Below are 42,501 nucleotides of genomic sequence, written 5' to 3'. Positions count from 1 at the left end.
AAATTTCCAGCAGAGTGCTGATCAAAATTCCGGCCCATTTGATAAAACAGTTAATTTCCCAAAGCCATGCCCATCTTCTGCGCAGGATTATCCCGCCCTTTTTTTCTGTGCTAATTCACTGCCTTGGGATAAAAAAGATAAACAGCGTATCAACGCTTTTTTGATGGATGGGAATTGGCGTTGAAAAAAATTGAACAGGCTTCCGGGCAAATCGTCATTTTTTATGGCTGATGAGACTCTTCCCCGAATTTTTTTCCATGATGGAAATTCCTATACTCTCAAGTTATTGGTACTTTCTCATATAAAAGCCTCTTGCAGAGATGGTTTATCTGCAAGAGGCTCCCGTTTTAAAGCCTTTTCTCTATGGTCTGAAATTTTTTCATGAATTTTTTGTCAATATAGTTTTTGATCCGGAATGCCGGTTGCCCGCTGAACACGATCCCTCTTTTTTTCAAAACACCAAGATTTGCGCCAAGGTTGAAAATTAACAGGTACTCCGGTCCCGGGTTAAACACCTGCAGCGGACTTCCTTCAAGTTGGGCAAACAGGTTGTTCAGCAGCACCGGATTTTGCCGGACCGCGTACACGCCCACCTTGTCTAAAGGTCGATCCTTAAAATAGATACAGTCCCCGCCGCCGAAGATATCCGGATACCTGACGCTTTGCAGGTACCTGTTGACCAGCAGGCCCTTATCCGGACCCACCGGCAGGCCGGATGCTTCAAAAATTTTAGACGGTTTCACGCCCGAGGCAAGAAAAGTAAAATCAGTGGAGAGTGATTCGCCCGAAGCCATGAGAATGGATTCGGCGGTTACTTTTTCTACATACCCGTTTTCAAAAATCCGGATACCCCTTTTTTTAAGGATACTGGTCACACGGCCCCGGACGCTTTCAGGAAATCTGGCCATAAACCGGCTGCCGGCAAGGATTTTTATTTCCGGCATATTCTGCTTTGCCCGTTTCGCCAACTGCCATATGTTCCCTGCCACTTCTGCCGAGGAAGGGCCGCCGCCGACTATTGTCACCACCGCTTTTTTACGTTTAAAAAGGATTTTGAGCTTTTCAGCCGCTTCCATAAGCTTTTCAATGGGCTTGACCGGATAGATATTTTCCGCATTTTCAGGCACATCCTGCATGGCGACATAAGATCCTGCATTCACTGAAAGCACATCATAGGCCAAACTTTGGCCGCCGGCAGTCTGAACCGTTTTTGCCTCCGGGTCAATCCGGGTCACATAATCCTTTACAAAAAGACCGCCTTGTTTGCAGACAACATCACGGGTGGCGAAGCGAATGTCCGAAGGGGTGTATGTCCCGCCCAGCATACCTGGTCCCATGCCGGAATAATAGTGGTAAATGGACGGACCTATCACGGTAACCCTATAACCCTTTTCAATAAATCGGGAAATATTCTCAAGCGCCGTCATGTGGGCATGTCCGCCGCCGATCAGAACCAAATTTTTTTTCATTAATCCGTTCCCTTCAGCGTATCCATCAGTTTACCCAGGCTTTCCATGTGGGCTTTTTCTTCATTGGCTATTTTTTGAATAACCTGTTTTGAATCAGGGTTGTCTATTTTTAAGATAACACGCTGGTAAAGATCCAGAGCCTGTGCTTCAATGGACATAGCAAGCGAAATCACATCCGTTTCCTTCTCCAGGTCCGGGCTGAACAGATCAAGATACTGTTCCGTCGAAAGACCGCCTTCCAATGATTTTACTTCCACCATATTTTCAAAATGTTCCTGGGACATCTTCACCGTTTCCCCACCGATATCCAGATACGCCTGAAAAATGGACTTCTGATGATTCAACTCAATCTCAGAAAGTTTTGCAAACAGAGCCTTCACCTTTTTGTTTCTTGTCTGTTGGCCCAGGGTAAGATAAAAATCCCTCAATCCCTGTTCCAGGGAGTAGGCAACTTTGAGCACGTCTTCCGGTTCTTCTTTCCCGGAGAACAAGTCTACACCAAGCTCCTGGGGCCCTATGGCGGTTTCAGACTCCCATGCCTTTATACCGCCTGAAACATTAATTACCTTTTTAAATCCCTTGCCCGCCAGCATCTGTGCAGCAACCCGGCTGCGTCCTCCTATCGCACAGTACACCAGAGTCGGCTTTTCCGGGTCGAGTTCTCCCAGCCGGTCTGAAAGCTCGGACAATGGTATCAGGACGGCTCCCGGAATATGTTTTTGCTCATATTCAGAGGGCTGACGGACATCAAGAATGGTGGTTTCCTCGTTCGGATGTGTAGAAATAAACTCTTTTGCCTGCCCGGTATCCATTGATTTGGCGGGTGTAAAAAACTGTAGCCATTTCATTTTGTGAACCTCCCCAATTGCTATTTGTTGAACCAGATTTTCAGTCAAACGGCTTGAACATTTTTTTGATTACTCCGATATCAGCTTGTAAATTTTTAATTATTACATATCCAGCCCACCATAGTAAGCCCCCTTTGTCTGGGCAGGTAAATTTTTAACTTCAAGATGTCGCAATTTACCCATCAGCAGGCAAGACCACCCCCAGGCCAATCTGCTTGCACAAGGGCGCAAAATTCGTTAACCTTCGAATGCTTGTGGTAAGAGGGGAAGCCATCAGACGGCAACCCTCTTAATTCAAAGATACCATGCAAGGATGTCTCCATGAAGATAGGTGTAATGAACAACCCGTTAAAATCGGTTTATAAAGAAGCCGAGCAATGCGGTAAAGCCGGTTTTGAGTTTCTGGATCTCACCCTCGAAGGCCCCAATGCCGACGATGTGGATACTGAACGCCTTAAAGCCGTTCTGGATACTTACGAACTGGGTATCATCGGGCATACCGACCCCTGCCTTCCCTGGGCATACCCGGTGCCTGGGATCAGGGAGGCCTGTTTAAAGGAACTTGAGCGGGGCGCAAAAATATTTTCCCGCCTGGGTGCCAGAATGATGAACATCCACCCCTGCTATTTTTGCCCGCCTGCCATGAGAGACCAATTGGTCTTATTCCAGATAGATGCGTTGCCGCCCATTGTTAAAATGGCTGCATCATATGGGCTTACCCTGATGTTTGAAAACTATAAAGCGCCCTTTGACCGGGTATCTGTTTTTAAAGAACTGATCGCCCGGGTACCGGACCTGAAGCTGCATCTGGACGTTGGACACACCAACTTTGGCAAGGATGGCCATGAAATTTTCTGCAAAACGCTCGGAGAGCACCTTGTGCATGTCCATTTTTCCGACAATCGGTCACGAAACGACGACCACCTGCCGTTGGGCGTAGGCACCGTAAATTGGCAACAGGCTGTGGATTCGTTAAAATCAATCTCATACGATAACACCATCACCCTGGAAATTTTCTGTAATGATCCACAGATGCAGGCATCCTATCTGGATCTGAGCCGGAATATGGTACGCAGTTTGTGGGATTAATCTGCCAACTGCCTGCCACGATGTATTCATCCGCTTTGGAAGGCCACGATTTTTACTCTGCCGGGCGATAGTTTCTTTCCCGAAAAACGGCATCTGGCAAGGCTTTTTTGATTTTCCGCTTCAAGGCCAGCCGGTGAAAATAAGTCAACGGCGCCTTTGCCGGCCGCAGGCGCCCAGAGGCCGCCTTATCCGGAAAAAAGAGAAGATCCAGGATGTGAAAGGTTGGCGTTGTACGGTTTAAAAACCCGGCGCAGCCGGCGCAATAGGTAACAATGGGATTTGGACCTGCGGCTTTTTCTCGTTTCCCGGTCCATGCCCGGGCAAGTTCAGAATCAATAAAGCCCACAGACCCGCCCTCCCCGCAGCAAAGGGTTTTCTTTTTTTCAAAGGCCATTTTTTCGACAGACAGGTTCATTCCGGCCAGAAGAGACCTGACCGATTCCTGAACCAGGACTTCATCACGCATGGGACAGGGGTCATGAACTACCAGTGGGGTATCCTCAAAAGGACGGGAACCGTCAGGAAATTTGCAGGGCAATCCCGTGCGGTCCATTACCTCGTACACGGTTTCCACTGTCATTGTCGGTGCATAAGTTATAAAAACCTTATAGCAGTTGGGGCAGGCAAGCCAGACCCGTTTTATCTGGTGGGCCTTCAAAAAGCCGACCATTTCCCCAAACATACTTTGAAAATAGGTTTCACACCCCAGGTCATGGCTTGGTTTGGTGCAGCAGTCCAAAACAATCCCCAAATCCGGCTTCATGCCCCTTAGAGTGTCAAACAGAGCCCATGTGGTTTTCGGCCGGGTCCCGGGAAGGGTGCAGCCTGGGAAAAAAATTGTATCGCAGCCTTGGGGAAGGGCATAGCACGAAAACAAAGCAGAGGTGCCTTTTTTCTCATATCCCAAAATCGTGGAATATACTGACAGATCAACCTGATTATTATTTACGGCATCCCTTCTCAGGGCCAGAAATGCTTCTACCGGGTCCAGGCTTTCAGGACAGACCGCCCGGCACAGGCCGCAAAGGCTGCATTCAAAAGAAAGTGAATGTTGTTTGGCCGGGTCCAGGGCTGTGAATATCTCTTTGGGCGTGCCGTATCGCATTAAAAAGGCGCATGGGACCTGGCAGGCACCGCAATTGGTACATTTTTCAAGAATATCGGCCGGTACAGGGGACATATGATCGAGAACACTACTCTGTTTTCACCATCTCTTTATGGGGCCACCCCAATTGACCCTTTTCCAGGATCAGAAGGCGTTCTTCAGCAATGCCCTTTTCTTTGAAGTAATCATAACACCGCTTAGCACCCCCTTTACCTCTTGGGCAGACAATGACCACCGGGTCCTGGTTCTTTTCAGTCTCAGCAACGGCATTGTCAAGCTTGGCCCTTTCGCTGTCTGATTTTACCGGATAGGAATAGGTGGCTATGGCGCCAGGCAGATGATGGGCCTTAAACTCTTCGGGTACCTGAATATCCACAATATTTATGGGGGTTCCGGTTTCAATCCAGGATTTGACTTTGTCTGCCGACACGTAGTTATATCCGCCTGCGTAGACCGGGACAGCCAGCATCACCATTACAAGAACCAGAAAAAATTTTTTCATTTGCTTTTCCTTTCGGCATGTTAAAAGGTCAGAATAGACCAGTTTCACAGCAGTGTCCAATTTTTTTGTCATTCTAACGGCGGCCTATAATTCGTGATTATTTCCAGTCCACAGGAATGCGGACATGGTGGCCTGCTTTGTTTTTAAAGAGCAAAAAACCATTATCCCGGCCATACGTGTATAGTTCATGGGTGACACGAACATCCTGGGTACAATAATCCACAATCAGATCCAGACGGCCCTCCTGCCACCATTTAAGTGCAAGGAGGCCGTCTGCACTTTTTTCAAGCCCTAGGGTCTGGCCGGCCAAATGATCCAGTGAAAGCCGGTATCCTAAACGCTCATGGACTTTTGTCAGAATATCCAGGGTGGGAAGGCCGTGAAAATCAAACCGGCTCAGCCCGGACAGCACTTTGTAATCAAACCGGATAATGTTAAACCCGATAACAAGGTCCATGTGCCTGAGCCGTTCCACAAGTTTTTCCATATCTTCCTGGTAATAGACCAGAAAATCTTTTTCAAGGGAATCGTAAAGCACCGCGCAGGACACTCCCATGCGCTCGGCTTTGTGCCATCCGCCCACCTGCTTGGCAGACCGCCGGGTTTCGATGTCAAGCACGGCGTATCTTTTGGGGGAGGCCAACCCAGTTCTTTTTTCATGTGTCTCTTTTTCCAAGCCGGCAACATTTGGGAAAACAGGCAGATGTGTGGCTGGTGCAAATGCCCCCTGCCTCGGCTTTTGTTCAAGGAGCATAGCAAGAATTTGCCTGGCCGCCTCCTTGTCTATGGGACGGTTTCCGGACCCACATTTGGGCGAATGCACACAAGCCGGACAACCTGTGTCGCAGGGGCAGTCCCGGATTGCTTCATAGGTTCTCTGCATCAGGGTCACTGCGTTGTCAAAGGCCTGTAAGGTAAGCCCCAACCCGCCCGGCACGCCGTCATAGACAAAAACAACCGCCGTTTCAACCTGGGGATGAAAGGGCATGGATATGCCGCCCAGATCATTTCTGTCGGTCATCACCAAAAGCGGCATCATACCGATGGCTGCATGCTCCAACGCGTGAATCCCGCCCATGAAATGCAAATGATCCGTTTCAATGCGCTGCCTGATCCAGTCCGGGATCTCAATCCACAACCCCTGGGTTTCGTAGGTCAGTTCCGGCAGATCCAAAGGTACGATGCCAAGGGATTTTTGCCTGGACACTGATTTCATTTCATAGCCTGTCACTTGTTCACGGATTTTCAGTTTGCCGAACCCTACCCGGGTGCCTTTGACCTGACAGTTTTTTTCAACAGTTATAATTTCAGTGTTTTTCGAGGATCTTGCCCGGGTGTAATAACTGACTTTTTCCTTTTTCGCCCGGACCACGCCTTTAAGATGATCAAACAGCGTCACCACAAAGGTTTGTCCACGGTGCAGGTAAACCGCGCCTTCATGAGTTTCAAAATAGGATCTGTGCCAATCGATTTCACCTAAACTTTGCCGGGTATCCTCTTTGAATATGGGAATGGTGTGCCCGGTTCCCCGTAAACTGACCTCCCTGTGGGGGCGTTTGCGGGGGGAAAACCAGGTATTGCCGTCCCGGCTTAACAAGAGTTTGCCTTGACGCCCCAGCACCTCTACCCGTTCCTGCACACCCGGTTGCTTTAACATGGGATCATCGGCGTCAAGGCTGAGTTCAGCGGCCGCACAATCCAGATGGCGGTCAAGAATCTGGGGGTTTTCAGGATTGATCCGGGCGGTTTCCGGGGGCATGGTAAAAAAAATGTCCGGATGGTTGATAAAATACTGGTCCAGGGCATCTTCATGGGCAATGAGGACCATGGCGGAGTCATTGCCGTCCCGCCCTACCCTGCCTGCCCGCTGCCAGGTGGACATCATGGTTCCCGGATATCCCACAAGGATGCAAAGGTCCAGATTGCCGATGTCAATGCCAAGCTCAAGGGCAGACGTTGACACCACGCAAAGCAGTTCACCTTTGGCAAGTTTTTGTTCAATTTCCCGCCGCTCTTCGGGAAGGAATCCGGCCCGGTATGCACAGATTTTATCTGCCATGGATTTGGCCCGCTGTCCCGCCCATACGGCAATCAGTTCCGTAATTTTTCTAGACTGGGTGTAAACAATGGTGGCAAGATTTCGGTACACTGCGGCATGGATGAGTGTGATGGCGGTCTGGGCCGCGCCTTCCAGCCCTTTCATCATCAAAACATCTTTTTTTCCGCAAGGCGCCCCTTGTTCATCCACCACCTTTACCTGCAGCCCGGTGAGCTCCGAGGCAAGCTGTCCGGGGTTGGCAATGGTGGCTGAACAAAAAATAAAGCAGGGGTTTGATCCGTAAAACCGGCATATCCGCAAAAGCCTGCGGAACACCCAGGCCATGTTCGAGCCCATGATTCCGCGGTAGGTATGCACCTCATCCACCACGATATATTTAAGATTTGAGAAAAAAGAGGCCCATAGATGGTGATGGGCCAGCATGGCCAGGTGCAGCATCTCAGGATTGGATAAAAGAATGTTTGGCGGATTGTTTCGGATCTTTGTTTTTTGATACCCTGTGATATCCCCGTCATAAACGCCCGCAGTCAAAGGCTGTGAAAAAACAGTATCAGTACCGGCCAGCATTTGATTAACGGTGTCAAGCTGGTCCCGGGCAAGTGCTTTGAGGGGAAACAGGTACAAGGCATGGGTATTGGGGTCGGATATGAGCGCATCCATCACCGGCAGATTATACACCAGACTTTTGCCTGATGCCGTGGGTGTGGCAATCACTGTATGGCATTTATCAAGAATAAGGGAAACCGCCCGGGCCTGGTGGGTATACAGGTTTTTAATGCCAAACCCGGTAAGAAGACCGGACAAGTCATTCTTAAAGCAGGGAAAGATTTTCGGGGATGCCCAGGCCGCAGGTTGGGCATCAAATGTTCTGTGGCTGACAATATCGCCTGCAAATCCCTTAAAGGATTTTAATCCGGTTATATAATCATCAAGCCCCACGAGATCTAAAGAATGCTTTTCCCTAGGGCGGACAGGATTAGTTCCACCGCAAGTTTGCTTGTTTTATTGGCCACGTCAAGGATGGGATTGATCTCCACCAGGTCCATGGAGCCAAGTTTGCCCGAATCTGCAAGCAGTTCCATGAGCAGATGGGCTTCCCGGTAGGAGATCCCCCCGGGCACAGGGGTGCCGACCCCCGGAGCCTCCACCGGATCCAGGGCATCCATATCCAAACTCAGGTGAAAGCGTTTCAAATGGGCGAACTGAACGATGATCTTGGCGGCAATGGCGCTCATCCCCTGCTCGTCAATATCGCGCATGGTGAAGATGGTGATGCCGCTGGATTTGATTCGTTTTTTTTCGCCGGGGTCCAGATCCCGCTGGCCGATCATGATCACATTATCCAGGGATATCTTGGTACCGGGATGCCCTGCATCCACAAGGCATGGATAGCCGTCTCCCGTTAGAACGGCCAGGGGCATGCCATGGATATTTCCGGAAGGTGAGGTCTGGGGCGTATTAAAATCGGCGTGGGCATCCACCCAGATAAGTCCCACATGCTCCTTGGCCGTCACCGAAGCCACGGCACCAATGGCAATGGCATGATCCCCGCCCAGAAAAATCGGCATACGGCCCTGATCCATGACCCGGCGGCCGGTGTTATAAAGATCGTGGCTGATCTGGGTGATTTCTTTTACATAACGGTCTTTCACCCCTTCCATGGCAGGATCATCATCCCGCACGGGGATGGGGATATCCCCTTCGTCTTTAACATCATATCCAAGCCGGCGAAGCCTTGGGATCAATCCGGTGTACCTTAACGCGGCAGGACCCATGTCCACGCCACGGAGCATCTGCCCGAAATCCATGGGAACACCGATAATGCTGATGGGTTTTGCCATATTGATATCCTTTAATTGGGGCTGCCCGGGGCAGGCCTGTGTTGACAGGTCATATATCATAGAGTAAGAAATCTATTCAATAAATTTCACGGCTTTAAATAAACCAGGGAGATTGCATGGAAAATAAATATAAACTTCGATCCCAGCATACCATTGAATTGGTCAGAGACCTGCTTGGGCAGGGCGTTGACCGGATCTCTTTAGTTTTACGCCATTCAGACAGACAATACTCAGACAATCCGCGGCTTGAACCTTTTATGGGACTTAACGATTCCGGTAAGGACTACGCCTTTGACTTTGGAAAATCCTTTCCTTTGGATTTAACACCGGTTCTTTATTCCAGTCATTTTGGCCGGTGTATTGAAACAGCCTACCTTATTGATAAAGGATTTACCTCTGTTACCGGCAAGCAATTGCCCCACACCACCCTAAATAAAAATTTAACCCCTTTTTATGTAAAAAATGTTGTGACAGCCAAGGAAATGATGGCAACAACAGGAGCCTCCCAGTTTATCCGGAGCTGGTTTGACAAAACCCTTGATGAATCAATTATGCTTGATCCTGAGGTCACGGCAAACCGGATTACCGATTTCATGGTATCAGGGCTTAAAGAACTTTCCCCTGGACAGGCTGCCATCTGTGTGACCCATGATTGGAACATTTTTCCCATCAAGCAATTCACGCTTGGGCTTTCCCATAAAGATGCCCTTGATGCAGGATACCTTGATGCCGTGGCATTTTTTGAAAAAGAGGACCGGGTTTTTGCTGCTGCCAGACAGTTAGATCCGGTCGAAATTGCTTAAGCTGTTGCTATAAAAAGAGCTCTAACGGGTGCCGGATACCCCTCAACGGTTTTTGACGGATCGCTGGAATCCAGAAAATCTTCAAGGGATTCCGTTTGAATCCATGGGGTTTTGCGCTGCTCTTCAAGAGTGGTGTCCGTTATATCAACGCACCTGATATTCGAAAATCCGGCCCGGGTAAGCCAGGCTTCCATAGCAGACAAATCAGGGATAAAAAACACATTGCGCATTTTAGCGTACCGGTCAAAGGGAAACAGACAATGATTGTTTTCCCCCCGGATCACCAAATTTTCCACAACCACTTGACCGCCCGGCACAAGGCTGTCATGGATCTGTCTGAGCATCTTCACCGGGGATTTGCGGTGGTACAAAATCCCCATACACAGCACCAGATCAAAAAAACGGTTCATGGCCGGCAATTCATTGTATGTGGCCGGAAGACAGAATACATTTTTCAAATTCAGATATTTTTGTGCCGCACAATACTGGTAATAAAAGGCGCTTTGGGGTTCAAGACCCAAAGCAAACAGGGGATCTGACGCCGCCATTTTAAACATGTAATAGCCGTTGCTCGAACCGATATCCAGAATTTTTCTGTTTTTAAGGTTGGGCAGATGGGGCACCAGACGCTCCCATTTCATCCAGGACTGCCACTCGGAATCAACGTGAACACCAAAAAAATCAAAGGGACCTTTGCGCCAGGGGCTCAGATTGATAAGGCCGTTGTAAATCGTCTTTTTTTCATCGGGTGAAAGCTGATCTGCCTGCCCGATGCTGACAGCTTTAGATGATAAATCAAATGCCGGTTCAACGGTATGGGAACAAATTTCAGGCAGGTTTTCCACTACATGTTTATATTTTTCAAAATTTCCGCCGGCAGAATCAAGAAAAGCCCTTTTGTCTTTGACCAGCTTTTCCAGATCGTCATACCATTTATCCCATCCCAGGTGTCCGTAATTTTCTAAGAACTGTTCCATTCTATTTAACTGCAATCATGGATGTAAAGTTAAACCACTTGAGCCAAACATTGAATGACCCAAAGCCGGTGTCTTGGATACGGTTCTCATGTTCTGCCACGGTCTCGGGAACCAGCACCCGTTCCAACGCATCCCGTTTCTGACTTATTTCAAGGTCCGTATATCCGTTTTCTCTTTTAAACTGGTAATAATATTCCTGCTCCAGGGCATTCATTTGTGAATCAGGGTGGACGGTTTTTTCCGTGAGCAATAATATGCCGCCCTTGCGTAGCCCAGTAAACGCTGACTGAATCAGACTGTCCCGCTTTTGCTTATCCAGAAACTGCAGGGTCAAATTGATGACCACCACAGAAGCGTTTGAAATAACAATATTTTCAATACCGGCACAGGCAAGGTCAATAGAACCATGACCGTCATGGACGGCAAGCCGTTTTTTAAAGCGCTGTATCATGGGCCAGGAACTGTCAACCCCGATCATCTTAAATGCAGTTTCACCAAAGCAGTCAAGAAGCAACATCCCCAAGTTGCCGTGGGAACATCCCAGATCAAAAATCTGTGTACCTTGTTGATAATGCTGCCAGGCAATCCTTGCCTGCTGTTTAAGCACTTCACCATACAAAGGCACCGACCTGACCAACATATCGTCAAATACCCGGGCTACTTTTTCGTTGAACCTGAAAGGTGTGATCGTGGTCAGTTTATCTGCAAATACCCTGTCTTTATTCATATCCCCGTCCATTTTAATCCGGGCATCTATACATCATTTACAGGCTTTGTGCAAGCGGCTTGGAAAACCTTAACAGGCCGCTTGCATTCAGGGCAAATGCCTATAAGTCTATTTGCAGTTTGACTTCAAATAGTGAGAATCAACTCTATTCATATTTCGCCAACCAGTTCCGTGTATCAGGATGATTCACAAATGTTGAAAGTGCGGTTTCAATCGGCTTTCTATAAATAGAATTTTCCAATTCGCTATCAATAACTTTGTACAAATCCCGAATCAAATCCAAAGGATCTTTTTCTTCAGGTTCCACAAATCCGAATGCTTTGTTCGCTGCTTGAGTCAAGAAATCAAGCCAAGCGTTTTTATCGAATATATCTCTTTGAATGCCAAGGCCTTTGAATACAACACTGACAGCTCCCGATGTTTCATCCCCCCATTTGCCGTCAACGGATATTGGCTGCTCAAAGAGGTTCACCAAAGCCGCTTGGAGAAAAAACGTCTTTGATTTCGATGTATTTGAATAACCAACTTCGGTACCGTCATCTACATGAAAATGATCCTTGTGAGCCGCATTGTACAAGTAATTCAAAACAGTGCCGAAATGTTTTCTGAGTATGGCTTCAACACCAAGATAAAAGCTGGTCTGAACAAGATAATTATTTGTAATAAGGGCATAATCTGACCAAAACAAGGCATCTATATCAATCGCTCTTCCCTTCGCGTGCATCCCTGGTTTGTCTACGTATGCCCCTGCGGAAGCAATCACCTCTGCCTTGCCGAGGGAACAAATTTCCCACAAATCCTCAAAGCTTTCATTCAACTTTGTTTCGAATCCTTGCGTCATATAAAATTTGTATGGTTTGCCTCTTGTTCCATAGCAATACCGGGGATTATTGTACCGGTCGTAATGTACGGGAACACCGGCAATTGTTTCAGCGTAATTTGTTGGCCTGCTCATGAATGCACCTCCTGTACGTTTTGGATGTTATTTCTTGATCCTATTATTCATTCTGAATGTCAGAGATATTCGGAACGTTGGAAAGGAGACCTGTTGAGGAGTAACTTTCGCCTCTACCACCAATATGTGTGGTTACAAAAGGCAGTGTTCCGCCCTGCTGCCGCATAGTTCTCGCAAAAGGAATTAATACATTGTTCATCAGTTGTCTGATCGCAAGGTCAAGCGGTCCATGGGCCTGCTGGCAAGCATTCTTCCATCGCCTAAAGTCAGGAAGGATTCGTGGATTGATGTCGTTTCTGTTTTGTTGAGTGGAACGTAGCAGATCTCTTAAGTGCCGGCGGGCGCCGGGCGGGGGAATATTTTCAGACAGGTCCGAGAAAAGGCTTTCAAGCTGGTCAATCTGCCTGGATTCCGCCTCCGCCTGTTCGGGTGTGACGGTCTCCCTTTGAAGCAGCCTGTTCAAAGCCACGACAGCCTCTGCTGCCACAGTAAAGCCAATTTCCTGTGCAAAAGTATCCGCATCAAGCGTGGTCGGTAATTGACGCGCACTTGAATTTGGAACAACCCCATTGGGCCTTCCGCCAATTGCTGACGCAAAGGATTGTAACCTTTCGTCAACTCTATTGAACTGACCGGTCATGCCTCCCAGCAGTCTGCGCGCAGATTCCCGTCTCCGGGCAATTCGTGGTTCGTATCGCGATCTGGCTATTTCAACAGCCCCGGCTCGTGCAGTTTCAGATGTACTTACATTGCTGCTCAGGTTCCGTAAACGCTCATTGAGTTGAACCCTTCTCTCCAAATTGTCTTCTTGGTTAATCGTGAGTAAAAGTGCACGTTGATTGGGTGTGATTCGCCAAGCCAGAGCGTCTAACAGGCTGCGGTTTTGCTCCGCCAGTCTTTGCATCACGGCAGAGCGGTCCAGATCGCGGCCCTCAATGAAGCTACGGTTGGCAATAACAGCACGACTTGATGTTCTTGATGAAAGTGGGGGGAGTATTTCATTTGTTGTGTCAGCCGGATTACTACCTGAAGACATTCTCTGAAACCTGGTAATACCATGAACATTGTGGCTATTCTCTGATCCGCTAAAGCTGCCGATCCACTCGGTATGGGTCCGTCCCGGGCGTTGCGGGGACCCACTGTACAACTCTGCCTGTCCGTAAACCCGGGTCGGACTAACTTCCACGAAGTTTAGCCAGCGTGAGAAAATAACACTATGATCTCCGGTGCGCGTATCGACATTGGTATAAATATACAGCCAATCCCCTCTTTGCAGGTTTCTTATATCGTCGGGTGATATTTCCCCACGCCGGGAAATGGCCTGACGGGCTATGTCTTCCATACTACTGTGTTCTCGCCTTGCACTGTTAAAACGTTGTGTTGCGGACTGCAGCCTTCTATTGGCTTCGTTACGTTCGCGGTTGGCTACCCTTAGACGTTGCCGTGCGGCACTTAAGGCGTCTCTGTGTCTATCTCGCAACGCACGCCTTTGTTCCTGAGATGCTTCTTGTATTTCTTGCCGCTGTTGCGCCTGCAACCTGGGAATTGCAGCATGGGCACGGTCTCTTTCCTGCTGGGCACCTTGCGCTTCTCTTGTCGCTGAATCAACGGGGCCCCGGGCGGTTTCCATGGCAACCCGCGCTTCTTCGAGCCTCCGCTCCCGGGCCCGCCGACGACCCGGGGCTGGTAATACGCCCCCTTGATCCTGATCCTCTGTGGTGCCGCCACCGAGCACAACTTGCCCGGTAGGGTCTGTTGTACCCATAACGCCAACTGTGAGAGGACCACTCGGTGGAGTTACCCCCGCGTAGTGATAAACAATGTGGGCCCAGTGAAAACACATCCTCGGATACACTTCCTGCAGGCGAAATCCCGAGTTATATACGCCATTGGCCAATATGTGTGCTGATATTACAATACGCTGCCCGGCATCAAGCAGGTTGGTCTCATCGCCATTAAATAGTCGCTCCGGTATAATGTGTGAAGTTAAATACTGGGACAGTAAATTAATCTGGCCTGGCGTAAAGTTCGCGGCAATCTCGCGTGCACTCAATTCACGATTTGCAGATGTTGCCTCAGCAGAAATTTCTTCCGGAGATCTGCCTGGGGAAGAAATACTACCCGGCCTGGGCCTCAATATGTGCCGTATGCTGCTGAAATGACGGTTAAAAAGATTGACAAATTGATCTGACAAGCTGGGTACCGGGCCTGTCTGCCGGTGGGAAAGGTATCTCTCGTACAAACGGATAAACTCATCGACTTCATTGGAGGTAATGGTTAAATTGTAGGTATCCTGCCCTGTGGTAAAGACAACGCGAGTCGCTTCACTGGTATCCGTTATCGTGCTTTCTGCACGTCGAAGCCCTTCCAACGCCGCCCGAATATTATTTGCATTGCCTTCATCGAGTAGGCGCATCAAGTGAGGAACCGAACGGTCATGATTGGGTTCATCGTATTCATCAAACTGGACAATATTACTTGTTGCCCGGATCGTACTAAAATCATTTCTCACCCATAGGCTTGAAGATTGATATTTAGGTACTATTTCACCATCAACTGCCTTTTCCCCAAAAATGTCAGCTTCTCTTTCTAACTCTTTATCATCATTTAAAATCAGCCCCGTCCGCATCACAGTAGGTTTCACCACGCCACTTCTCTGCTGAACCACGTGGGCAAATTCATGTCCGATAAGATTTTTCCCTTTTTTCGAGTTAGAGCTGAATTCACCGGGTGCAAAATGCACAGTCTCTCCTTGAGCAAATGCCCGGGCATTCAGATCAACAGCTGCCTGGGAGTTTTTTTGAATATTTACAGTTGTGAAATCTTGTCCAAATGAATTCTCAATATTTTCTTGCAGGCCTTTAGGTAAACTTTGGTTCTTTTTCCTTCTCACGATATCTCTAACGGGTGGATTTGTAGGCTGCAAATGAAGTATTGAACGTACGGTGTGATTTTGAAAGGAGAATGCGCGATCATGTTTTTTTGAATCGGTGACCTTAATATGCTGACTTGGCTTCTTTTTACAAGCAAAAGTGCACATGGTATACACCCTATTTGTCTTTATGATCCACTGACGACAAACGGCGGAAGCGCCGAATGGTATCGAACGATAAAGGGAACATCCCCTGAAACCCCCGATGCCTCCAACCAAGACATGGGCAACGTGGCAATCTGCTCTATATCGGCCCCGCAGTTACCCGGACAAAGATCAATTGTGTCGGTAATGACATAAAACATGTTTGGAAATACGGTAACAGTGCTTGGAGAATTGCGTACTATTGAGGCACTTCCTTCAATATCCCTTCGGTCATCTACAGTAGAGGGTCTGGCCCCCGCTGAACAGTTTTGCTGCCCTATGCCCCCGGCGATATTACCCGGAATTTCGCCAATCACATTGAAATCCATGGCATTCGTATGAGTCGAATTGTTCATCTGAGAGATAAGTGTCGGAATGCGCGAAGGAATATCAATTTCATTTGGAAGCTGTAGTCTTGGATTGATCGTCCGGCTAAGTTCGGCTGTAACAATTGAATTCATTCTCACGGTGGTTTGTGATCTCATGAAATCATTGCCGAAAGATCCGGATAGATCGAGTTGAGAAGTACCGCCGTATAGATAAGCCTCCCAAAGCGGCACCACACGGGGACTTACTTTTACCGCGATACCGGGAAGTGTATACAATGCAACCAGATCTCTAAAGACAAGAAGCTCATCCCTGGTTAGAGGCAAAGGACTGCAAAAACAAGGTGGACAATCTGCGTTTGGACATGCAGACGCCGGCATCTGATTACATTGCGCGATCATCTCCCGGACAATTTCTCTGGCCGCAGCTTCTCCCATGCCGGAAATTGCGCCGGCTTCTCTTTCTAAAATCTGCATTCCCTGCTCAGCAAGGCTTAACCCTTCATTCATTATATCCTGGAATAGATTGCATTGAATGTGTTCGCTTTGATGGGATTGTTGCACAACATGAGCAAGTTCGTGGGCCAGCAGACGTCTCCCACGTGGCGTTTCCGGCTGATACTGTGATCTTGCAAAAGCGATATGATCCCCCACAGTAAATGCCCGTGCGTTCATGGATTGTGAAATTTCAGCAGCCTTACTGTCTGTATGGATTCTTACCCGGGCAAACCGACAGCCGAATCGTGACTCAAAAAAGGAAGCCTCTGAAGAAGGTAAGGAGATGCCACCACCCATGATCGACGCAATATTGTGGTGAAATGCGCCATATCCCTTTTCATCGTCTTGATTGATTCGTCTTTGAGTCCCCCTACTCTCTTCTTTTTCATTCATTTGCAATTGCTGCGGCATTGTTTTGCTCAATTGTTTTGTTTGAGGTTCTTCTTCCTCCTCAATGGGCAGACGCTGAAAAAGAGGTGTTATTTGGGATACAAGCGGCCGGGTTCCCAGCTTATTTTGGACAGCGAAATCAGGTATGCTCATAACTTGATCTGCAATTTGATCAGCTTCCTGCTCATACATATCGTCTCGTCTGCTGACAGGCAGCTTGGTCTGTACCCTCCCTGAATGAAGGATGTTTTTAATCCCGGGATGGTGGGCAGTCATTGAAAGTCCTTTACCAGACCTCTTTCCGGCCTGTAATCCGAATTTAGATACAAGATTTTTATTCCGCCGGATGAGTGCATGCATGATATCACATCTCCTAACAAATCTGGTGGGATACAATATAAAACTAATTAGTTAGTAAAATGTCCCCAGCATTATCTCTTATATTTTAATCTGTTTGCAGTTTTATTTCAAATATCAAATGGCTCATACGGATTATAAAATGTGTCCATTCGGAAGAGTTATGTTCCCATGTCAGATTTGACGAATCACTCTGCAATCTGGTTCCGTGAATTCACTCGCAGGGCGTAACACCCCCCGAGTCCGTTCGTTAAGTGTTTGGAGGTGAATGGCTTGTATGGCTTTAGACTCATCAGTAAAATCGAGGTCAAGAACCGTCAAAAGCAGGTGTACTTCGTTAAAATAGGCTGGGGTCATGGAATCAAGCATGTGTTCTTCGATCAACAGGGTTGATGGGTCATTCCGGACGGGAAGCAGACGCTTAACCAAGAGGATATCCTCTACCCTGTACACCTGCCACCCTGCAGGAGAATGATGACAAATCAAGTAGTCTCCGGCAGCGCATACCAGCGACCCTTCAGGAAAAGCTATAGAGAATTGATCCATTGATCCCTCCAAGCCTATGGATAACACTCAGCACAACTAATTGCTTCACTCATATTGCTGCGTACTTTAAACACCGGTCTTCCCCTATAGGTAGCCGGTGTTTCGCTTGGATCATTGGACAGAGCGCGGCTTCGCGTGGGAGGCCGGAACCCTGGACCGGTTCCGGGTCCGTATACCCGACGACGGCCGTTTTTGGAGTACACGTCTGTGGGGTTAGCCCCATTTGCACCAGTCCGGCCGGCGACGATGTGAAAATCCTGATGATTTGGTGAAAGAACTGTTCCTCGGTCATCTTCCAAATGCAGATCATATTCCCAGAGCCAGAACTTTACTGCGCCGGCATCGCAGTTGTCTTCTGCCGGTGAGTATGGCCCAATGAAGTTTGCCAAAATTGAATCATACACGGCTGACGTCGGGGCGATAAATTGGTAAGTCCATGTCGCCAAACCGGCACAATTGTATGTCCTTAAATTGACGGAGGAATTGTAACCATTGTACCTGCTGCAAGAAGTCTGTCGCTGAATTTGACGAGATAGCCGACCATCGCTTTGCTGCAGTACGTGGGTAAGCTCATGTGCGAGCAGACGCTGCCCTTCCCGGCTACCGGGTTGATACTGCGATCCGGCAAAGAAAATATGCTTGTCGAGAGTAAATGCGCGAGCGTTGATTTCTCTGGCAAGGGTATGTGCCCGGGCATCGCTATGAACCCGAACTGAAGAAAAGTCACGGTCAAAGCGACTTTCCATGAAGGATCGGGTAGATGAGGGCAAAGTCTCACCTTGGCCGTAGGTCGCTTGCTGCAGAGCCTGCTCGAAGTGAGGCGTCACCGCACCGGTTTCTCCACTTGCACTGCGCTGAACTTCCTCTGCCGAGGCTCTCTCTGGAGATCCGAATTCGTGCTCTCCTTTGGGTGGGAACATACTATCGACCGTATCTTCAGGACGTAACTCCACTCGGTAGAGTTTGGGTTGTACACCTTGGGAAATATTGCCTATGGGTCGAGTGTAACCGGCCATCACAGAATCGGCTACCCGATCGGCTTCTTGCTCGTACCGATCATTTGGCTTACTGACAGTCAGCTTTGATTGAATCTTAAAGGGCACTTTGGAATATACCGGAATTCGGCTGGAATTGTTACCAAAGCGGTAACTTTGAGTAGTATTTGAGACGCCTTTAACATCCTCCGTAGGAGCTTGATTCCTGATCGTGCGCTGTAAGTGAAGGATCGAGCTCACCTCACGGCTCTGCCCACAGTGCGCTCGACCAGGTATCGTAGACTTGGTGGGCGTAGTCTGCTGAGCTGCCTTCGGTTTCTGTACAAAAGTGCGCATATTTAATCTCCTTTGGTTAGTAAATTGTCCCTATAGTTCAAGAGTTAACTCACTCCGGTGCGCCCTGTGTGCCAAGCTCGTTTAGGCGCGCAAGGATCGCTGCCATCTCATTGGCCACTGCATTCGCCTCATCGCGGACGCCATTGAGTCCATTCTCCATTAGAAATACGACGTCTTGGTTCTGCTCACGATCATCTCGGGTCTCGATGAATTGGGCAAGCAGTTCCCGGTATTGCGCTATCCGACTAAAATTCTCCCGCATCAGCGCAAATGCTTGGCCAGGCGCCCAGATGCCGCCATAGATATTGTAGCGCACGTTGATCACACGTACTGCCATCAACCATATTGGGGCGGTCGCAGCATTGCGCATCGCACCCACCGCACGTCCGAGAGTAGCTACCCCTTCCATACATGTGGTCAGCGCAGCGCCCTCAGCTGCCGCTGACCGGAAGATATCCTCCGCCAATGCCAGGAGCCTCTCGAGTCGCTGCAAACGTTGCTGCACGTCCGCTACGCGCTGCTGGAGGATGACCACCTCTTCCTCTATCGTGCGATCTGAGATCCGTTCCCGCAAGCCGGCCGAGGCCGCTCTCACCCAACGCTGTATGATGTCCCCAGGCATTCCCCGGAGCGAGCCGAGCTCCCTACGTGCAGAAGCGTCGCCACGAATCATACGACGTACCAAGGCCAGCTTCTCTGTGAGAAATGCTTGAACTATCGACGCCCCTGCGGCTGCATCGGCGTCTCCTCGATGGATTTCTGACTCATGTGCCAACGCTGCGTGGGCGATCTGGATCCGTAGTGCCGTCTCAAGGTGGCTGAGATCCACCTCGCTCTCGTGCGCCGCGACCTCACCTATTGCTGCATCCCCGACCGAACGTTCTGCTTCCTGCACCAGTTGAGCGATGCTCTGTCCGAGATACCGCCGTCCGTCCTCTCGTTCCTCCCCACGCGCCAATGCCCTCAGTGCGATAATCATGTCTTCAACGGCCGCTGCCCAAAGAGAATAGTGCAGTTCTTCCTCTTCGCTTTGGGATTCCTGGTGCCACTCCACCATACGTTCAATGCCGGCCACTTCAATCTGAAGCTCGCCCACCCGTTGTGCAGCATCCCTCCGCTCCTCCTCGCTTACCACTCGCTGCACCAATACAGAGGTGTTTTGAAAGCTCCCAAGGTTGGTAGCATCGCTTTGCTGTAATACATGCGTCAATTCGTGTGCCAGTAGGCGTCGACCCAAGGTCGTACCCGGCATATATTGATTTGTTCCAAATACTATGTTATTTCCAACAGTGTAAGCACGTGCACCCAAAGCCCTTGCAGATTTTGCGGCAGGGGAGTCCGTATGCAGCCGCACCTTGCTGAAGTCGTAACCAAAACGTGACTCCACAAATTCGCGCGTTCTCAAATCCAATGGCTTCCCAGGTGAAGATAATACTTCCTCAACAATGGGTGGAACGGTAACCTCTATAGTGTCATGCTTTTGACCAGACACAGTTTGTAAATGAACCTTTGCACCGTGCTCTTTTCTATACTTACGCCACGATAGACCGCTGGTAGCTTGGTGCTGTGGGTGCGGTTCAGGCATACTCATCACCTGCTCAGAAATACGTTCGGCCTCCTGCTCATATTGGTTACCCCGGACATTTACCTTTAGCTTCGTTTGCACATTATTAAGTGCCGTAGCTTGAATTGGTATTTTGCTGGAGTCTTGGGCTAATCCAGTTGATGAATTTGTTACCGAACACGCATTGCTATTCAGTGTTGCGCTTGATAGTAATCGCAGGCCGGGTTGATTGCCTATTGTGCGTTGCAAGCGAAGAATAGAGATTACATCGCGGCATTGTTTTGGGAATGCTCCACTGGACTTTTTAGACTTGATATGGGATGTCTGCTGAGTAGCTTTGGATTTCTGTATTAATGTACGCATGATTGATCTCCTTTGGCTCATCTCTGGTGCCTCTCGCGGTAGAAACCCCAGTCACCAGACAAGACCTCATTAGAACCCATCGTGCCCAATCAAGACAATAGACTCACGACCTATCCTTTTAAGCCTTGTCACCCCATCAGCAATACCTCGGACAATTTCTGAAGGTCCAAAATACCATGTTCTCAAGGCTTGGAGTCCTTATGGTAATTTTCGTACCGTTGGACTTCAAGCCCGAAAACCTTTCAAAGGCAGCTTAGCCCTCGTTCTGGCATGATCTCCTTGTCTAACCTATTATCCTAGTGTTAGCAGTTTTAATCAACCCGGTTGCCGTTTCGGAGCTGATTCCAATTTTTACAAGTCTTTCCAGGTCCATGGTGGCCAGGGCAGCCACTGTCCGGATGTTGTTTCTCTCCAGCAATTTCAGGTCTGCACTGCTGATGCCGGACAGGGTGGAGACCGACTTGGCGCCTGCGAGAAGGGGCTGGATCTGTTCCTGCAGGGACTGGAACTCTGCCACGCCCTTTTCCAGTTCCACAACTTGTTTGCTGCTGATTTCGGCTGCGGCTTTCACCGCGACCAGTTCTTTTTCCAGTTCGGCAACCTTTGCATCCGAGGTCTGCTTGGCCGATTCCACGGCAGCAAAACGTTCTTCAACCAGGGCCTTTTCCTGCTGCAATTTTGCCATTTGCGTTTTGAGATCTGAAACCGTGTCGGTGGTTGCAGCTTCTTTTTGTTTTACGGCATCTATCTTTTCCAAAAGCCTTTCATTGGTTATGAGGGCAGTTTTTTCTTCAACAAAAACGCCGGGTTTGTAATTGTATTCATTTTTCAGGCTGTCTTTGAATCCGGTCTGATTACTCAAACCGAACCCGATCGCTTGGGTCACCTGTTTTTTAACCACTTCTCCCCCTTTTGAAGAGAGCACCGATGCAAACATGGCTGGATTGGCGTGCAAGGCGGATTTGGTCATAGTCATTGCAGCGGGGCTGACCGCAAGGCCGGTTTCGGGTTTTTCGCTGATATAATCCGGCATGACCAGGCAGCAGAGCTTTTCCACCACCCAGGCGACGAGCCCTTCTACGGGTAAAAGGGAAAACCAGTATGACATGGCCGGGAACGTTTTGACATATTTTCGTTTGGTAAAATTGCAGATTTCATAAACTTCATCATCCGCCAAAGTCAGGCAACCCAAATACACCTTGTCATCATCATCACATTCCGGGCAGCGGATCAGCAGGTGGTGGCAGAAACAGTCTTTCAGGTATTGGGCAATGCCGGAACTTAAGCTGAAAAAAGCGGAAATAACCTCTTTCCTGTAGGCGGCAAGGGTTTTACTCTCCTTCTGGTATGCCGGTAAGTCATAGTTGAATATCGTGATGGACTGGCCCGTATGATTGAGAATCACAACCTGCTCAAGTTCGCTGTTAACAATGACTTCAACGGGTCCGGCCTGGACCGGGATGCTGTCCAGGAGCCCTTTTTTTATGAGTTTGGGGTCACTGGGGATATATTGCAGGTCATGCATGGCAAACCGGGAGGCAATCACGCCGTCAAGCTCCTTTGAGGAAATGTACGAAAGATCCACTTTTTTGGCTGCCCCAAAAGAATGCCGTTTTTCGCCGAACCAGTTCATTTGCTTGTTTTCACCATATTGAATATCACCCATATCAAATGCGCACAGAATTTTTTTATCGTTTTCATCAATCACGACAAAGGTCTGTAAATCGGTTACAATAGATCCCCGGGCTATTGTAAATTCGCTCCCCCCAATGACCTGTGTTGAAGGAGATATGTCGAACCCGTCGCTGCCCGATGCCGGTTTCTCATTAACGTAGAAATGAAGCATGGCGGGTACTGGTTGTTCTCCAGAGGGGCTTGCATTAAATACAGCCATGGCATTGTAACGGCCTTTGGCGCAGGACAAAGCATCTTTATCTTTGTCGGTTACAGGCGAGAAGGCTGTTGCCAGAACCTGGTTGCTCATCTTGTCAAACCGGATATGGCCGGAAGCCGGGAAAATCCAGTCCGGATTTCTTCCGACCTTCCCGTCTTGAAATATTTTGTCCAGTTCCAGAAAAAAAACACCGTCACACAAGGCCACCGCATATAAGTGTTTTCCCGACCAGGGAGAAAGCCCGATCCGGGCGATTTTGCGCCCTGCCAGAAAGGCTGTCTCCCAATCCATTTTTATCTCACACTTTTTATCCTCGGGTGCAGCAAACTGTCCGCGCAGGAACAGGGTATTTTCCTTTTGTAAAATAACAGAAAGATGAATCATGCCTTTTTCACTCACCGCAAGATCGGTAATGGTGCCGTCCTCGACCTTGGGCACATCCACATAGCCGATTAGATCCCCCATGCAGACAGGATTCAGGTATTGAAATACAAATATCCGGGAACTGTTGCGCTGCCAACCGAATAGAATTCGGCCGTCGGGGTGAAGGCGGACATGATCCAGGTCCTCAGGGGTAAACCAGGTGCATCGGCACGCGGTTTTCGGGTTGAACGGATAGTCCGGGAATTCATTTTGTTCAAACTGGGCGCAAAAGGTTTTACTCTGCAGATAGTCCTGAAGCCGGGCATAAAGATCCCGAATCAAGGCATGTTCGCAGGGGGAGACGTTGAGAACGGTATTGGACGCACCACCGGCGGCATCGTTGAAAACCAAATTGGCAACGGCAAGCCCCCGCCGTCTTGCCGGCGGCAGCAGCTTCTTTCCGCACAAAGTCCGGGTACACCTGGCAATAACCTCATCATCTTCGTCCATGCTGAGTTTAAACATGTTGATCAGATCCAGGATGCAGTCCTGATAGAAGTCCATGAGCAGGGTATCAGAAAAAATTTCAGACCAGCCCTGTTCCTGAGTTTCCAGAACTTCAATGCCCACATCCAGCTTTTTTTCTTCACTGGATTCAATATAAAGGCAAAGTCCCATCCTTTCATCCCTTGATGCCGGTTCCGGATTGATGCCGGCTTTTTCCATCAGTTTGGGGATATTAAGGGTCGCGGCCTTTTCCAGAATCAGGTCACGGCCCTCACAGTCCAGGGCATATCCGGGCTGCAGCACCACGGAATCCGGATTTTTTTTGCTGCATTCCAGTGCAAGCCCGCAAACGATTCCCCAGCCGTGCAGAAACTTATTGTGCCGGGAAAGGTCATTCTGTCTGCACAGGGTATCCAAGGCGTCCTGAACAGTCACAGCTTCGGGCATGGAGCAGATTTGGTTGTCAAAACAGATATCTTCCGCCCTTAGTTCGGTGAGGCTTGGAAATTGGACAAACCGGCAGGGGTCGTATTCGTCGCAGCTGCTGTCTCCGGCAAGTACCATGACATTTTCATCAAGTACATCCACCAAGGTCAGATAGTGGTGCACTTCCCCTTCGGGCAGGGCCCCGGTTCCTGCGGTATCCCCTTGGAGCAGGACGTCTCCCTGCCGGTGGACGGACTCCCTGACCGGCACGGTCCAGTAATCGCCTGCGATCATATTCAGGTCTCCCAGTTCCAGAGACAGGGTGATCATACGCAACTCAATGGCCACTGCCGCCCCGCCCTGGGTGACATGGCCCGGGTTGCCGGAACCAATGCCACGGCCAAGGTCAAGGTTACCCTCAAAGCCTTGGGTGACCTGCCAGTTTGAACCCTCTTTTTCGATTCTGCACCAACCGTCCCATCGGCGCACACAGGTTTTTGCTCCGGGCGATGCGGATGAAAAATCGTTTTCCAAAGCCGGGCGCAGCCCGTCGATGCTCCGCGCACCTGCCCCGTCCCGGGCCAGGTGATTGCCCAGACGTTTTTCCGTGACCTCATCAAAATATTCATACACATATTGACTGCCGGAAAAATCAGGAGGGACATCTGTCGTCTTGTAGGCTTCTGCCCCGTTTTCCGAAGACCACTTCAGAATAATCCAGTCGGCACGGTTGTTCTCATCATAGTGAACATCATGGATTTCCGCCCGGAACAGGTAATTGCCGACCGGTTCATTGAGTTCAAGCTCATCGGCACAGGGGTCACAGGGATCGGCCCCGGCGGAAAGGCTTCGCAGCACCAGGCCAAGCCGGGCATTGCCCATGGTTGGATTGATATCTTCGCATAATGGGTCCAGGTCCCTGGCGCACCACTTGACCTGGGCCATGGTCTGTGTCCGGGCCGTGGTGTCTGCCCCGTGGAGTCCCGGGTCTCTGAGCATGTCGTCTTCAAGCCAAATGACGGATCGCTCCCAGACATCCACATAAAACCGAAAGTCGCCATCCGGCAGGTCCGGAGCCTGGGGATAAAAGAGCTGGCTGGCATAGTTAAAGGATTCGGAATCCGCTGTTTCATCGGCGGCCACAACTGCCGGCACGCCGTCTACGTAGACACGGCCCCAGAAAAGACCGGGGCTGCCGTCAGCAGTGATCCTCACCAAGCCCCCATGCCGGGGCGTGCCGCTGCCGATGACATCTCGCAGGGCCTCGCTGACCCGGTCCCTTGCGATAAGTGCCTGTTCGGTGAGATCGGAATCGGTCAGCATCCTTCCCTGCTGATGGCATACAGATGAATAGTGTCTGCCCTTCTGCCTGCTGTTGCGTGATATCTGTATTTTCATTCCTTAGATTTCCTTTTTCATAAACTGTTCAAGGCGGATGTTTTCAGGCTGAATCACTTCCCTTAAAAACCTTCCGTCTTCTATTTTTATTCCACTTCTCCCGGCAGGTCATGCAGGGAACCATCGGGAATTGCCACAGCCGTCATCCCCGTCGGCAGATAGCTTTTCAGTTTGGTGATCACGGCATCCTCGCCGGTGGCCAGATAAAGATGGTGGCATGCACCCATTTCCCCGCCGTCCTGGGCACCGGACCTTATGGATTCCTGCGTTGCCGGATGCAGTACGCCGCAGCCGGGAGTTTTGTATTCAGTCGTAAAAAATACGGCAGACACAAACGGACAGCGGTAAACGGTCAGCTCTCCCGGGTCCTGCTCCGGTATAAGACTTGAGTATCGAACACAGCCTTTTCCCGGCAGGGATGCAGGATCATGGTGTTTGCGGATCTGCCCGTTGAAAATGCAGTCACTGGCGTTTAATTTCTGGGCAATGGTGGTGGTCAAAATTGTACTGTACTGCAAGGAGGCAAGCCCCCTTGCCGCCTGCACACCTTTGAGCAGACAGTCATTAACGGTCAGCACGGACTGTTCCAGGTCTATGCTGTGGACTTCTGCATTTTTAACCGCACATTGATTCAATGTCAGCCGCCCGGAATCCACCTCAATGGTGTTGGTGAAAATAAAGCCGTCAAACTGCCATTCTTCCGGCTCAACCGGTCCTGTGCCGTCAGGCACCTGCCCAAGCATTACCCGTTCATTAATCACAATAGGTTCAAACTGTTTTCCGGTAAGGCTCATATTCCTGAACACGGTCGTATTGCCGTTCTTTTCCACCGTTGCAATGCTTAAAAACTGCTCGTTTTCAGCCAGACCCTCTTCCCAGTCAAAAGTTCTTTCCGCAGGTACGTCCGGGAAAAATCCCGGGTGCGTCGCCGTAAAGATCAGCACCCGGCGGGGATGGAAATGGCCCCGTCGCCAGCCGGGATTCCTGAAATCCACGGTCCGCACGGACGGGTCGTCAAAATAACCGGGTATCCAGTCCGCCTGGCGGGTGTCCACCGGAAGCAGGCTGTGTCCCTCATTGCAGTTTGGGGCCCCGTGCAGGCAGCTCTGGCGCCAACGGTAGGTTTTCCCTGAAACCCGGCTGATCCGGGCCGCCGGATTGTCTTCCTCGGCGGCCACGGCAGAGGCCCGGCACCGCAAGTCCACCGTCCCTGGGGCAAGGGCAGGATGTCTCGCCCACATAGGCGCAAGATCGGGTTTCCGGGTCTGCTGAAACGAATTAAAATCATCCTGAAAGGATGCGTTCCCGGTGTACCCGTAACCGGCCGCCGGCAGCACCGGCATGCCGATACGGGCGGTGGTCGCTACCCGTTTCCATCCCTCGTGCACCACGGTTTCCAACCCGCCCACGGATTCTGCAATTTCTTCCACAACCTTTAGCGTGCCCTTTGCCTTGCGCCAGGAAATGGCTTTGGCAATTTCATCTCTCTGTCCCTGCTCAAGGGGAGAGACCATGTGAACATCCAGCAGGTCGGCAATATAAGGCAGAAGCCACTTCTGGGACACCAACTCAAAAGAGTCATCGTCGTCTGGGAAGATGTCGGCATACCGCTGCAAGAGTGTTTTATGGAACTGATCAAGCAGCACCCCGGCGCCATTGAGAAATTTTTCTAAATCTTTGCTCGTATCCCGCTGCCGGTAAATTGTGGGCAGAATATGATAAAGAATTTTTTTATGATCCCGTTTGGGTATTGGATTGTAGCTTATGCCCATCTTTTCTCCCTAAATTTCGTAATCCCGGCTGATGATCTGCATCGGAACCTGGTCAATATCCAGGCAGAGCAGCTGAAACGGCTGAACCGCAACCTTGCGGATCAACCCTTGTTCATCCCTGTGAAGCCGCGGAGTTAAACCTGCATCCATCGTGTCGAACGGATCGGACAGAATGGTGCAATGGCTGTTTTCAACCCCTTCCACCTGTTCCAGAAGTGCAATCACTTCACTTCTAAACAACGGTTGTCCTAAACGCCTTTGGCGGATATTTAGATTGTCTTTTAGATATTCAGCCGCGTTTTTTCCCACCTGATTTTTATCCCAAGCCGTCTCATCCACCATGAGGGTGACTTCCAGTTTCATGAATAAAGGACTGTAGGACACCACGGAAACCGGTGTGCCGGGGATGCAGTGTGAGGATAGGTAATTTTGAATCAGAAGCGCCGTGTCTGACCCCGGTGCAAAGGGTTCACCACCGGCCGCCACAACGACCACTTCAATCAAGGATCTGCCGGGTCTGTCCGGCATTTTCTCAAAGGCCTGGGCCTGCCAGACCATGCTGTGATGGGCAGCCAGATGCGTAAAATCATCCAGGGACACGGCCCGTTTCATGGCCAATACTGTGGCAGGTCCGTTTTCCCGCATGGATTCACCGGCTTCTTTTTCCGCCCCTCCGCTGCTTGCCAGGGGAGCCGCAAAATTGTCAATCAGGGAATGGGGTTTAAGGATTTTCACAAGGGAACCGGCTTCAAGATTTCCGGATTCTCCATACCCGTCTCTGTAGCGCACCCTGACGTTGTCGATACCGGTGGGCAGTCTGCGTCCCTGTCGGCCGTCACCGAAACAGACAGAGAGCCTGCTGTCTTCATCCACCTTTACCTGAAAATGGTGGTCTTCGGCAGATGAGAGGGAGAGGTCTTCCACCTGCTGCCACTGCCGTTGTCCGACGGTCAGATCAATGTCCGCCCGCACACCGGTGCTGAACCCGGCATCCGCCACCCAGGCAATTTGATCCGAGGGCAAAGCAAAGATCTGGTTGGGTTTTGAGGCATCCCCGCTGCCAATGATCTTTTGGGGTTGGGTTTCCCCGTGGCCGGCCTTTGCCACGTTGCCGAAAACTTTTGTATTGTTTCGGGTAAATCCTGCTGCCAGGGGATCGTAATGAAATGGCGGCGATACACTGATCTGTAACGACCCGGTGACGGACACCTCTTTAAGATCAACTACAAAAGCCTGGCTATCAGATGCGCAGATCATTTTTTTCCCCAGCACCAGATGCTCGGAAACATTCGCGTTATCCAGCTCCAGGATCGTCACAGCATCGGTGCTTTCACTGCTCCAGGCCTGTTCGCTGTTGAGGTCCCCGTCTTTGTGTTTCAGGATTTGCTCAAATACCCCTTCCAGCAAACTTATCCCGAAACAGGATGGATTCAGTTCAAGCTTGAACCAGTCTTCATCCGTGGAGATCTTTTCCACCCGGCAGGCTTCTATGGTGTCGTCATCCAGATGGATAAGGACCCAGTCCCCGGTTTTAATTTTCGGAGGTTTCCCGGAAAATCGAACCGGTTCCGGCTGAACCTGAAGGATACTGCCCATGGCGGATTCATCCGGATACAAAAGATCGCCGGCATAACCCGTACCCCCCGTATCCACATAGAATATTTTGACCTTTTCACCCGGGTCGCCAACTTTATAATGGGTTGTGCTGATGGATCGAAGGCCTGCCAACCTGTCCACAAAAAATTTGAATCCGTCGGACATCTCTTCGGGAAGCACATGGATAGGATCACCGCCTTTAAGGCCGTTGTGCCTCTGCCGTTTAACGATCCTGGCCCGGTGGATGTTTTTTCCCGAATCCGACGCGCTAACATTCTGTTCAAAGGCCATGTGTGCAAGCTGGTTAGAACTGACTTGCACGGCCTTCCAGCCATAAGCGCCATCAATGAATAGGATCTCGTCTTTGGCCACGGCCACATGTTTTTCGAGAAGTACGCTATTTTCACCATTGGCCAAGGGCGAAGAGATGAAGGATGGTTTGAGATAAAGGGTGGCTTCATGCAGGGTCAACGGCGTCCAGCTGTTACCAGGCTCGAGCACCAATTCCACATAATATTCCGAGCCCCTGCCGGCCACAAAAGAGACCTCAACCCCCATGGCGGAACTTTCTCCTGCCAAGATGCCTTTATCCCCAATACTGATGTCCTGGGCCGCTTCATCCAGATAAAACAATATTTTTCTGGTGGCAGAGTCGTACGCCAGAAACTCCGGATTCTGATCCCATTGAAGCAGGTGAAGCTGATTGAGGGTGTCGTTTCCCACAACTGTATCCCGGGTTTCAAAAATAATGGTCTGCTCACCCTCACCGGGTTTGTTCTTTACGGCAAAACCCTTGTCGACTTTGCCCGAAGTGTTTTCCTTGTAAAAAAGGGCAATATAGGTCTGAGCCGAAGCCGGCGGGGAAGGCCTGTAATCCAGAAGGCCTAACAGTTTACGCACATTATCCCACTCCACTGCCGTGGACAGATAGGCTTCATTGCCATAGGCATTGATATACTCGCCCAGAATGTGCGAACTTCGGGCAAAGCTTCTCAGGATTTCCCAGGCATAATCGCGCCGGTCGTCATAGTACTGTTTTTTTAACCGTTTCCGGGTCTGCAGCCGGGTTTCGCCAGCCCTTTCGGGAAAACGTTCGATCAGTTCCGGCCACTGGGGTCTACCCGACTGGTCGAACTCTTCAGCCAACTGCAGCCGGAGCGTCTCCAGAAAGGTAACGGCATTGCCGTCCACATACCGGAACCGGCTCAAGCCCGCCCGGTTCCAGCGGGTCAAATCATTTTTTTCATTCAGCGTCATCCGGGTTTTCCTCCATGCAGGATAATGTTGAGCAGGCCCCGTTCCGGCATTTGGGCATCATCTTCTAAAACGGCCACTTCATGGCCTTCCAAAACAATCCGGCCGCTTCCGGACTGGTCGGCATAGATGGCACCGATCCGCTTCATTCTGTTGATGCAGACCGATTCAATGCCCTCCTGGACTGTGAGCACTTCAATGATATCTGAGGCCACGACATCTTCGCCAAAGCTTAAATTCCCGGGGGCAAAAAAACCGTCAACCGGGTCAATGAGCACTTCACGGATCATGTCACTGATTTCGGAACGGTAAAAATCTCCCTGGATACGAATGGAGAGCTTGAGCACAATACCGGCCAACACAGCGTCTTCCAGCAGCACCTCCTGGCCGATCATCCGCTGCTGCTGGATGATATCCTGCAAAAGGCTTCTGGAGGTTCTTCCCCGGACATCCGGGACATCGGAAATATTCTGCTGCCGGTAATAGGACGCCAACTGCTCATTAAAAAGGTTAAAAGCTTCCTGGACATCATGGCCGTCAGGCGCAATTTTTTCCTCTGTCAGTTCCTCATCCAAAAGAAGATTTTCAATCAGGCGTACAACCACATAATGGGTGTCCCAGGAACCGGTCCACCGGCTGAAAGCGTCCACATCCAGCACCAGGGGGTGGCCGGACAGCTGGTTTCGATAGTCTTGAAGAGTGACCATACGGTGCTGCTGATGGATGGACCGGGGACCTTCCTTTTTGGCCTGTTCCATAAGGTGGGGGTAATACCGCCACAATCTTTCCAGCCGGTTGTTGTCTCCGTCGGTAAGCTGACTGACCCGGTCCAGCAGCTTCTCATCCGTGTACAGGATCGGGTCATATCCAATCATCTTAAGCAGCCGGCGCACCGTGTCGGGTCTTCGGGCCGTTTCCAGAAAGGATTCGGCCTGGACCCGATCGTTCATGTCCGAGAGTTGATCCAGCACCACGGCAAGGGTTTCCACCAGCACCACTTCCATGTCTGCAGGGGTCCAGGACCGTCTCTCCGGAAAGCGGGCGGCCAGTTCTTCCAGCATGAACAGACGGTATCCGTCATAGTCCCGGACATCCCAATCGAAATCATCACCGATTTCAGGCAGGGGGGGCGGCAGTTCCGCCCGCCGCTGTCCGCAGTCGCCGCAGCCCTGGGTGTACGTCAAGGTAACCTTGGGTTCATCTGCCATCAGGTGCCTCCATTCAGTAAAAATTCCAGGGTTTCCGAATGCTGCAAGGCAGCCATCTGATAACCAATGATAATCTTCAGGGTTTCATTTTCTCCTTCCACCTGAACAGACAGGGATTCTGCCAGGACCTCTCCTTTTAAGCTTTCCGCCAATGTGGCCAGCAGCCGTTTTTTAACCACTTCCCACATGGCTTGGTGGTTGGGCTCAAAAACCAGGGCCATGGCACCGATACCAAAATCGGGCCGGTACCACCGCTCTTTGGGGTTGGTAAACAGAATCTGCTCAATCTGTTCACGCACATGGGCAGACCTGCTGCTCACCGCACAGCCCTGGTCTCCGATACGAAAAGGAAAACTCGTATAATCTTTATTATTAATCTGTGTTCGGGTTACTTTTGCCATTTTATTTCACCATGCTTGTCATGCTCAGGGTGCTGAACTCACCCTGGGGAATGGGAGGAGACGTGGGCGAGCCCGGCGCCGTACAGGTATGCATGTGGGTGGCAAACAAACTTAAAAAGCTTTGTCCTTTTATCAGGGGTTCCCCCCCTGTTCCGCCCACGTTCACCATGCTGCCTTCAATGCTGATGGTACCTGTGCTGGTAATGTTGACCCCGCCACCCTGCAGTGCGATCTCATTGCCGTTGCAGTCCGTGACCGTGATCCCTGATGTTTCCATAACAATGCTGTTTCCGCTGCTGTCCGTGATTTCTATGGAAGAACCCGAGGCGTTCAAGGTCACGGTGGAACCCGCAGCATCGGTCACCTGTACCACGCCTTCGGGATCAATCTTAAGTTCGGCATCCGCAGGGTGGTAGAGCCGGATTTCTTCTTCTCCTTCGGTGTCGTCAAAGGAGAGGATCTGACCGGAAGGGGTTTTGAGCTGGCGCATATTGGGAGACCGGTCCGCAGCTTCCGCGGGGGCATCCCCGCTCTGCTGCCAGGTGGTCCCGGTCCAGATGGGGTGATTCAGGTTTCCGGCCTCAAACTCCACCCAGACCTGTGCACCGATTTCCGGCACCATGAACAGGCCCTGGTCGGCCAGACCGCCAAAAGGCAGACAGGGTTCGGCCCAGTGGGTCACGGCGTCAGACCCCATGATGGCCGGCACCTGCAGGGTCAGTCGGGCCCGGTTTTCAGGATCCTGGTTGTCCACCACCAGGCCCCGGTACTTTCCATAATATCTTTCCTGGGAGCGGATGACGATATTTTCAAGGGCTGGTTCCATTATAATATTCCCGCTAAAATGTGATCATCGCTGGTTTCATCACCGGCAGATGCATTGCGTATCAAGGTAAAGTCAACAAAATATCCCGTGGGATCAAAGGTGTGCGTGGTCTGATCCACATACCATTTTCCGTCGTTCTGTCCGGTTCCCCCGACTTCCACCATAGAGCCCGGCAGAAGAAGCGCTCCATAGGCCGTGCCGTCAAGCTTGCCGGTGGCCTTGAGCTTGAAGGAGGTATCATTGGCCTGGGCCTGTCCTCTCTGGGCGGCTTGGGTTTCCGAAGTCAGGTCTTCCGGTGGCAGACACCACTCAAACGTTTCCAGCCCGCTTTCGGAAGAGTCGGCAGACCGGGTGCCGAACAGCTCCATATCCGGTTGGGTGGTTTCCATGTTAATCTCCGTCCCGGACAAAGGCGCCGTGGAAAACCGGACCCGGTCCGGCTGATACCCGTCATATCCCACGTTAAAGCTCAGGCAGTTGGTCTGGCGGCCTGCCCGGACCATGAGCTTGGGCGTAGAGGCCTGGGCCGAGGTCTGGGGATTGCCGAAGTGAAGTTCCCGCAAACCTGCCTGCTGATCCCGCAGGTACCATTCATACTGGTTGTGCGTGGCCAAGCCACGGATAAACCGGTAATCCGTGACATTCTGATGGGTGTTTGCCAAGGGCAGGGAACTCAGATCCGTCACCAGGGTCAGGCCGTAAGGCCGGATGACCTCACGGATAATGTCCAGTCCATCCCGTCCTTCATCCCAGGTCACCCGCCGACAGTTCCGGTCCATGGCTGCATAAATATCCTGGCAGGTCAGGGTGATGGTTCCGGTGGTTCCTGACCGGCCGGTGTCCGTGCCGATCTCCTTGATATAGCCGCTGAAAAAGGGGGTTTCACTGTCACCGAAAACCACGATAATTTCAATCTGAGCCCAGGTCCGAACCTGGGCGTTATTGTCCATGGGCCAGTCCGCCCCGTCCCGCAATACCTTAAAGGTCAACGTGGCCTCGGCACTGCCCTTGCGGTTCAGCCGTACCACCGTGGTTTCCAGGTTCGGGTAAAACGCTGAAAATTCGGTGCCTCCGATCTTGACAATACATTCACCCGGGTGACGCAGATTAGATCCAAGCAGGCTTGCCAAGCTCATCGCTCACTCTCCCTTGCCGCAGGAACGGCAATGCAGTCCCCGTGGATACTTAAATTTTCATCCGAATCCCCGTTCGAAATTCCCGGCCCGGGCATGTCAAACCCGTATAAAAAATCAGGGTTCGCATCCAGTATCCGCCACCAGCGCCGGTCCTGTTTGTAATAGTCGGCTGCCATAAGATCCAGGCGGTCCGTATGCAGCAGGGTATGCTCGACTATCCCTGACGGCGTGGTCACTTTGCGTTCCCGGTATCCGTTAAACCCTTTTTCATCGCTGAAGCTGCGGGAGCTTTCGTATCTGGAATCCTTTCTTTTCATAGTCTCCTTTCATATGGGCAGGGGCACATTGAGCAGGTTGGCTGCGGCCATTATCATGCGCTGTACCTGCTCTACCTGGTAAAAGGGATTGCTGCTTTCCAGAACCTGAAGGCTGATGCCGGCCTTGGCCCGGTATGGTCTTAAGGAGGGCAGATGGGCCTGTTCCTCAATGTTCAGGCTGGTCATGAAAACCGGCAGGATATGGGTTCCCCACACAAACAACAGCACCGACAGATGTTCGTCCCGCTCATGGGCCCGGGTGCCGCTTCCGGTCAAAGAAGACATTATCTGGAAGGGACCCGGACCACTGGTTTTGGGTTCAAGCATGCTTCTTAAGGTTGCGATCTCCGGCTCTACCCCGGATACTTTTGCAACCTCGTGCATGATATGATTGGGGTCACTGAGTTTGTCCGTGGCATCCAGCAGGATATCAAAACTGATGGTCTCCGCGGCAGCGGATGCGGCCTGGCCGATCCGGTTGCCTTCAGCCGGGGTGAGAAAGTCAATGACCGGTAGGGCACTGCCGTCAAAATTGACTGTACGGCTGCGGGTCATGGATTCCGGATTAAATTCAAATTCCAGGGCCAGCGGCGGCAGGCTCAGTGCATATTCCACCAGCATCCCTTTGGCGGTTTTTATCATATTTCATCTCTCCTGAACGTCGAGGCTGAATGAGTGATAGACGCCAGACGTTTGGACAATTCCTGCCCTGCCCTTGCGGCATTGCCGGAAAAATTGCCCTGTACTTTTACATCCAGATTTTCTGTCGATGTCAGCCCGGATGCATGCGCCTGGACCTGTTCGGCAATTTTTCGGGCCAGATAAACCGGATCTCCCTGCCAGCCTTTATTTAAGTGCAGGGTCATTTGATCAATTATTACCGGTTGTGAATTCATGTTATTCTCCCTTTAATACGGTTTCGGGCAGGTGCTGAGCCAGCTCACGCAGTTTATTCTTTCGTGTACTACCGTCCGTTTTTTGAAGCACCCGCCAGACACCGGAGCTGATATGTGCCATATCAATGGGTTTTTCCTCTGATGCGGCCAGAACCGAGGCATGGATGGCCGCATTTAAAATTTCCCCGCCGGACAGGGGAACGGCATCGGCTGCCAATTGAAGATCAAGGGACTTGGAAAGGGGGGCTTTTTTCGGAATCAGGCACTTCCACAGGGCCAGACGCTGTTCGGCATCCGGCCGGGGAAATGTAATAACAAAATGGAAGCGCCGCTGGAAAGCCGGGTCAATGTGCTTGCTCAGGTTGGTGGTCAGGATGCATGGGCCCCGGTGCTGTTCGATCCGGGACAGCAGATGGCTGACCTCCATGTTCGCGTACCGGTCCCGGGCCTCTTTTACGTCGCCTCGTTTTCCCATCAGCGCATCGACTTCGTCAAACTGCAGCAGGACCTTCCGGTCTTGGGCCGCGTCAAACAGCGCATTCAAATTTTTCTCGGTTTCCCCGATGTACTTGCTGACCAAAACCCCCAGGTCCACCCGATGCAGGGCCCAGCCCAGATCATTGGCAATGACGCTGGCGGCAAAGGTTTTCCCTGTTCCGGACGAACCGCTGAAAAGCGCAATGGGGCCGCCCAACGGTCTTGCTTCCCATTCCTTTGTCACACGGTCTGCATAGTGGATCCACAGCAGATACTCCTTGAGCATCTTTTTCTGGGGTGCGGGAAGAATGAGATCTTCCCATCCGGCATCCAGCGTGACGGATACGGCGCCGGGCAGATGCAACGATTGTTCCGAAAGACCGGACAGAAAGGCAAGTTTTGCAGGATGAGGTTTGAGCTGCATCATGGGGCCATACCCTTCTGTTTCTATCAGTCCACGGACCCTAAGTTCCCCTTGCGCATCCACCAGGTGCCGGGCTGCGGCGTAATCCCCGGTGCTGAACGCCAGCAGGCGGTATAAAAAGGCAAGGGAAGTAACATCGCTTCGCCCCTGCTGCAGGTCCTGGTAGAGCAGTGCCACGTTGGGATCCAACGCAGGGGCATAAATCCCGGCCAAAAGATCCAGTGCCAGGTCCGGGAGATTTTCGGCGCCTGCCCGGCTCCAGGCAACCTGCTCTTTGCGCAGGCATTGGATATGGTGCTGGATTTCTTTAAGTTCTTGAATCAAATCCGGGGAAGGCTGTCTGCCGGCCCGGGACTCCACCAGGCACAGACAAAGGATTTCAATCCTTTTCCACTCCCTGGACAGCCCCGCATAGGGCATCATTTCCAGCACGGCCGACATTATGGCACATCCCTTGTAATGGTAATCAGCAACGGGTTGCTCCGGATGTGCAGCCCGGCTGCCGGGTCACTGACATCTACCCACGCATTTGTCATTGGGTCCAGCTGAATGCGCCGCTCCACGAACAGCTGTACCTGCCAGTTGCGGCAGGTTTTATCCAGTCCTGTCAGATGGGTTTCGGCCAGCGTAAAGATGGCAGCACCGGCGGCAGGCTTTGGGTCCGGCAGCGCATCCATATCCAAAACTTGGGCATCAGCGGTAATTTCATCAATGGTATCAATCTGGGACCATTTGCCGCTGTTCTGATCCGGTTCAGGATTTTGAAAAAGCTGGCCCACAATATAAAGGTCCCCTGTTCTGGCGGTATCTCCGGCAATCCAGATATCAATTTCCGGGAAATCACTGAAATCCGCCTCATCCCCGGCACCGTCCGTTACTTCAAAGGTAAGGCTTAAATGGGCGGTCCGACTCCCGGCCCCACCGGTCACCATGACCGCAGCAGGAGCCCACTGGGGATTTTGGGTGTCAACAGTGATGGATGAGGCTGCCGGGAAAAGGGGTTGCCGGTCTCCCGGCCAGGACCGGAAACGATTTTCAATATCCCCACCGGCGTCCACGCCGATGGAGGCGACGCGGGCGGCTTGAGCCGCAGGTTCATTAGGCTCCACAGGTGCCAGGGCAATCTCGTAGACCACGGAAGGACGATAGATGGTATCCCCCTGGGATGACCAGATCTGGTTGATCTGATCATCGGCCAGCGGGCGGGGAATAAACTGGATGTGCCACAGTTCTCCGGTGTCGTCTCCCCCAATGAGCATAACGGGCTGCTCCTGGAACAGCCGCATGACCTGGGACAGCATACGCAGTTCATTGACCCCGGCTGAAAAATCAATTTCACCGTCATCATCGCCGTCCTCATCAATACCAAAGGCCGTAATAAAACAGACGGTTTTCAACCACTGGACATCTCCTGGCCGGGCATCCGCATCAAAGCCAAAGGGCTCAAAACGATAAAAAAACAGATTCAAGGTATTTTTTGAATGTTTAGAAGCAAGATTGACCCCGGGCGCCCCGATGGTAACGGAAACATCCCAGTCGACCGGGGTGGTTTCCAGGCCTAAGGTTTCGACGTGCCCCCGGATAACGTCGCAGATCCTTGCCAGAGAAGATGTGGGTAAAGCCATTTTATACCCCTTTCAATCCAAAAGTATTTGGCGGCGGCGCAGCCGCCACCCTGCCCTGCCCCGGCCGGACATTGGTTTTCGACCGGTCTTCCACCAGCACATTGATGTGCCCGATGCGCACCTGGGGAACTTCCCGGGCCGGCTGCACAGTTTTGGACAGACTGTTGTGAGCGGGTTCTGCCTGGTGGGGAAATATTTTTTCCAGGCGGTGGTCCGACACTTCAACCCGAGCTGTGCTTTCGTTGACGCTATTTTGTTGTTCAATCGGACTCGTTTTTTTCTGCGGGATACTTCTTTCGGGGTTTTTGCCTGAATTTTTATTTATAAATTTCATCGGCCGGACAGGCTCCGGAACCAAATCCGGATTCCGGCTTGCATCTTCGAACTCACCTGTTTCATGCATTTCTAGGTCCGACCGGCTTGCCAAATCAGGATCATTCCGGATTTCCGGATTTTTTACCGGACCCATTGGCTCCTCCCGGTTCGAATCATCTGTCCCGGAGATATCACCGGCAAAATTTGTTTTAAAAATTTTAACAGGCCGCTGCCGAACTTCCTGGTTTGCTCCCGGGCTTTCCGTTTCCTTTAAAGTCTCAGAGGCATCGATACCGGACGTCAACGGCCGGAACGCAACCCCTGATACAGCGATAAATTCTTTTTCCGGCAGAGAATCGTTGGAAAACCGGATTTCAGATGCACTGGGTTCGGTTATAGGTGAGACTAAGGCGTGACTTTTTTCGGAAAAAAGGACCGGACGTTCATCCAACTGACCGGCTGGGGCCTGTTCATTAGAGGACAGGAACGAATGTTTTCCCGATTCACTCTTTCGAGCCGCAGGGGCATCGTCCCGGATCGGTTGATGCAGATCCGGCAAGAAACTTCCCAGGCTGCCGGATTCGGACAACTGTTTTGCCGGCTGCATAATATAATGGATATATGTTTTCAAAAAACTCATGAAGTTTCATTCCATATTTTTACCAAAGTTTCTGCCTGTCCTTTGATCCCGGATGCATGCCAAGGCTTTGTTCAATCAGCTGGATGTAGGTTTTGCGCCGTCTGCTGGGCAGGGATAAAATATCATTTTCCGACCAATGGTAATGAAACGCTATCGTGTGAATTTCTTGATCCAGGCCCCTTCCCGGCTCTGTTATCCAGCCGTAATGGTCAATAGGCAGATCCTGGTTCAATTCACAGTAGGGACAGGTGGTGGTAATCCTCTGCCCTGCTTGGGGGCTCATTTCATCCAGTGTCCGGTCAATCTGCAGTTGATCTTCCCTGCTTAACGTATCCGCATCCACCGGTTCCTGCCCCACTGATACCAAGCGCCGTACCAGAATTTTCAGAGCAGATTCCGGATCACGGGCGCTGCCGGCCACAGCCTCTTCATCGCCGCCGTTGGGAACCCGGATATCGACCTTGCCGATACTCAAAAGGACTTCAGCTTTCGGAAATTGCCGACCCGCCGGTTTGACCGGGATCTGGTCGGCCTTCAGCTGAAACTGCACCGGTTCCCTGCATCCCCGGCACGTCCGGGTTAGCCACCGGGGCCCGGGATGCAGAGCACTTTGCAGTTGAAGCATCAAAAACTCCCTGTCCCCACTGCATAACTGCCTTACCCGATCTTTGCTAACTTTTTGGCCCGCAATACGTTCCACGGCATGGGTCAAAATCCGGGTGACCTGTTCAGCAAGGCTTTGAATCCCGCGGCCACTTTCGGCAACTTCTCTTTCAAGCCGGCCGGTAATGGGGCGCAACAAACAATCCCGGCGCCGTTCACCGTCCAGCAACAACCCTCCCGGCAGTTCTATGCAAACCATGGGCCTTTAGGATTCCGTAGGTTCGGTAACGGCCGTATCCCTTTCCCATCCTTCATGCTGCAGGGTGATGCTCTGTATGCCCACGGTGTTCATGCTGTTGGAATCAAAATCCGGAAGCGCCTGGAACTCCGATACCCAGGCGCGGTACAGCCGGTAGGACATGGCCACGGCACCCTGGAGGTTAAGCACATTGATCACGATGTCCTTTCGATAATTTACTAAAGAGATACCGCCGTCTCCCTGGATATTGTTGACCAGATTGGCCCACTCTTCAAACACGGGATCATGGGTTAATCCCTGTTCCAGAGTGACGGGCTCATAGGATGTCCCGCCGGGGATGACTCTTTGGTGGGATGGATCTCCTGCCGAACGCCACTTGACCTGCTCTGTTGTTTTTTTCAGTGCCGTCATTTTCTGTAGACCGGCCACCGGTCGGCCGTCAATCAGGCATTGAAATTTAAACGTCCTGTAGGGATCGAAACGATGGGCATTCACCGCAAACGTTGGGGCTGCCATATTTGTTCTCCTTAACCTTTTCTTTTATTTGTTTACTCTTCACCGACCTTCTGCTGGATGCGGACAATAACGAATTCTGCAGGTTTAAGCGGGGCAAACCCTACCAGCACAATCACCTGGCCCCGGTCGATGTCCCCCTGGGTCATGGTATCTCCTAAACCGCAGCGCACGAAATAGGCATCACTTGCCTTCTGTCCCTGGAAAGCGCCGGCCCGGAACAACCCGTTCATGAAGGCACCGATGTTGGCTCGAAGTGAACTCCAGAGGGGGGCATCATTGGGTTCGAATACTGCCCACTGGATGTTCTGGTAGATACTTTCCTCAATGAATATCGCCGTTCGCCGCACAGGAACATACCGCCATTCCGGATCCGCTTTTGTGGCAAGGGTCCGGGCACCCCAGATCACCGTTCCATAACCGGGCAGGTTGCGGATGCAGTTCACGCCCACGGGATTAAGCTGGTCCTGTTCCAGGTTGTCCACCTTGAACGCCAGGGAGGAGGCCCCGGTCAGCTGGGTTTCCACGCCTGCCGGTGCCTTCCAGACCCCGCGCTTGCCGTCGATTTTTGCCCACATGCCCGCGGCAATGGCCGAAGGCGCCACATTCACCGTGGCAGCCGCATTGGGATTTCTGTCCCGGTGATACAATGGATTGGACATGCCCACCCAAGGATAGTACAGGACCGTATAAGTGGAGGTGGGCAGGGACATGTCTGAAACCGTATTTGACGTCTTAAGTTCCAGGGTTGACGGCGGGTCAAGAATAACGACCCTGTTTTTCTCCTTTTCGCAATGTGACCGGGTGGCGTCAATAATGGGGTTACCGCTGCCGTCGGCAGCCCAGTTTTCTCCCGGTAAGACAATGATGCTGACATCCCGGTATTTTCTAAGCGTCTCTTCGTAAAATGTTGAATAGTCGGTATTCGAAGGCGCGGTCTGTTCACCGTGCTCCAGGGCCAGACCGTCATCATTGCCGTCCCCGTCTCCGTCATTGTCAGTCACTGTGGGCAGGGTCACGCCCCCGACAGATACTTCGATCAGGGAAGAGGCTTCATTCACCACACCTTCTGCATACATGTCGTCGGTGGGGTCCAAGGACAGCTTTTCATAGGCAGATTCCAGGGTGTAAAAGGTTCCGTCTTCATTTCTGGCGCCCACTTCCATGTCAAAATCATCGGCACCGACCCGGGTGATCCGGATATAAAGATGATTCCCCCAGGGGCCGTCTCCCTTGGCATCGACGGTCAAGTCCCCGAAATCCCGTGTGGCCGTGTCCGAGTCCGTGGACAGCGAACAGATGTAGGCTGCCTTTCCGCCATTCTGGTAAAAGGCCTGGACCGCAAGGCCCATGGCATCGGACGAGGTGAGAATCGGACCAAACAAATCCAGGTAATCGTTCATGTTGCCGATCAGGACCGGATCGCTTTGGCGGCTGTTTCGCTGGGTTACACCGACAAAGGCGGCTGTGGACGTGGCAACACCTTCTATGGGCCTGGCTCCGCTCGGGATTTCCTCCACATAGACGCCTGGATGCAAATAACTAGGCATAATGGATATCTCCTTGTAAACTTAAATAAAAACGACAAAATTATTTTTTGTGTTGATTGTAAAATCGTTTATTCTTACACCAGCATCCGACCGATGAGTATTTTAAGCTCTACCGTTTTGCCGGCATCCGTGTTCTCCAGGCTCAATGTGGATAGGTCCGAACTGAACCGGGTGATCAAATCACCGAACAGCAGCAGAGGTCCGGTAAGCTTGTAGGTATTGCCGTTACTGGTCACCTCGACCTTGCCGTCGTATAGACTGGACCGTATCCCCAACACGCTCAGTTTGCCTGCATCTGCCAGTTGCAAGTCCAGATCCACGGTTTCGGCCGGCTCCAGTGACACCGGGATGCTGGTAGATGCACCCACATCAATTTTGCCGGTATCCCCCAAAGTAAACCCGCTGGATGTGTTCAAGCTGATATTCCATGAAGTCTGTTCCATAGATGTTCCTTTCTCATTATAAAATTCAAGAAATCTGCCATGGACCAAAAGCACGGCGCTTCCAGGCAGTCAGCCTGTGGAAAAAGGATGGTGTAACTATGGAAAACCAGATACCGGAACGCCGTTGTTTGTCTTTTTTATAAAAAAGTCTCCAGCAACTAACTGGATTTTTTCTATCTTTGTTGTGGGCCAAAGCCTGGGTGTAGATAAACCAAGGACGGCCAATGGCCGTTATATTGCAGAAAAGCAGGCATATTCAATTCAGGTCGGAATGGGTGAAATGATTGCCCGAAAAGCCAAATGAAACACGTCGGGAGTCTATTTCATCCAGTGTTAAAGCCAGTCAGACGGAATTGTTCTCTGCAAGCATGAACTATATAAACTTGTATCAATTTCCAATTTGTTGTGCAAGAAAAATTCCAAAATTGCCATGGGAACACCCTGAATCAGTGCGAGTTCTATAAGAAAGTCTCCAGCAACCAACTGAATTCTTACTATCTTTTGTGGGACGAAGGACGGCCCATAGCCTTTATTAAAAACTTATGGCTATGTTCCCTTTAATAGTTGAAATTGCTCCAATGAGATACTCAGCAAAGATTCTGGCAATATACCTGGGCGCTGCTCAAGTGAACGCCGCCATCCAAGATAATTTTGTAAATATTTCGTAGCAACTCCGTGGAATCGGTGCAGCCAGCCTTTAAATCGGCTGTGATAGGCATTGACATTTTGGAGGTGGAAAGCTCCTTTAACTCTGCCACCTTTACTCAGATTAACAACCTCATGAGAAAAATTTTCAGCATCGCAAAAAGTTTGATACGCAGTGTGTCCATCA

General features: G+C 51.0%; 36 protein-coding genes. 4 read left to right on the top strand and 32 right to left on the bottom strand.

All coding sequences use genetic code 11. The features are described 5' to 3' along the window. Positions 1–184, top strand: a 184-nt coding sequence (locus B147_RS32515) for a hypothetical protein (RefSeq protein ID WP_211216952.1), incomplete at its 5' end; no start/stop codon positions are given. Between the two features lie 163 nt (positions 185–347). Here B147_RS32515 and B147_RS0117720 read toward each other — a convergent pair. Together B147_RS0117720 and B147_RS0117715 are read right to left on the bottom strand one after the other, a co-directional pair. Continuing rightward, positions 348–1,469 (bottom strand): NAD(P)/FAD-dependent oxidoreductase, encoded by a 1,122-nt coding sequence (locus B147_RS0117720; RefSeq protein WP_020588542.1) that lies wholly within the window; start codon positions 1,467–1,469, stop codon positions 348–350. Continuing rightward, a complete protein-coding gene (locus B147_RS0117715) occupies positions 1,469–2,317 on the bottom strand; it encodes a rhodanese-like domain-containing protein (RefSeq protein WP_020588541.1) in 849 nt (282 codons plus the stop codon). Before B147_RS0117715 ends, B147_RS0117720 begins: the two co-directional genes overlap by 1 nt. Positions 2,318–2,638: 321 nt before the next feature. Here B147_RS0117715 and B147_RS0117710 point away from each other — a divergent pair, with 321 nt between their 5' ends. Then, the gene (locus tag B147_RS0117710; protein WP_020588540.1) at positions 2,639–3,406 is read left to right on the top strand and encodes a sugar phosphate isomerase/epimerase family protein; all 768 of its coding nucleotides are present in this window, start codon (positions 2,639–2,641) and stop codon (positions 3,404–3,406) included. A gap of 52 nt (positions 3,407–3,458) precedes the next feature. Here the strand turns inward: B147_RS0117710 and B147_RS28790 are convergent, their stop codons facing one another. The 4 genes from B147_RS28790 to rocF form a co-directional block, all read right to left on the bottom strand. Next, on the bottom strand, positions 3,459–4,586 hold the full coding sequence (locus B147_RS28790; RefSeq protein WP_020588539.1) for a heterodisulfide reductase-related iron-sulfur binding cluster: 1,128 nt from the start codon (positions 4,584–4,586) through the stop codon (positions 3,459–3,461). Between the two features lie 13 nt (positions 4,587–4,599). Further along, a complete protein-coding gene (locus B147_RS0117700; protein WP_033397580.1) occupies positions 4,600–5,013 on the bottom strand; it encodes a rhodanese-like domain-containing protein in 414 nt (137 codons plus the stop codon). Positions 5,014–5,110: 97 nt separating this feature from the next. After that, positions 5,111–8,011, bottom strand: coding sequence for a DEAD/DEAH box helicase (locus B147_RS0117695; RefSeq protein WP_020588537.1), 2,901 nt, complete (start codon positions 8,009–8,011; stop codon positions 5,111–5,113). A 5-nt stretch (positions 8,012–8,016) separates the two neighbouring features. After that, positions 8,017–8,913, bottom strand: coding sequence for an arginase (gene rocF, locus B147_RS0117690; RefSeq protein WP_026259712.1), 897 nt, complete (start codon positions 8,911–8,913; stop codon positions 8,017–8,019). Positions 8,914–9,029: 116 nt separating this feature from the next. On the opposite strand from rocF, the gene B147_RS0117685 reads away from it, so the two are divergent. Next, positions 9,030–9,716, top strand: coding sequence for a histidine phosphatase family protein (locus tag B147_RS0117685; protein WP_020588535.1), 687 nt, complete (start codon positions 9,030–9,032; stop codon positions 9,714–9,716). On the opposite strand, the gene cmoB is transcribed toward B147_RS0117685, so the two are convergent. From cmoB to B147_RS0117560, 25 genes are all read right to left on the bottom strand, one after another. Continuing rightward, positions 9,713–10,693 carry a tRNA 5-methoxyuridine(34)/uridine 5-oxyacetic acid(34) synthase CmoB gene (gene cmoB, locus B147_RS0117680; protein WP_020588534.1) on the bottom strand — a complete coding sequence of 327 codons (981 nt, stop codon included), beginning with the start codon at positions 10,691–10,693 and terminating at the stop codon, positions 9,713–9,715. The genes B147_RS0117685 and cmoB overlap by 4 nt on opposite strands. Before the next feature lies 1 nt (position 10,694). Continuing rightward, a complete protein-coding gene (cmoA, locus tag B147_RS0117675) occupies positions 10,695–11,420 on the bottom strand; it encodes a carboxy-S-adenosyl-L-methionine synthase CmoA (RefSeq protein ID WP_026259711.1) in 726 nt (241 codons plus the stop codon). 145 nt (positions 11,421–11,565) lie between these two features. Beyond that, entirely contained in the window at positions 11,566–12,375 is an 810-nt protein-coding gene (locus B147_RS0117670) for an extensin family protein (RefSeq protein WP_020588532.1), read from the bottom strand. A 43-nt stretch (positions 12,376–12,418) separates the two neighbouring features. Next, positions 12,419–15,415: an eCIS core domain-containing protein gene (locus tag B147_RS30500; RefSeq protein WP_020588531.1), complete on the bottom strand. Its 2,997-nt coding sequence runs from the start codon at positions 15,413–15,415 to the stop codon at positions 12,419–12,421. 20 nt (positions 15,416–15,435) lie between these two features. Continuing rightward, on the bottom strand, positions 15,436–16,857 hold the full coding sequence (locus B147_RS0117660; RefSeq protein WP_157237937.1) for an eCIS core domain-containing protein: 1,422 nt from the start codon (positions 16,855–16,857) through the stop codon (positions 15,436–15,438). A gap of 339 nt (positions 16,858–17,196) precedes the next feature. After that, positions 17,197–17,508, bottom strand: coding sequence for a hypothetical protein (locus B147_RS0117655; protein ID WP_157237936.1), 312 nt, complete (start codon positions 17,506–17,508; stop codon positions 17,197–17,199). Positions 17,509–17,582: 74 nt separating this feature from the next. After that, entirely contained in the window at positions 17,583–18,899 is a 1,317-nt protein-coding gene (locus tag B147_RS30495) for an eCIS core domain-containing protein (protein WP_020588528.1), read from the bottom strand. Positions 18,900–18,948: 49 nt separating this feature from the next. Next, positions 18,949–20,826, bottom strand: coding sequence for an eCIS core domain-containing protein (locus B147_RS30490; protein ID WP_020588527.1), 1,878 nt, complete (start codon positions 20,824–20,826; stop codon positions 18,949–18,951). Between the two features lie 283 nt (positions 20,827–21,109). Then, positions 21,110–25,414: a DUF6519 domain-containing protein gene (locus tag B147_RS30485; protein WP_020588526.1), complete on the bottom strand. Its 4,305-nt coding sequence runs from the start codon at positions 25,412–25,414 to the stop codon at positions 21,110–21,112. 86 nt (positions 25,415–25,500) lie between these two features. Continuing rightward, positions 25,501–27,186, bottom strand: coding sequence for a phage tail protein (locus tag B147_RS0117635; protein WP_020588525.1), 1,686 nt, complete (start codon positions 27,184–27,186; stop codon positions 25,501–25,503). Between the two features lie 9 nt (positions 27,187–27,195). Then, a complete protein-coding gene (locus tag B147_RS0117630) occupies positions 27,196–30,039 on the bottom strand; it encodes a baseplate J/gp47 family protein (RefSeq protein ID WP_020588524.1) in 2,844 nt (947 codons plus the stop codon). After that, positions 30,036–31,244, bottom strand: a complete 1,209-nt coding sequence (locus tag B147_RS0117625) for a hypothetical protein (protein ID WP_020588523.1) — start codon at positions 31,242–31,244, stop codon at positions 30,036–30,038. Before B147_RS0117625 ends, B147_RS0117630 begins: the two co-directional genes overlap by 4 nt. After that, positions 31,244–31,645, bottom strand: coding sequence for a GPW/gp25 family protein (locus tag B147_RS0117620; RefSeq protein WP_020588522.1), 402 nt, complete (start codon positions 31,643–31,645; stop codon positions 31,244–31,246). Before B147_RS0117620 ends, B147_RS0117625 begins: the two co-directional genes overlap by 1 nt. A 1-nt stretch (position 31,646) precedes the next feature. Beyond that, on the bottom strand, positions 31,647–32,471 hold the full coding sequence (locus B147_RS0117615) for a phage baseplate assembly protein V (RefSeq protein ID WP_020588521.1): 825 nt from the start codon (positions 32,469–32,471) through the stop codon (positions 31,647–31,649). Next, positions 32,471–33,607 (bottom strand): hypothetical protein, encoded by a 1,137-nt coding sequence (locus B147_RS0117610; RefSeq protein ID WP_020588520.1) that lies wholly within the window; start codon positions 33,605–33,607, stop codon positions 32,471–32,473. The genes B147_RS0117615 and B147_RS0117610 overlap by 1 nt, the downstream gene beginning before the upstream one ends. Further along, positions 33,604–33,924 (bottom strand): hypothetical protein, encoded by a 321-nt coding sequence (locus B147_RS28765; RefSeq protein ID WP_020588519.1) that lies wholly within the window; start codon positions 33,922–33,924, stop codon positions 33,604–33,606. The genes B147_RS0117610 and B147_RS28765 overlap by 4 nt, the downstream gene beginning before the upstream one ends. 9 nt (positions 33,925–33,933) lie before the next feature. Continuing rightward, positions 33,934–34,566 carry a hypothetical protein gene (locus tag B147_RS0117600; RefSeq protein ID WP_020588518.1) on the bottom strand — a complete coding sequence of 211 codons (633 nt, stop codon included), beginning with the start codon at positions 34,564–34,566 and terminating at the stop codon, positions 33,934–33,936. Then, positions 34,563–34,820 (bottom strand): hypothetical protein, encoded by a 258-nt coding sequence (locus tag B147_RS0117595; RefSeq protein WP_020588517.1) that lies wholly within the window; start codon positions 34,818–34,820, stop codon positions 34,563–34,565. Before B147_RS0117595 ends, B147_RS0117600 begins: the two co-directional genes overlap by 4 nt. A gap of 1 nt (position 34,821) precedes the next feature. After that, positions 34,822–36,162 carry an ATP-binding protein gene (locus B147_RS28760; protein WP_020588516.1) on the bottom strand — a complete coding sequence of 447 codons (1,341 nt, stop codon included), beginning with the start codon at positions 36,160–36,162 and terminating at the stop codon, positions 34,822–34,824. Beyond that, positions 36,162–37,346 (bottom strand): Pvc16 family protein, encoded by a 1,185-nt coding sequence (locus tag B147_RS0117585; RefSeq protein ID WP_020588515.1) that lies wholly within the window; start codon positions 37,344–37,346, stop codon positions 36,162–36,164. Before B147_RS0117585 ends, B147_RS28760 begins: the two co-directional genes overlap by 1 nt. 1 nt (position 37,347) lies before the next feature. Next, positions 37,348–38,301, bottom strand: a complete 954-nt coding sequence (locus B147_RS0117580) for a hypothetical protein (RefSeq protein ID WP_020588514.1) — start codon at positions 38,299–38,301, stop codon at positions 37,348–37,350. 19 nt (positions 38,302–38,320) lie between these two features. Continuing rightward, positions 38,321–39,163: a hypothetical protein gene (locus B147_RS0117575; RefSeq protein WP_020588513.1), complete on the bottom strand. Its 843-nt coding sequence runs from the start codon at positions 39,161–39,163 to the stop codon at positions 38,321–38,323. Positions 39,164–39,169: 6 nt separating this feature from the next. Further along, complete coding sequence (locus B147_RS0117570; RefSeq protein ID WP_020588512.1) at positions 39,170–39,679, bottom strand: phage tail protein; 510 nt, start codon at positions 39,677–39,679, stop codon at positions 39,170–39,172. A 32-nt stretch (positions 39,680–39,711) separates the two neighbouring features. Then, complete coding sequence (locus tag B147_RS0117565) at positions 39,712–41,226, bottom strand: phage tail sheath family protein (protein ID WP_020588511.1); 1,515 nt, start codon at positions 41,224–41,226, stop codon at positions 39,712–39,714. A 74-nt stretch (positions 41,227–41,300) separates the two neighbouring features. Next, complete coding sequence (locus tag B147_RS0117560) at positions 41,301–41,669, bottom strand: hypothetical protein (protein ID WP_020588510.1); 369 nt, start codon at positions 41,667–41,669, stop codon at positions 41,301–41,303. A gap of 76 nt (positions 41,670–41,745) precedes the next feature. On the opposite strand from B147_RS0117560, the gene B147_RS0117555 reads away from it, so the two are divergent. Continuing rightward, positions 41,746–41,973 carry a hypothetical protein gene (locus B147_RS0117555; protein WP_020588509.1) on the top strand — a complete coding sequence of 76 codons (228 nt, stop codon included), beginning with the start codon at positions 41,746–41,748 and terminating at the stop codon, positions 41,971–41,973. 242 nt (positions 41,974–42,215) lie between these two features. On the opposite strand, the gene B147_RS31520 is transcribed toward B147_RS0117555, so the two are convergent. Further along, positions 42,216–42,501 (bottom strand): IS1595 family transposase (locus B147_RS31520; RefSeq protein WP_245569043.1); only part of this gene is annotated, 286 nt, incomplete at its 5' end.

This window comes from Desulfobacter curvatus DSM 3379 (genome assembly GCF_000373985.1).
GTDB classification, from domain to species: Bacteria; Desulfobacterota; Desulfobacteria; order Desulfobacterales; family Desulfobacteraceae; genus Desulfobacter; species Desulfobacter curvatus.
The sequence above is the reverse complement of the archived record's forward strand: the minus strand, read 5'-3'. Positions and strand labels throughout refer to the sequence as shown.

Bases quoted from the DNA above. Each gene is read 5' to 3' on its own strand.
- B147_RS0117585 (WP_020588515.1), bottom strand. From the start codon at position 37,346: ATGGCTTTACCCACATCTTCTCTGGCAAGGATCTGCGACGTTATCCGG.
- rocF (WP_026259712.1), bottom strand. From the start codon at position 8,913: ATGGCAAAACCCATCAGCATTATCGGTGTTCCCATGGATTTCGGGCAG.
- B147_RS28790 (WP_020588539.1), bottom strand. From the start codon at position 4,586: ATGTCCCCTGTACCGGCCGATATTCTTGAAAAATGTACCAATTGCGGT.
- B147_RS0117570 (WP_020588512.1), bottom strand. From the start codon at position 39,679: ATGGCAGCCCCAACGTTTGCGGTGAATGCCCATCGTTTCGATCCCTAC.
- B147_RS0117600 (WP_020588518.1), bottom strand. From the start codon at position 34,566: ATGATAAAAACCGCCAAAGGGATGCTGGTGGAATATGCACTGAGCCTG.
- B147_RS28765 (WP_020588519.1), bottom strand. From the start codon at position 33,924: ATGAAAAGAAAGGATTCCAGATACGAAAGCTCCCGCAGCTTCAGCGAT.
- cmoA (WP_026259711.1), bottom strand. From the start codon at position 11,420: ATGAATAAAGACAGGGTATTTGCAGATAAACTGACCACGATCACACCT.
- B147_RS0117685 (WP_020588535.1), top strand. From the start codon at position 9,030: ATGGAAAATAAATATAAACTTCGATCCCAGCATACCATTGAATTGGTC.
- B147_RS0117670 (WP_020588532.1), bottom strand. From the start codon at position 12,375: ATGAGCAGGCCAACAAATTACGCTGAAACAATTGCCGGTGTTCCCGTA.
- B147_RS0117700 (WP_033397580.1), bottom strand. From the start codon at position 5,013: ATGAAAAAATTTTTTCTGGTTCTTGTAATGGTGATGCTGGCTGTCCCG.
- B147_RS0117610 (WP_020588520.1), bottom strand. From the start codon at position 33,607: ATGAGCTTGGCAAGCCTGCTTGGATCTAATCTGCGTCACCCGGGTGAA.
- B147_RS0117630 (WP_020588524.1), bottom strand. From the start codon at position 30,039: ATGACGCTGAATGAAAAAAATGATTTGACCCGCTGGAACCGGGCGGGC.
- B147_RS0117595 (WP_020588517.1), bottom strand. From the start codon at position 34,820: ATGAATTCACAACCGGTAATAATTGATCAAATGACCCTGCACTTAAAT.
- B147_RS0117560 (WP_020588510.1), bottom strand. From the start codon at position 41,669: ATGGAACAGACTTCATGGAATATCAGCTTGAACACATCCAGCGGGTTT.
- B147_RS0117720 (WP_020588542.1), bottom strand. From the start codon at position 1,469: ATGAAAAAAAATTTGGTTCTGATCGGCGGCGGACATGCCCACATGACG.
- B147_RS0117710 (WP_020588540.1), top strand. From the start codon at position 2,639: ATGAAGATAGGTGTAATGAACAACCCGTTAAAATCGGTTTATAAAGAA.
- B147_RS28760 (WP_020588516.1), bottom strand. From the start codon at position 36,162: ATGTCGGCCGTGCTGGAAATGATGCCCTATGCGGGGCTGTCCAGGGAG.
- B147_RS30500 (WP_020588531.1), bottom strand. From the start codon at position 15,415: ATGTGCACTTTTGCTTGTAAAAAGAAGCCAAGTCAGCATATTAAGGTC.
- cmoB (WP_020588534.1), bottom strand. From the start codon at position 10,693: ATGGAACAGTTCTTAGAAAATTACGGACACCTGGGATGGGATAAATGG.
- B147_RS30495 (WP_020588528.1), bottom strand. From the start codon at position 18,899: ATGCGCACTTTTGTACAGAAACCGAAGGCAGCTCAGCAGACTACGCCC.
- B147_RS0117620 (WP_020588522.1), bottom strand. From the start codon at position 31,645: ATGGCAAAAGTAACCCGAACACAGATTAATAATAAAGATTATACGAGT.
- B147_RS0117575 (WP_020588513.1), bottom strand. From the start codon at position 39,163: ATGGTTTGCATAGAACTGCCGGGAGGGTTGTTGCTGGACGGTGAACGG.
- B147_RS0117715 (WP_020588541.1), bottom strand. From the start codon at position 2,317: ATGAAATGGCTACAGTTTTTTACACCCGCCAAATCAATGGATACCGGG.
- B147_RS0117625 (WP_020588523.1), bottom strand. From the start codon at position 31,244: ATGGCAGATGAACCCAAGGTTACCTTGACGTACACCCAGGGCTGCGGC.
- B147_RS0117635 (WP_020588525.1), bottom strand. From the start codon at position 27,186: ATGGGCATAAGCTACAATCCAATACCCAAACGGGATCATAAAAAAATT.
- B147_RS0117615 (WP_020588521.1), bottom strand. From the start codon at position 32,471: ATGGAACCAGCCCTTGAAAATATCGTCATCCGCTCCCAGGAAAGATAT.
- B147_RS30485 (WP_020588526.1), bottom strand. From the start codon at position 25,414: ATGAAAATACAGATATCACGCAACAGCAGGCAGAAGGGCAGACACTAT.
- B147_RS0117565 (WP_020588511.1), bottom strand. From the start codon at position 41,226: ATGCCTAGTTATTTGCATCCAGGCGTCTATGTGGAGGAAATCCCGAGC.
- B147_RS0117660 (WP_157237937.1), bottom strand. From the start codon at position 16,857: ATGTATGAGCAGGAAGCTGATCAAATTGCAGATCAAGTTATGAGCATA.
- B147_RS30490 (WP_020588527.1), bottom strand. From the start codon at position 20,826: ATGCGTACATTAATACAGAAATCCAAAGCTACTCAGCAGACATCCCAT.
- B147_RS0117580 (WP_020588514.1), bottom strand. From the start codon at position 38,301: ATGAGTTTTTTGAAAACATATATCCATTATATTATGCAGCCGGCAAAA.